The sequence below is a fragment of the Sediminibacillus sp. JSM 1682029 genome (genome assembly GCF_041366435.1).
Lineage (GTDB): Bacteria > Bacillota > Bacilli > Bacillales > Amphibacillaceae > Sediminibacillus > Sediminibacillus terrae.
Window position 1 is genome coordinate 1 of record NZ_JBEWYY010000005.1, and the last position, 57,671, is coordinate 57,671.

60 protein-coding genes and 3 pseudogenes (1 of these 63 running past the window's edge) are annotated in these 57,671 nt (G+C 41.4%); 56 read left to right on the top strand and 7 right to left on the bottom strand.

Translation table 11 applies throughout. The annotated features are described in order from the left end of the window. Window positions 1-332 precede the first annotated feature (332 nt). The 27 genes and pseudogenes from ABVF09_RS09665 (at window position 333) to ABVF09_RS09795 (ending at window position 31,026) form a co-directional block, all read left to right on the top strand. Entirely contained in the window at window positions 333-1,058 is a 726-nt protein-coding gene (locus ABVF09_RS09665; protein WP_371069100.1) for a GntR family transcriptional regulator, read from the top strand. 91 nt (window positions 1,059-1,149) lie between these two features. Beyond that, window positions 1,150-2,277 (top strand): BMP family lipoprotein, encoded by a 1,128-nt coding sequence (locus ABVF09_RS09670; RefSeq protein WP_153462589.1) that lies wholly within the window; start codon window positions 1,150-1,152, stop codon window positions 2,275-2,277. Between the two features lie 135 nt (window positions 2,278-2,412). Beyond that, the gene (locus ABVF09_RS09675) at window positions 2,413-3,921 is read left to right on the top strand and encodes an ABC transporter ATP-binding protein (protein ID WP_235162468.1); all 1,509 of its coding nucleotides are present in this window, start codon (window positions 2,413-2,415) and stop codon (window positions 3,919-3,921) included. Continuing rightward, entirely contained in the window at window positions 3,921-4,967 is a 1,047-nt protein-coding gene (locus tag ABVF09_RS09680) for an ABC transporter permease (RefSeq protein ID WP_026570306.1), read from the top strand. Before ABVF09_RS09675 ends, ABVF09_RS09680 begins: the two co-directional genes overlap by 1 nt. A 42-nt stretch (window positions 4,968-5,009) precedes the next feature. Continuing rightward, window positions 5,010-5,927, top strand: a complete 918-nt coding sequence (locus ABVF09_RS09685; RefSeq protein ID WP_371069200.1) for an ABC transporter permease — start codon at window positions 5,010-5,012, stop codon at window positions 5,925-5,927. Between the two features lie 143 nt (window positions 5,928-6,070). Continuing rightward, the gene (gene yfmF, locus ABVF09_RS09690; protein ID WP_153462593.1) at window positions 6,071-7,363 is read left to right on the top strand and encodes an EF-P 5-aminopentanol modification-associated protein YfmF; all 1,293 of its coding nucleotides are present in this window, start codon (window positions 6,071-6,073) and stop codon (window positions 7,361-7,363) included. Then, window positions 7,356-8,648 (top strand): EF-P 5-aminopentanol modification-associated protein YfmH, encoded by a 1,293-nt coding sequence (gene yfmH, locus ABVF09_RS09695; RefSeq protein ID WP_026570303.1) that lies wholly within the window; start codon window positions 7,356-7,358, stop codon window positions 8,646-8,648. Before yfmF ends, yfmH begins: the two co-directional genes overlap by 8 nt. Window positions 8,649-8,658: 10 nt before the next feature. Beyond that, window positions 8,659-9,381 (top strand): elongation factor P 5-aminopentanone reductase, encoded by a 723-nt coding sequence (ymfI, locus tag ABVF09_RS09700; protein WP_026570302.1) that lies wholly within the window; start codon window positions 8,659-8,661, stop codon window positions 9,379-9,381. An 89-nt stretch (window positions 9,382-9,470) separates the two neighbouring features. Then, on the top strand, window positions 9,471-9,731 hold the full coding sequence (locus ABVF09_RS09705; RefSeq protein ID WP_026570301.1) for a DUF3243 domain-containing protein: 261 nt from the start codon (window positions 9,471-9,473) through the stop codon (window positions 9,729-9,731). A gap of 416 nt (window positions 9,732-10,147) precedes the next feature. Then, window positions 10,148-10,939 carry a YmfK family protein gene (locus ABVF09_RS09710; protein WP_026570300.1) on the top strand — a complete coding sequence of 264 codons (792 nt, stop codon included), beginning with the start codon at window positions 10,148-10,150 and terminating at the stop codon, window positions 10,937-10,939. Window positions 10,940-10,960: 21 nt separating this feature from the next. After that, complete coding sequence (locus ABVF09_RS09715) at window positions 10,961-11,899, top strand: helix-turn-helix domain-containing protein (RefSeq protein ID WP_371069101.1); 939 nt, start codon at window positions 10,961-10,963, stop codon at window positions 11,897-11,899. 122 nt (window positions 11,900-12,021) lie between these two features. Further along, complete coding sequence (gene pgsA, locus ABVF09_RS09720) at window positions 12,022-12,600, top strand: CDP-diacylglycerol--glycerol-3-phosphate 3-phosphatidyltransferase (RefSeq protein ID WP_026570298.1); 579 nt, start codon at window positions 12,022-12,024, stop codon at window positions 12,598-12,600. Beyond that, the gene (locus tag ABVF09_RS09725; RefSeq protein ID WP_371069102.1) at window positions 12,600-13,862 is read left to right on the top strand and encodes a competence/damage-inducible protein A; all 1,263 of its coding nucleotides are present in this window, start codon (window positions 12,600-12,602) and stop codon (window positions 13,860-13,862) included. The genes pgsA and ABVF09_RS09725 overlap by 1 nt, the downstream gene beginning before the upstream one ends. 254 nt (window positions 13,863-14,116) lie before the next feature. Next, window positions 14,117-14,722 (top strand): annotated as a pseudogene (gene recA, locus ABVF09_RS09730) (recombinase RecA); the annotation flags it as partial. A gap of 371 nt (window positions 14,723-15,093) precedes the next feature. Continuing rightward, a pseudogene (locus ABVF09_RS09735) lies at window positions 15,094-15,534 on the top strand (recombinase RecA family protein); the annotation flags it as partial. Window positions 15,535-15,798: 264 nt separating this feature from the next. Continuing rightward, a complete protein-coding gene (rny, locus tag ABVF09_RS09740; RefSeq protein WP_026570296.1) occupies window positions 15,799-17,364 on the top strand; it encodes a ribonuclease Y in 1,566 nt (521 codons plus the stop codon). 628 nt (window positions 17,365-17,992) lie between these two features. Beyond that, on the top strand, window positions 17,993-18,790 hold the full coding sequence (locus ABVF09_RS09745) for a TIGR00282 family metallophosphoesterase (RefSeq protein WP_026570295.1): 798 nt from the start codon (window positions 17,993-17,995) through the stop codon (window positions 18,788-18,790). Between the two features lie 107 nt (window positions 18,791-18,897). Next, entirely contained in the window at window positions 18,898-19,158 is a 261-nt protein-coding gene (locus ABVF09_RS09750; RefSeq protein WP_026570294.1) for a stage V sporulation protein S, read from the top strand. A 106-nt stretch (window positions 19,159-19,264) separates the two neighbouring features. Further along, window positions 19,265-20,182 (top strand): dipeptidase, encoded by a 918-nt coding sequence (locus ABVF09_RS09755; protein WP_026570293.1) that lies wholly within the window; start codon window positions 19,265-19,267, stop codon window positions 20,180-20,182. Between the two features lie 180 nt (window positions 20,183-20,362). After that, a complete protein-coding gene (gene tdh / locus ABVF09_RS09760; protein ID WP_202616119.1) occupies window positions 20,363-21,403 on the top strand; it encodes an L-threonine 3-dehydrogenase in 1,041 nt (346 codons plus the stop codon). A gap of 20 nt (window positions 21,404-21,423) precedes the next feature. Continuing rightward, complete coding sequence (locus ABVF09_RS09765; RefSeq protein WP_026570291.1) at window positions 21,424-22,602, top strand: glycine C-acetyltransferase; 1,179 nt, start codon at window positions 21,424-21,426, stop codon at window positions 22,600-22,602. A gap of 195 nt (window positions 22,603-22,797) precedes the next feature. Further along, window positions 22,798-24,378 (top strand): tRNA (N6-isopentenyl adenosine(37)-C2)-methylthiotransferase MiaB, encoded by a 1,581-nt coding sequence (gene miaB / locus ABVF09_RS09770; RefSeq protein WP_026570290.1) that lies wholly within the window; start codon window positions 22,798-22,800, stop codon window positions 24,376-24,378. Window position 24,379: 1 nt separating this feature from the next. Continuing rightward, window positions 24,380-24,808: a YlbF/YmcA family competence regulator gene (locus ABVF09_RS09775; RefSeq protein ID WP_026570289.1), complete on the top strand. Its 429-nt coding sequence runs from the start codon at window positions 24,380-24,382 to the stop codon at window positions 24,806-24,808. Between the two features lie 278 nt (window positions 24,809-25,086). Continuing rightward, complete coding sequence (gene cotE, locus ABVF09_RS09780; protein WP_026570288.1) at window positions 25,087-25,650, top strand: outer spore coat protein CotE; 564 nt, start codon at window positions 25,087-25,089, stop codon at window positions 25,648-25,650. A 112-nt stretch (window positions 25,651-25,762) separates the two neighbouring features. Further along, entirely contained in the window at window positions 25,763-28,375 is a 2,613-nt protein-coding gene (gene mutS, locus ABVF09_RS09785; protein WP_371069104.1) for a DNA mismatch repair protein MutS, read from the top strand. Window positions 28,376-28,393: 18 nt separating this feature from the next. After that, window positions 28,394-30,268, top strand: coding sequence for a DNA mismatch repair endonuclease MutL (mutL, locus tag ABVF09_RS09790; RefSeq protein WP_026570286.1), 1,875 nt, complete (start codon window positions 28,394-28,396; stop codon window positions 30,266-30,268). Between the two features lie 266 nt (window positions 30,269-30,534). Continuing rightward, entirely contained in the window at window positions 30,535-31,026 is a 492-nt protein-coding gene (locus ABVF09_RS09795) for a Dps family protein (RefSeq protein ID WP_235162447.1), read from the top strand. 438 nt (window positions 31,027-31,464) lie between these two features. Here ABVF09_RS09795 and ABVF09_RS09800 read toward each other — a convergent pair. Continuing rightward, window positions 31,465-31,639, bottom strand: a pseudogene (locus ABVF09_RS09800) (transposase); the annotation flags it as partial. 388 nt (window positions 31,640-32,027) lie between these two features. Beyond that, a complete protein-coding gene (locus tag ABVF09_RS09805) occupies window positions 32,028-32,276 on the bottom strand; it encodes a GlsB/YeaQ/YmgE family stress response membrane protein (protein WP_026570283.1) in 249 nt (82 codons plus the stop codon). Between the two features lie 226 nt (window positions 32,277-32,502). Between ABVF09_RS09805 and miaA the strand changes: the two genes are divergently transcribed. The 7 genes from miaA (at window position 32,503) to glnA (ending at window position 39,601) form a co-directional block, all read left to right on the top strand. Further along, window positions 32,503-33,438, top strand: a complete 936-nt coding sequence (gene miaA, locus ABVF09_RS09810; RefSeq protein ID WP_371069105.1) for a tRNA (adenosine(37)-N6)-dimethylallyltransferase MiaA — start codon at window positions 32,503-32,505, stop codon at window positions 33,436-33,438. 36 nt (window positions 33,439-33,474) lie between these two features. Next, window positions 33,475-33,699 carry an RNA chaperone Hfq gene (hfq, locus tag ABVF09_RS09815; RefSeq protein WP_026771327.1) on the top strand — a complete coding sequence of 75 codons (225 nt, stop codon included), beginning with the start codon at window positions 33,475-33,477 and terminating at the stop codon, window positions 33,697-33,699. A gap of 168 nt (window positions 33,700-33,867) precedes the next feature. Further along, window positions 33,868-34,782, top strand: coding sequence for a stage V sporulation protein K (spoVK, locus tag ABVF09_RS09820; RefSeq protein WP_026570282.1), 915 nt, complete (start codon window positions 33,868-33,870; stop codon window positions 34,780-34,782). 96 nt (window positions 34,783-34,878) lie between these two features. After that, entirely contained in the window at window positions 34,879-36,126 is a 1,248-nt protein-coding gene (gene hflX / locus ABVF09_RS09825) for a GTPase HflX (protein WP_026570281.1), read from the top strand. Next, the gene (locus ABVF09_RS09830) at window positions 36,123-37,367 is read left to right on the top strand and encodes a methionine gamma-lyase family protein (RefSeq protein WP_026570280.1); all 1,245 of its coding nucleotides are present in this window, start codon (window positions 36,123-36,125) and stop codon (window positions 37,365-37,367) included. The genes hflX and ABVF09_RS09830 overlap by 4 nt, the downstream gene beginning before the upstream one ends. 478 nt (window positions 37,368-37,845) lie before the next feature. Then, window positions 37,846-38,241: a MerR family transcriptional regulator gene (locus tag ABVF09_RS09835; protein ID WP_026570279.1), complete on the top strand. Its 396-nt coding sequence runs from the start codon at window positions 37,846-37,848 to the stop codon at window positions 38,239-38,241. A gap of 22 nt (window positions 38,242-38,263) precedes the next feature. Then, entirely contained in the window at window positions 38,264-39,601 is a 1,338-nt protein-coding gene (gene glnA, locus ABVF09_RS09840; protein ID WP_026771324.1) for a type I glutamate--ammonia ligase, read from the top strand. Between the two features lie 104 nt (window positions 39,602-39,705). Here glnA and ABVF09_RS09845 read toward each other — a convergent pair whose 3' ends face one another. The 3 genes from ABVF09_RS09845 to ABVF09_RS09855 form a co-directional block, all read right to left on the bottom strand. After that, the gene (locus ABVF09_RS09845; RefSeq protein ID WP_371069106.1) at window positions 39,706-40,860 is read right to left on the bottom strand and encodes a site-specific integrase; all 1,155 of its coding nucleotides are present in this window, start codon (window positions 40,858-40,860) and stop codon (window positions 39,706-39,708) included. Between the two features lie 80 nt (window positions 40,861-40,940). Beyond that, window positions 40,941-41,360, bottom strand: a complete 420-nt coding sequence (locus ABVF09_RS09850; RefSeq protein ID WP_371069107.1) for an ImmA/IrrE family metallo-endopeptidase — start codon at window positions 41,358-41,360, stop codon at window positions 40,941-40,943. A 10-nt stretch (window positions 41,361-41,370) separates the two neighbouring features. After that, window positions 41,371-41,796, bottom strand: a complete 426-nt coding sequence (locus tag ABVF09_RS09855; protein ID WP_371069108.1) for a helix-turn-helix domain-containing protein — start codon at window positions 41,794-41,796, stop codon at window positions 41,371-41,373. 294 nt (window positions 41,797-42,090) lie between these two features. Between ABVF09_RS09855 and ABVF09_RS09860 the strand changes: the two genes are divergently transcribed. The 15 genes from ABVF09_RS09860 (at window position 42,091) to ABVF09_RS09930 (ending at window position 49,913) form a co-directional block, all read left to right on the top strand. Then, window positions 42,091-42,273, top strand: a complete 183-nt coding sequence (locus ABVF09_RS09860) for a helix-turn-helix domain-containing protein (RefSeq protein ID WP_371069109.1) — start codon at window positions 42,091-42,093, stop codon at window positions 42,271-42,273. 16 nt (window positions 42,274-42,289) lie between these two features. Then, window positions 42,290-42,562 carry a group-specific protein gene (locus ABVF09_RS09865; RefSeq protein ID WP_371069110.1) on the top strand — a complete coding sequence of 91 codons (273 nt, stop codon included), beginning with the start codon at window positions 42,290-42,292 and terminating at the stop codon, window positions 42,560-42,562. Between the two features lie 15 nt (window positions 42,563-42,577). After that, the gene (locus tag ABVF09_RS09870) at window positions 42,578-42,823 is read left to right on the top strand and encodes a hypothetical protein (protein WP_371069111.1); all 246 of its coding nucleotides are present in this window, start codon (window positions 42,578-42,580) and stop codon (window positions 42,821-42,823) included. A 14-nt stretch (window positions 42,824-42,837) separates the two neighbouring features. Further along, complete coding sequence (locus ABVF09_RS09875; RefSeq protein WP_371069112.1) at window positions 42,838-43,050, top strand: hypothetical protein; 213 nt, start codon at window positions 42,838-42,840, stop codon at window positions 43,048-43,050. A gap of 355 nt (window positions 43,051-43,405) precedes the next feature. After that, on the top strand, window positions 43,406-43,669 hold the full coding sequence (locus ABVF09_RS09880) for an AbrB/MazE/SpoVT family DNA-binding domain-containing protein (protein WP_371069113.1): 264 nt from the start codon (window positions 43,406-43,408) through the stop codon (window positions 43,667-43,669). Window positions 43,670-43,677: 8 nt separating this feature from the next. Then, entirely contained in the window at window positions 43,678-43,905 is a 228-nt protein-coding gene (locus ABVF09_RS09885; RefSeq protein ID WP_371069114.1) for a hypothetical protein, read from the top strand. Between the two features lie 75 nt (window positions 43,906-43,980). After that, the gene (locus ABVF09_RS09890; RefSeq protein ID WP_371069115.1) at window positions 43,981-45,207 is read left to right on the top strand and encodes an SNF2-related protein; all 1,227 of its coding nucleotides are present in this window, start codon (window positions 43,981-43,983) and stop codon (window positions 45,205-45,207) included. Continuing rightward, window positions 45,208-45,381, top strand: coding sequence for a hypothetical protein (locus ABVF09_RS09895; protein WP_371069116.1), 174 nt, complete (start codon window positions 45,208-45,210; stop codon window positions 45,379-45,381). It abuts the gene before it with no gap. Beyond that, window positions 45,381-45,788 carry a hypothetical protein gene (locus ABVF09_RS09900; RefSeq protein WP_371069117.1) on the top strand — a complete coding sequence of 136 codons (408 nt, stop codon included), beginning with the start codon at window positions 45,381-45,383 and terminating at the stop codon, window positions 45,786-45,788. The genes ABVF09_RS09895 and ABVF09_RS09900 overlap by 1 nt, the downstream gene beginning before the upstream one ends. A gap of 99 nt (window positions 45,789-45,887) precedes the next feature. Further along, window positions 45,888-46,718, top strand: a complete 831-nt coding sequence (locus tag ABVF09_RS09905) for a DUF1351 domain-containing protein (RefSeq protein ID WP_371069118.1) — start codon at window positions 45,888-45,890, stop codon at window positions 46,716-46,718. After that, window positions 46,715-46,996: a VRR-NUC domain-containing protein gene (locus ABVF09_RS09910; RefSeq protein ID WP_371069119.1), complete on the top strand. Its 282-nt coding sequence runs from the start codon at window positions 46,715-46,717 to the stop codon at window positions 46,994-46,996. Before ABVF09_RS09905 ends, ABVF09_RS09910 begins: the two co-directional genes overlap by 4 nt. Beyond that, entirely contained in the window at window positions 46,993-47,277 is a 285-nt protein-coding gene (locus tag ABVF09_RS09915; RefSeq protein WP_371069120.1) for a hypothetical protein, read from the top strand. Before ABVF09_RS09910 ends, ABVF09_RS09915 begins: the two co-directional genes overlap by 4 nt. Further along, on the top strand, window positions 47,274-49,100 hold the full coding sequence (locus tag ABVF09_RS09920; RefSeq protein ID WP_371069121.1) for an AAA family ATPase: 1,827 nt from the start codon (window positions 47,274-47,276) through the stop codon (window positions 49,098-49,100). The genes ABVF09_RS09915 and ABVF09_RS09920 overlap by 4 nt, the downstream gene beginning before the upstream one ends. A 28-nt stretch (window positions 49,101-49,128) precedes the next feature. After that, a complete protein-coding gene (locus ABVF09_RS09925) occupies window positions 49,129-49,431 on the top strand; it encodes an organic solvent tolerance protein OstA (RefSeq protein WP_371069122.1) in 303 nt (100 codons plus the stop codon). A gap of 2 nt (window positions 49,432-49,433) precedes the next feature. Then, window positions 49,434-49,913 (top strand): DUF669 domain-containing protein, encoded by a 480-nt coding sequence (locus ABVF09_RS09930; RefSeq protein WP_371069123.1) that lies wholly within the window; start codon window positions 49,434-49,436, stop codon window positions 49,911-49,913. Between the two features lie 30 nt (window positions 49,914-49,943). Here ABVF09_RS09930 and ABVF09_RS09935 read toward each other — a convergent pair whose 3' ends face one another. Continuing rightward, entirely contained in the window at window positions 49,944-50,351 is a 408-nt protein-coding gene (locus tag ABVF09_RS09935; protein WP_371069124.1) for a hypothetical protein, read from the bottom strand. 90 nt (window positions 50,352-50,441) lie between these two features. On the opposite strand from ABVF09_RS09935, the gene ABVF09_RS09940 reads away from it, so the two are divergent. After that, a complete protein-coding gene (locus tag ABVF09_RS09940) occupies window positions 50,442-52,124 on the top strand; it encodes a hypothetical protein (protein WP_371069125.1) in 1,683 nt (560 codons plus the stop codon). Here ABVF09_RS09940 and ABVF09_RS09945 read toward each other — a convergent pair. Next, window positions 52,113-52,907 carry a hypothetical protein gene (locus ABVF09_RS09945; protein ID WP_371069126.1) on the bottom strand — a complete coding sequence of 265 codons (795 nt, stop codon included), beginning with the start codon at window positions 52,905-52,907 and terminating at the stop codon, window positions 52,113-52,115. The genes ABVF09_RS09940 and ABVF09_RS09945 overlap by 12 nt on opposite strands. Before the next feature lie 72 nt (window positions 52,908-52,979). Here ABVF09_RS09945 and ABVF09_RS09950 point away from each other — a divergent pair, with 72 nt between their 5' ends. The 6 genes from ABVF09_RS09950 to ABVF09_RS09975 form a co-directional block, all read left to right on the top strand. Continuing rightward, entirely contained in the window at window positions 52,980-54,842 is a 1,863-nt protein-coding gene (locus tag ABVF09_RS09950) for a DNA primase family protein (protein WP_371069127.1), read from the top strand. A gap of 383 nt (window positions 54,843-55,225) precedes the next feature. Next, complete coding sequence (locus ABVF09_RS09955; protein WP_371069201.1) at window positions 55,226-55,639, top strand: hypothetical protein; 414 nt, start codon at window positions 55,226-55,228, stop codon at window positions 55,637-55,639. A gap of 109 nt (window positions 55,640-55,748) precedes the next feature. Beyond that, complete coding sequence (locus ABVF09_RS09960; protein ID WP_371069128.1) at window positions 55,749-56,051, top strand: hypothetical protein; 303 nt, start codon at window positions 55,749-55,751, stop codon at window positions 56,049-56,051. Beyond that, the gene (locus tag ABVF09_RS09965) at window positions 56,051-56,422 is read left to right on the top strand and encodes an HNH endonuclease (protein ID WP_371069129.1); all 372 of its coding nucleotides are present in this window, start codon (window positions 56,051-56,053) and stop codon (window positions 56,420-56,422) included. Before ABVF09_RS09960 ends, ABVF09_RS09965 begins: the two co-directional genes overlap by 1 nt. A gap of 119 nt (window positions 56,423-56,541) precedes the next feature. Next, the gene (locus ABVF09_RS09970) at window positions 56,542-57,069 is read left to right on the top strand and encodes a phage terminase small subunit-related protein (RefSeq protein WP_371069130.1); all 528 of its coding nucleotides are present in this window, start codon (window positions 56,542-56,544) and stop codon (window positions 57,067-57,069) included. Then, a protein-coding gene (locus ABVF09_RS09975; protein ID WP_371069131.1) for a terminase large subunit crosses the window boundary here: on the top strand, window positions 57,066-57,671 show its 5' end (the start). The gene runs 1,113 nt beyond the window's last position; only the first 606 of its 1,719 coding nucleotides appear in the window; the start codon lies at window positions 57,066-57,068; its stop codon lies off the right edge, out of view. Before ABVF09_RS09970 ends, ABVF09_RS09975 begins: the two co-directional genes overlap by 4 nt.

The window sequence follows — 57,671 nt, forward strand, 5'->3', positions numbered from 1 at the left end:
AAAAGGAAAAACCATCCAGGAATACTTACTTCCCCTTCCAAAATTGAAAAGGTTTACCACTGGAGAAATGTCATGAATTGTAAGAAAATTAGCAGGTTTATTAAAATTGTCATAAAACTAAAAGATTCTGTCGTTTTTTGTCCATATCCTGTTTATTTACTAGATCAAAAGTGTTATATTTATTTCGGACAAAGAATGACTTGTCAGAGGTCAGTTCTCTTTACATTCTGATCTGATGGGACTTTCATATTCTATTTAACTGTTTTAATACTTTTTACCTAGTAAGTAGATACATATGTTACGAAGTTTTAACTTCATCGGAGGGTAATGTTATGTCAATTAAAGCCGATGCTCGTCATTTATACCTTCAAGTTATCGATCAATTGAAGCAGGATATCGAAGAGGGAAGGTATAAAGAGAAAGAAAAATTGCCTTCTGAGTTCGCGCTATCCAAGAGACTCGGCGTATCGAGGGCTACACTGAGGGAAGCATTAAGGCTCCTGGAAGAAGAAAATATTGTGACAAGACGCCATGGTGTCGGTACCTTCGTCAATCCCAAACCCGTTTTTTCCGCAGGCATCGAACAATTGAAAAGTGTGACTGAAATGATTGCTTCCGCAGGAAAAATACCGGGGACCCAATATTTATCCACAGAATTGATCGAAGCTTCTGAAGAAGATAAAGACAGATTTGCCCCTGCTGAGATCGATACATTGGCTAAGATAGAACGGGTCAGAACCGCCGACGGGGACCCAGTCGTTTATTGTGTCGATAAAATATTACAAGACTTGATCCCGATAGAAAAAATTCATAATCAAGCCTCCATCTTTCAAGTGTTGGAGGACTATGGAAGTAAATATGTCAGTTATACAGTTACCCACATCGAACCAGTAGGTTATCATGAGCTTATCTCACCTGTTTTGGGCTGTCAGCCTGATCAGCCGATGCTGCTCTTGAAACAGATGCATTATACAGATAGCGATGAACCGGTTTTATATTCTTGCAATTATTTCAGATCTGACGTATTTAGCTTTTACGTCATCAGGAAGCGTATGTAAAGGGGAACCATTTAAGGGGGTGATGTCCGGCGCCGTTTCGCAGGTGGGTTTAGGCAATACAAGATAAAATCTAACATTTACGGGGGTAGGAATGTTGAAAACAAATCGTTTGCTATTATTGATAGCTTTGCTATTTGCAGCGGGAATTATTTTAAGTGCTTGTGGATCTTCGAACGAAGATGGAAGCGGGGAAGAAAGCGGAGGTGAAACTTCCGATTCCGGTGAAAACCAGGATGGCGGAGGAGACTCTGATTTTAAAGTAGGTATGGTAACCGATGTCGGCGGTGTAGATGACAAATCGTTCAACCAATCCGCATGGGAAGGTCTAAAGGCTTTCGGTGAAGAGAACGGGCTGGAAGAAGGAAAAGGTTACGACTATGCCCAATCGGAAAGCGATGCAGATTTCATGCCGAACTTGAACAGCTTGGTGAAAGCAGATTATGATTTGGTATTTGGTATTGGTTTTAAACTGACTGATGCGTTAAATAAGGTAGCTGGACAAAACCCGGATACACACTTTGCATTGGTTGATGCAGTGGCAGAAGAAGATAACATTGCAAACATCACCTTTAAGGAACACCAAGGTTCTTTCCTTGTCGGGGTGGCGGCAGCAATGAAGACGGAATCCGATAAAGTTGGTTTCGTCGGTGGCGAGAACAGCGAATTGATCAAAAAATTCGAGTCAGGCTTTCGGGCCGGGGTTGCTTCTGTGAATCCGGACATCGAGGTCGACGTACAATATGCCGAATCTTTCGGTGCTCCTGATAAGGGAAAGGTAATTGCTTCCAACATGTATAACAGTGGAGTAGACGTCATTTATCATTCCTCCGGCGCGACAGGCAATGGCGTATTTGCCCAAGCTAAGGATATCAAGAAGAACGATCCTTCCAAAAACGTATGGGTAATCGGCGTAGACCGGGACCAATACGAAGAGGGAGCGATCGGCGATGACAATGTCACACTGACTTCCATGGTCAAACGTGTAGATATTGCGGTCCAAGAAGTTGCTGCACAATCAATGAACGGTGAGTTTCCAGGTGGAGAAATCCTCGAATTCGGTTTAGAAGATGAGGGTGTGTCAGTAGCTAAGACGAATGAAGAGGCAATGACTGATGAAATGGTAGAAGAAATTGACAACTGGAAACAAAAAATCATCGATGGCGAAGTGGAAGTGCCAAGCACAGAAGAAGATTTAGAAGCTTACCTGGACTCTTTATAAAAAAAGCGGGAAAGTGGATAGAAAAAGGCTAGAAATGTCTAGCCTTTTTCTTCTGAAAACGGAATGTTATAAGGAAGGTTGAATCTCGACCGTATGTTAGGGAGTGACATAAACTTGGAGAATTATGTTGTAGAAATGCTGAATATCCGCAAAGAGTTTCCGGGTATCGTTGCGAATGATAATATAACCCTTCAGGTGCAGGAAGGTGAAATACATGCCCTGCTCGGGGAAAATGGTGCGGGAAAATCGACATTGATGAACGTGTTGTTCGGTTTGTATCAACCTGAAAAGGGAGAAATCCGTGTCAACGGCAAGGCCGTCAAAATCACGGACCCTAATGTTGCCAATAATCTAGGAATCGGAATGGTCCACCAACATTTTATGCTTGTCGATACGTTTACCGTTACCCAAAACATCATATTGGGCAGCGAACCGAAAAAGGGCGGAAAAATCGACCTGAAAAAGGCAGAACAGGAAGTGGCGGAACTTTCCGACCGATATGGTTTGAAAGTAGACCCAAGAGCAAAAATAAAAGACATTTCCGTCGGAATGCAGCAACGTGTGGAAATCTTGAAAACTCTTTACAGGGGAGCAGAAGTCTTGATCCTCGATGAACCGACGGCTGTGCTGACTCCTCAAGAGATAAAAGAATTGATTGAAATTATGAGATCTCTGATCAAGGAAGGTAAATCTATTATTTTAATCACCCACAAATTAAAAGAAATTATGGAAGTTTGCGACAGATGTACAGTGGTGCGGAAGGGACAGGGCATCGGAACAGTCGATGTGAAGGATACAAGCCCGGACGAGCTTGCGTCGTTGATGGTCGGAAGGGAAATCAGTTTTACGACGGAGAAGACGGCGGCCGTACCAAAGGACCAAATACTGTCAGTGAAGAGCCTTCATGTCCAGGACAGTCGTAAAGTAGGCATGGTGAAAGGGCTCGATTTGGAAGTGAGAGCGGGGGAAATAGTCGGGATTGCTGGTGTTGATGGCAATGGACAGTCAGAGTTGATCGAAGCAATCACCGGGCTGAGAAAAGTCGAATCAGGATCCATTCATCTTAACGGGAAAGCAATTACCAATCTGCCGCCCAGAAAAGTGACTGACTCTGGTGTGTCGCATATTCCCCAGGATCGTCATAAATTTGGTTTGGTTTTGGATTTTCCCGTCGGCGAAAATATGGTCTTGCAAACTTATTATAAAAAGCCTTTTGCTAAAAAAAGCGTGCTTTCCTATAAAAATATCTATTCTCATGCTAAAAGATTGATCGAAGAATATGACGTCAGAACACCAAGCGAATACACAAAAGCGCGTGCTTTGTCTGGGGGAAACCAGCAAAAAGCAATCATCGGCCGTGAAGTGGACCGATCTCCCGATTTGTTGATTGCTGCACAGCCAACACGCGGATTGGACGTCGGTGCGATTGAATTCATCCATAAAAAATTGATTGAGGAACGTGATAAAGGGCGTGCAGTATTGCTGCTATCCTTCGAGTTGGATGAAATCCTCAATGTAAGTGACCGGATTGCTGTAATGTTTGATGGCAAAATAGTGGCAAATGTCAATCCTTCCGAAACGAATGAACAGGAATTGGGATTGCTCATGGCTGGAAGTACCGTAGAGAAGGATGGTGAGCGTTGATGTTTACCAACCGTATGTTCAATATTCTGGTGCCTGTCATTTCTGTTTTATTGGGTTTGATTGCTGGAGCCATTATCATGGCTTCATTCGGTTACAACCCGTTGAATGGTTATCAAGCCTTATGGGCCGGTTCGTTTGGAGATATTTATTACTTCGGGGAGACAATCCGCCAGGTGACCCCATACATATTCACCGGGTTGGCTGTGGCATTTGCTTTTCGAAGTGGTCTGTTCAATATTGGAGCTGAAGGTCAAGTCATTGTAGGTTGGCTCGCCTCTGTGTGGGTCGGAGCTGCTTTCGATGCACCGATGATAATCCATCTCCCTTTGGCGCTTTTGGCAGCTGCCTTGGCTGGAGCTATTTGGGGCTTCATTCCGGGATTGTTGAAAGCCAAACTGGGTGTTCACGAAGTTATCATCACGATTATGATGAACTATATTGCCTTGCATGTATCGAATGCCCTGATTCGGTCTGTTTTGAGCGAAAATCAGGATTCTTCAGACCCTATCAAGGAATCTGCTTCGCTTGCCTCGAATTGGTTGATGGAAATGACAAGCTATTCCCGTTTGCATTTCGGGATCCTGATCGCCTTGTTTGCAGCAATGATCATGTGGTTTTTACTTGAAAAAACTACTGCAGGTTTTGAATTGAGATCCGTCGGGTTCAACCAGCATGCTTCCCGATATGCCGGTATGAATGTCGGTAAAAACATCATCCTTGCCATGGTTATTTCAGGAGCCTTTGCCGGGCTGGGCGGAGCAATGGAGGGTCTCGGAACCTTCGGTTATATGCCGACACATTCCGCTTTTACCAATCTCGGTTTTGACGGGATTGCGGTCGCCCTTCTTGGCGGCAATAATGCATTCGGTGTCGTACTCGCTGCATTATTGTTCGGTACCCTGAAAATCGGGGCTCTTAATATGCCGACAGCGGCAGATGTACCTTCTGAGCTAGTAGAAATCGTGATAGCCCTGATTATCTTTTTTGTGGCCTCAAGCTATATCATTCGCTGGGTGCTGCTTCGTTTTAAAAAGGAGGGAAAATAAGTGGGTATCCTGGATATTTTGCAATCAATCATTCCTCCAGCAATGTTCTTTTCCGCTCCACTGATTTTTACCGCCCTTGGAGGTGTATTCAGTGAGCGTTCAGGTGTCGTCAATATCGGCCTGGAAGGATTAATGGTGATGGGGGCTTTTGTCGGAATAGTATTCAACCTCACTTTCGCAGATGTATTCGGTGCAGCCACCCCATGGATTTCCATTTTGGCTGCAATGATCGTTTCCGCGGTTTTTTCGCTGATTCATGCAGTTGCATCGGTCACTTTCAGAGCTGATCAGGTTGTGAGTGGTGTGGCGATCAACTTCCTGGCACTGGGATTGGGTGTTTTCCTCACCAAACAATGGTATGACAAGGGACAAACCGATATGGTTTCCCAACCCTTCTATACCTTGGATATCCCGGTACTCGGTGACATTCCGGTTCTTGGTCCGTTGTTCTTCCAAAACATGTACCTGACCTCTTATCTGGCGATTATATTAGCGGTTGTCGCATGGTACATTTTGTATAAAACACCATTCGGTTTGCGATTGCGTTCTGTCGGCGAACATCCGGCGGCCGCCGATACAAACGGAATCAATGTTTATGCGATGCGCTACGTGGCTGTCATGATATCTGGAGCCATGGGAGGACTGGGGGGCTCTGTATTTGCTTTGACCATTGCTTTGAACTTTTCCCAATCAACGATTGTCGGGCAAGGGTTTATGTCGCTGGCTGCTGTAATTTTTGGTAAGTGGCATCCTCTGGGAGCAATGGGTGCAGCATTGTTTTTCGGTTTTGCTCAAAGCTTAAGTGTTATAAGCTCCAGCATTCCATTCTTGGAAGATGTACCGCAAATATATTTGCTGATCGCTCCGTATGTATTAACCATACTTGCACTCGCTGGATTTATCGGCCGGGCGGAAGCTCCAAAAGCAAATGGAGAACCATATATAAAAGGAAGCAGATAAAATTCACTTTTTACAAACCTGGTATTTGTTACCGGGTTTGTTTTTCGTTAAACTAACTATTACAGGGGGCTGCCATACCTGCGAGGATAGTTTTAAGAAAAAGTCGAATGCTATATTTAAACATCGCCAAGGGAGGAAAACGAATGGACGCTATAGAAGAAAAACGCGTGGATAAGCAGGGGTATCGTTTACATGTGTTACCCAGTAAAAAATATAAAACGACCAATGTGGTTGTCAAGCTGAAGGCAAAACTGGAGAGAGATACGATAACCAACAGAGCTCTGCTCCCTTATATTCTTCAACAAGGAACCAACAAGTATCCGAGTGCCCGGGAGCTTCGTACAGCACTTGATGATTTATATGGTGCCGTACTCGGGGTCGATGGAGCCAAAAAGGGAGAAAACCATATTATCACATTGCGGTTGGAAACGGCCAATGAGGCATATTTGTCCACAGATGAGCAAATATTGGAAAAGGCTGTAGAAATGCTCAGCGGCATTTTATTCGATCCGAAATCAAATGGGAACAGCTTCGATGCTTCTATCGTAAAAAGGGAGAAGCAGACGCTCAAGCAAAAAATCGACTCGATCATCGATGATAAAATGAGCTATGCAAATATGCGTCTCATCGATGAGATGTGCAAAGATGAGGCATATCGACTACATGTTCACGGATATGCGGAAGATTTAGAAGGAATCAATGAAGAAACATTGTATCATTATTATCAGAAAATGCTCGCGGAAGATCAAATGGATGTGTATGTTCTGGGAGATGTGTCGGTGGAAAAAGCTGAGCGCTTGATTGAATCAGCTTTCGCCGCTAAACAAAATGCGACCTCAGCAGAGTCCGACAAGACAACAGTAGGAAAAAAGGTTGAAGAAGTGAATACGGTTATCGAAGAACAAAATGTGCAGCAGGCAAAACTTCATCTCGGATATCGTACTAATATCACATTCGGCGATCCTTTGTATTATGCCTTACAGGTTTTTAACGGATTGTTCGGTGGTTTTCCGAGTTCCAAACTGTTCATGAACGTACGTGAAAAGCACAGTCTCGCCTATTATGCTGCTTCCCGTTTTGAAAGCCATAAAGGTTTGCTACTCGTTTTCAGCGGGATTGCGCCGAAGGATTATCAGCAGGCCAGAGATATCATAAATGAACAAATGGCACGGATGAAAGACGGTGAATTTTCGGAGGAAGAGTTAAAAGATACAAAGGATCTAGTTGTCAATCAATTGCTGGAAACGATGGACCATCCCCAAGGATTGATTGAAATTCTTTACCACCAAGTATTGGCCGAAACGGACGTTTCTCCTGAACAAATGCTTGAAAGTGTGAAACAAGTGACCCGACAGGATGTCTTGCAAGTCGGCGATAAAATTGAACAGGATACCGTTTATTTCTTGACTAGCAAAGGGGGAAGCGGCAATGAATAAAACAAACTATGAACAACTAAGAGAAACCATTTACTCCGAAAAGCTTGCCAACGGTCTGCAGGTGTTTCTTCTGCCAAAGCCTGAAATGGCTAAAACATTCGGTATTTTTTCTACTGATTACGGCTCCATTGATCAGACATTTGTTCCGTTGGGAGGAAAAGATTTTATCACGGTACCGGATGGAATCGCCCACTTTCTCGAACATAAATTGTTTGAAAAAGAAGACCGGGATGTATTTCAGGATTTCACGAAACAGGGAGCTTCCGCCAATGCTTTTACTTCCTTTACAAAGACAGCTTACTTGTTTTCAGCTACCAGCAATATTAGAGAAAACGTCACGACGCTGCTTGATTTTGTTCAGGACCCGTTTTTTTCTGAACAGTCGGTTGAAAAAGAAAAGGGGATTATCGGTCAGGAAATTGAAATGTATAATGACCAGCCGGATTGGCGTTCATTCTTTGGCACGATTCAGAGTCTCTATGAAAACCATCCGGTCCAAGTGGATATTGCCGGAACAGTAAAATCAATCAGTGAAATCACGAAGGATGATTTATACACTTGTTATAATACCTTTTATCATCCTTCCAATATGACCTTCTTCCTTGCTGGGAACTTCGAGCCGGAGGAAATGATGAAGTTGATCAAACAAAATCAGGACAGTAAACAGTTTGAGTCTGTTTCGGAAGTAAAGCGGCAGTTTCCTGAGGAACCTGAGCATGTAGCGATGAAAAAAAATGTCATCGAGATGCCTGTCTCTGTCGCCAAATGTATGATCGGGATAAAAGAGCAACCAGACCGCAGTTCAGACGAGGCCTTCCTGAAAGAAGAATTACTGACGGAAATGCTTCTTGATTATTACTTTTCCAAGAGCGGGGAGTACTATCAGGAGTTATATGAGGCCGACTTGATCGATAACAGTTTCCAATTTGAAACCAATATCGAGCGTTCTTTCGGGTTTTCGGTTATCGGAGGGAACACGAACAAACCAGACGAACTAGCAGAAAATGTAAAACGTATGCTTATCGAGTTAAAAGAAAAAAAGTTGACGGAACGAGAATTTGACACAATGAAAAGAAAAAAAATCGGCCAATTTTTGCGTGCGATGAATTCGCTGGAATTTATTTCGAACCAGTTCACCCATTATCATTTGCTTGGAATTGATTTATTCAAAGTACTGCCAGTAATTGAATCGCTAAATGTACGGGAAGCAAATGACTTTATGGAAAACTGGGTTGATGAAGACCGTATTTCTGTATGTCAAATCCTTCCGCAACAAGGTCAATAAGGAAGTGTCCATGAAGAAAAAAGGTAATTGTCTCATCATCGGAGCGAGCGGAGATATCGGCAGGGAAATTGCCCGGCGGGTGGTGGAAGAGGGCTATCAATTGCTTTTGCACTATAACAGTAACCGAAAAGCGGTGGATGAACTTGCATCCTCTCTGCCGGAGGAAGCAGTATTAGCCATCCTGCATGGTGATTTGCGCACAAATGAAGGTATCTCTATGTTTTTGAAAAGCCTGGATTTGCCTGTCGACACGCTTGTATTTGCGAGTGGTACAAGTCACATTGGTTTATTCCAAGATACAGAAGAGGTCACGATGGACTTAATGCTGACCGTGCAAGTAAAAGCACTGTGGATGATCGCAAGACATGTCATCCCGCATATGATTGAAAAACAAAGCGGGAATATTGTGGTCGTGTCTTCGATTTGGGGAAATACCGGTGCAAGCTGTGAAGTGGTCTACTCTTCTGTTAAAGGTGCGCAAAACAGTTTCGTGAAATCGCTGGGAAAAGAACTTGCTCCATGCGGAATCAAAGTGAACGGAATCAGCCCTGGGTATATCGACACCAAGATGAATGAACGTTTTTCATTCGAGGAAAGGCAATCCATTTTATCTGAAATACCAGCTAACAAGGCTGGAAAACCACAGGATGTCGCTAATGCAGCAGCATTTTTGCTTGATCCGCGTTCCGGTTACATTCAGGGGGAAATCATCAATGTGACTGGCGCTTGGTAAAGTGTTTAAAATTCTTCTTCAACCAATGTATAAAGTTCTGCATAAATCAAATGCTAAGCTTGAAAGTTGAGATTGAAGGAGGAAAAAAGATGTCAGTTCTCGATAATTTTGAATCTTGGAAGGACTTTCTGGGAGATCGTCTTCACCAGGCTCAAGGCCAGGGAATGGATCAAAATACAATTTCCGATCTTGCCTTTGAGATAGGTGGATACTTATCAAAACAGGTAGATGCCGAAAATGACCAGGAAGCAATTTTGCGTGATTTATGGAACAGTGCCTCCAAGGATGAACAGCGTGCCATCGCTAATATCATGGTGAAAATGGTCCAAAACGAAGGTACTGGCCAATAACAGGTGAGTAATCAAATGCCTCCCGCTACTTTCCGGGAGGTACAAAGCTTGTAGAAAAACGGCGCGTTTTCTACAAGCTTTTTATATTTTCCGCCCCATCAGACCGTGGAGGATCCCGCACGTTCTTTGCGTGGCCCCCTGCGGAAAGCGAATTTTTTCCTCTGTTTGTTTATAATGGCTATTATGATGAAGGAGCCTTTTGATAAAGAACTTGCAGGGTGAAAAATCACATCACCATAATGGACACAGAACCTTTTTTTTACCTTTTTCCCGTTTATACTAAAAAAATTGTGGAATTTATAAACAATAAACCGAATAATGTCCTTTTCTAAATGTGAAAAATCATTTATGATAAGAGTAAATCCATTTATAAACAGAATGATCAGTGCCCTGTTATAGATGAAGGAGCTTTTTCTATGGAAAAAACCGAATGGTATCTTGAGTATGAAATCCAGCACAATCGTCCTGGCTTATTAGGAGATATATCATCTTTACTGGGGATGTTATCGATTAATATCATATCGATAAACGGCGTGGAAGACTCTCGAAGAGGGATGCTGCTTTTATCAAGAAAAGACGAACAAATCACAAGATTGAAATCGATTTTGGACACCATGGAAACCATCAATGTGACAAAAATAAGAAAACCCAAGCTCAGAGACAGGCTGGCTGTCAGACACGGCAGGTACATACATAGTGATATTGACGACAAAAAGACTTTTCGCTTTGTACGGAATGAATTGGGTCTTCTTGTCGACTTTCTGGCGGAATTATTTAAAAAAGAGGGGCATAAGCTAATAGGCATCAGGGGGATGCCTAGGGTCGGCAAAACGGAGTCGATTGTCGCCTCGAGTGTCTGTGCGAACAAACGCTGGTTGTTTGTCTCAAGCACGTTATTGAAACAAACAATTCGCAGCAAACTGATCAAGGATGAATACAGCCTGGACAATATCTATATCATCGATGGGATTGTCTCTACCCAGAGGGCAAGTGAAAAACACTGGGAATTGGTGCGTGAAATCATGCGCCTTCCGGCTGTGAAGGTAGTCGAGCATCCGGATATATTTGTCCAGCAGACAGAATACAGCTTGAATGATTTCGACTACATAATCGAGTTAAGGAATGACGAAAACGAGGAAATTAAATACGAACCAATCGAAAAGTCCAAGTTTGATGACAGCGGGGGCTTTTCCATGTTTGATTTTTAGAATTGAAGGGTGATTTCGACTATGGAAATTGGAGAAAGGCTAAAGGAAGCAAGGGAGGCTAAAAATCTCTCGTTAGAAGAAATACAACAGATGACAAAGATTCAGACTCGTTATCTGCAAGCAATCGAAAAAGGGAACTTCAGCGTCATGCCTGGAAACTTCTATGTACGGGCGTTTATTAAGGAATATGCCACAGCTGTGGACTTAGATCCGGATGTTTTGATGGAGGAGCACAAAAGCGAGTTGCCCGCCACAAGTGATGAAAGTGCTGTTCAATACACAAGGGTCCAGCGTAGTCGTAAAGAAAGTCCATCGACCTCTAAAAGTCCTGCTGTATTTTCTTTTTTGCCGACCCTGATTGTCGCTTTATTGGTGATTGGCATCCTTTTCACTGTCTGGTATTTGTACCAACAATCCCAAGGGGATGATCAAGGTCAGTCGAACCAGCAGACGGAAGATCAGGACGAAGTCTATGTCGGCGATCCGGATTCCTCTGACACAGAAGAAAACAGCGATGGCGAGGATGGAGAAAGTAGTGCTGAGGATGATAGCCAGACAGAAGAGGAAAGCCAAAAGGATGACCTAGCCAATGAAGAGGAACAACCTGAACCGGAACTGAATGTTGTCGATCAAGGCACGCAGGGGAATGATCAGGTGACGAACATTGAGCTGGTCAATCCAGGAGAAGAAATCGTCGTGGAAGTGGCTTCAGAAAGTGATCATTGGCTCGAAATCACGGAAGGGGAAGATAACGAATTATATAGTGGCATGTTCGGTGAAGCAGACTCTCCTTTGAAAGAAGATTTGTCCGGAGCAGATCAATTCATGATTCGATTTGGAAACCCAGAGCCTATTGACATAACAATAGCAGGTGTTTCACTGGAAATTCCGGAAATGTCCGGTAATACCGTGCAACGAGTCTTTGTTGAAGTTGTAGACGAAAAAGAACAGCAAGAGTAAATGGTTGGACCGTCAGGGCTGTTCCCAGTCGATAACTGTCAGTGGACAGTTGTGGTAGGGGATAGTCCTTATTTTTGACTAACAGAACAGATTATGTATACGTTGAATTGGAGGATACTATTATGAATATACCCAACAGAATCACGATGTCACGCATTTTTCTCATCCCTATTTTTATCCTGCTCTTATCCATCCCGTTTGATTGGGGTAGCTGGAGCATCGGTAATCAGGACTTGCCAATTTCTCATTTTGCGGCAGGCTTGTTATTCATTTTAGCCTCTGCTACAGATTGGATCGACGGTTTTTATGCGAGAAAATACAACCTTGTGACCAATTTAGGGAAGTTTTTGGATCCGTTGGCTGATAAGTTGCTTGTAGCATCTGCATTGATTCTTTTAGTGGAGATGGGGAGCGCACCTGCCTGGGTTGTCATTGTGATTATAAGCCGTGAATTTGCTGTTACAGGACTTCGGCTCGTAGCGGCAGGGGAAGGACTTGTTCTCGCTGCAAGCCAGATGGGAAAGCTGAAGACAGTGCTGCAAATTGTGGCTATTTCCGCTTTGTTGCTGCACAATTTTCCGTTTTCTTATTTGCAGTTCCCTTTCGGAATCATTTGTCTTTATGCTGCAATGATCATAACCATTGTCTCTGGTTACGATTACTTCCGTAAAAATTGGCATGTGATGAGGGATTCTAAATAATGAAACAGATAAGTGCAGAAATAGTCGCCGTCGGTACTGAACTATTACTCGGCCAAATATCCAATACGAACGGTCAGTGGTTATCCAAACGGCTCGCAGATTATGGGGTTAACGTGTACCACCATAGTGTGGTCGGTGATAATCTGGACCGGGTCAAACAAGTTTTCACCACTGCTGCAAAACGGTCTGATATCGTGTTGGTTACCGGTGGCCTTGGCCCGACCGAGGACGATATGACACGAGACGCCTTTCAGGAAATCTATGGAGTGGATGTAGAAGTGGACGAAGCATCCCTTCGTAAGATCACTTCCTATTTTAAAAACAACAACAGGAATATGACCCCGAACAATCGTAAACAGGCTTTGGTATTCAAGGGCTCACAAGTATTGCCCAATGAAGTCGGAATGGCTCCGGGAATGGCGATGGAGACAGAAGATGCCACATGGTTTTTTATGCCGGGAGTTCCCAGGGAAATGAAGCAAATTGCCGATGAATATGCATTCCCATATATTAAAAACAAATATAAGCTTGATAGAATAATACAGTCACGGATGTTAAGATTTGTCGGTATTGGCGAATCACAACTTGAACACCAGCTACAGTCTGTAATTGCCGAACAGACCAATCCTACCATCGCTCCGTTGGCTTCGGAAGGAGAAGTTGCTGTTCGCCTGACAGCTAGTGCTCCGACCAGTGAGTCGGCAGAACGGATGATCAGTGAAGCTGAAGAACGGATTCTGGAACAGGTTGGCGAATACTTTTACGGTTATGATGAGGAATCATTGGAAGCTAAAGCTGTGGAAAAGTTGAAAAGTGGCGGATGGACAATAGCTGCAGCCGAGAGTTTGACGGGCGGAATGTTCACCAGCAGACTAGTTTCTGTTCCGGGAACTTCTCAAGTCGTGGCGGGGAGTGTTGTATGCTATTCGCCTGAAGTAAAGCGATCGATAGTTAAAGTACTTCCTGAAACGATTGACAGGTTTGGAACGGTAAGCGAGCAATGTGCCCAAGAGATGGCGGAAAACATCCGTTCGGAATTTGGTACTGATATAGGAATCAGTTTCACTGGTGTTGCCGGGCCGGGAGATTCGGAAGGGAATCCCCCTGGTACCGTGTTCATCGGGGTTTCCCAAGATCAGAAAGCGACGAAAGTCTATCAGTTCAAGTTTAACGGAAACCGCGAGGCGGTTCGCGCCCGCACAGTGAAAAAAGGATTGGAGTTAGTGTATCGGCTGGAAAAGCGGCATGATCATAAGGCTTGACTGATTCGAGCTTGCAGGAAATCATTCTTTTTCTGCAAGCTATTTTATGTTTATTTTCAAAAAAAGGAGAGAAAGTCAAAATTTTAAAACTGGATTTCCGGATAAGTGGAAAATTTATGTTCGTTCGCTTGAAAATCCAATTTTAGCAGCAAACCCCTAATAGAAAAAAAGGGAACATTTATTCGCTTTTTTACTTGTTAAATCTCATAAAACAAGTTATGATAGTAATAGCTTAATTTTAAGGAGGAAATAATTTGAGTGATCGAAAACAAGCCTTAGATATGGCGTTGAAACAGATAGAAAAGCAATTTGGCAAGGGCTCTATTATGAAACTGGGGGAACGGGCGGAGCAAAAAGTTGCCACTGTGCCGAGTGGTTCGCTGGCCCTGGATGTTGCCCTCGGTGTGGGCGGCTATCCACGAGGACGTGTTGTGGAAATTTACGGTCCGGAATCATCTGGTAAGACAACCGTTTCCTTGCATGCTATTGCTGAAGCACAGCGGCAGGGCGGACAAGCTGCATTTATTGATGCTGAACATGCTTTGGATCCGGTATATGCAAGAAAGCTCGGCGTCAACGTCGATGAATTGCTCCTATCTCAGCCGGATACTGGGGAACAGGCGCTGGAAATAGCTGAGGCCCTTGTCCGAAGCGGAGCTGTCGACATGGTAGTAGTTGACTCGGTTGCAGCTCTTGTACCAAAAGCAGAGATTGAAGGGGAAATGGGAGATGCGCACGTTGGTTTGCAGGCCCGGCTCATGTCTCAGGCACTGCGGAAGCTTTCAGGTGCCATTAACAAATCGAAGACGACAGCGATTTTTATCAACCAAATAAGGGAAAAAGTAGGAGTCATGTTTGGTGAGAATGCTGCTTGAATTACTGTTCGGGAAACAGGCGGTTTGAGTGCCGTCCCCTTTCGGACAGAAAGCAGTTTGCCGTCTGGAAAAGAAATTTTCCAGATTATCAATGCGGAATGAAACGGGGATACTGAGAAGTAAATCCGAACCGAAGGCTGTAAGTAACGAGACAGTCAGGGGCAACGCATAGAAGGTGAACCTGCCATAGGCAGAATATAATCCTTCCACGAGTCCGCATCATCTTAACGAGTGAGTCGAAGATGAAAAGATATGCTGAGCTGGGTCAGAAAAGACTGGCCGTATTCCTGTAAAGGATATGAGGGAAAGGAACCTCCAGAAACAAGAGATAAAAAACTCTTGTGATAACAAGACTGAATCCGGAAACGACTCCTGGCGGGCGTGCTTTGAAATTCTATTCTTCTGTAAGACTAGAAGTGCGCAGAGCTGAAACATTGAAACAAGGAAATGACATGGTTGGTAACAAAACAAAAATCAAGGTTGTAAAAAACAAGGTGGCACCCCCATTCAAGCAAGCAGAGGTAGACATCATGTATGGAGAAGGAATATCCCGGGAAGGTGAGCTACTGGACATCGGTTCCGATTTGGACATTGTGCAAAAAAGTGGTGCGTGGTATTCCTATAATGAGGAACGACTTGGGCAGGGACGGGAAAATGCCAAGCAGTTCCTGAAAGAGAACGAAGCTATCCGTATGGAAATCTACAATACTATTCGCAGCCATTATGATATGGATACTGCCGCACCGGATTCTTCCGAAGAATCGGAAAACCAAGAAACAATGGATATGGATATTTAAGTCGTGAATCCCCAACCGATATTGGCTGGGGATTCATTTGCATGAAAAGTCAGCCTCATCTTTATAGTTTGCACAATTTGCCAAAAGATTATGACATAAATTTGACGGTTCCTTGACAATATAAAATTCCAAGCTTAAAATTGATATGTATAATTCTTCTTATTATTATACACATTTTTGCAAACAAGCGATTTTTTATTGAAAGACACTGTACATGCCGACTAAAAGTGATTGTACAAATTTATAGCAAGAGGAGGTGAACTCATGGAAATAGTTACCTTAATAATCATCTCCATTTTGCTTACCCTTATCGTCGGTATTGTTGTTGGTTATCTGATTCGTAAATCTATTGCGGAGGCAAAGATTTCAAGTGCGGAAGAATTGGCAAAGCAAATAGTAGAAGAAGGTCATCGGAATGCCGATGCAGCCAAAAAAGAGGCGCTTCTTGAAGCGAAAGATGAGAATCATAAGCTTCGTCAGCAGGCGGATCAGGAGCTTCGGGAGCGTCGGGCGGAGCTGCAAAGACAGGAAACACGCCTGATGCAAAAAGAAGAAAATCTGGACCGAAAAAGCGAGACGCTGGACAAGCGTGAGCTGATGTTAGAATCAAGGGAACAAACTCTGACAGAAAAACAACAACAAATTGAAGAAATGGAAAGCAAAGTGGAAGCTATGTTAGGTGAACAGCAAGCTGAACTTGAGCGCATTTCCGGATACACTACTGACCAGGCAAAACAAGTGATCTTAGAGCGAGTCGAGCAAGAAGTCACACATGAATCGGCTATCATGATCAAAGAAGCTGAGAACCGCGCGAAGGAAGAAGCGGATAAAAAGGCAAAAAGCATTTTATCGCTGGCTTTACAACGCTGTGCGGCAGATCATGTGGCAGAAACAACTGTATCGGTAGTCAACCTTCCTAATGACGAAATGAAGGGACGGATTATCGGACGTGAAGGCCGTAACATCAGAACACTTGAAACCTTAACAGGGATTGACCTGATAATTGACGATACACCTGAAGCCGTTATCCTTTCCGGTTTTGATCCAATCCGAAGGGAAACTGCCCGGATTGCTTTGGAAAAACTTGTTCAGGATGGACGGATTCACCCGGCGAGAATCGAGGAAATGGTGGATAAATCAAGAAGAGAAGTGGATGAATATATCCGGGAAGTCGGAGAACAGACCACTTTTGAAATCGGGGTACACGGTTTGCATCCAGACCTCATCAAAATTCTCGGTCGTTTGAAGTATCGGACAAGCTATGGACAGAATGTGTTGAAGCATTCTACGGAAGTAGCGCATCTGGCTGGCTTACTAGCAGCTGAGCTTGGCGAGGATGAAACCCTTGCAAAAAGAGCCGGCTTACTCCACGATATCGGAAAGGCTATCGACCATGAGGTAGAAGGCAGTCACGTAGAGATTGGTAAAGAATTGGCTATGAAATACAAGGAAAATGATGTCGTCATTAACTCTATCGCCTCTCACCATGGAGATGAAGAACCGACCTCCATTATTGCTGTTCTGGTTGCCGCGGCAGATGCTTTATCGGCTGCAAGGCCCGGAGCTAGAAGCGAGACGCTTGAGAATTACATCAAGCGGCTGGAGAAGCTGGAGGAAATCTCGGAGTCTTATGATGGCGTAGAAAAATCATTCGCCATCCAGGCAGGACGAGAGGTCAGAATTATGGTGAAGCCGGATGAAATTGACGATCTGGAAGCACTGAAAATAGCAAGAGAAATAAGGAAAAAAATTGAAGATGAACTGGACTACCCGGGCCATATAAAAGTGACGGTCATCCGGGAAACACGTGCAGTGGAATATGCAAAATAAAGCGGCTACCGGCCGCTTTATTTTTGTGCTTTTGAGCGAACAAGATAAGGCTCTATACTGAATGAAGGTTTAGTGCCGACCTTTAAGGAAGCAAGGACAGGTAGATGAATGTGGTTGTGTCCCAGTCGGATGTGTTTTCCTGCATTCGTTTTAAAACGAGATTTTTTTGGCAACAAAGAATTTGAACGATTAAAGCATAAAATTTTATGGCAGCAATCGGTTAAAAAGGCTCTATAGAGCGAAACAGCGTAGCAGAGGAAATAAGTGAGACTCCTGCGGAAAAACGGGCGGACGAGACCCCGCAGCGGGCTTTGCGAGGAGACTCGGGCGTTCGTCCGCGGAAAGCGAGTTTATTTCCTCTGCGGCCTGAGTAAAATAGCTGTTTTTTGAATGAGGTTTTCGATAAAGAGAGGGTGGATGAAAAATCATACCACCACATTTGACAGAGAACCTTTTATATGAAAGGAACCTTCCGATAAAGCGATGGTTGAGCGAAACATTCATATACACATAGGATCAAAATCTACCCATAAGGCGAGTAATGCCAGGATTTGAATGATCTGTTTTGACATGGATACACATCTATGTGAAACTTGAATTAACTAACTAGATAGGATGGATGAAGCTGATGAGGATTTTATTTATAGGCGATGTGGTCGGTTCTCCGGGACGAGAAATGGTAAGCGACTATCTGCCTCGATTAAAACAAAAATACCAGCCGCATGTCAGCATCGTTAACGGCGAAAATGCAGCTGCAGGAAAAGGTATTACAGAAAAAATCTATAAACAATTTCTTGAATCGGGTGCACAGGCTGTCACATTGGGGAACCACGCTTGGGACAAGAAAGAAATATTCGAATTCATCGAGGAAGCCGAGTATATGGTCAGGCCTGCCAATTTTCCAGAAGGCACACCTGGCAGAGAAATTGTCTATGTGCGCAGCAATAAAGCTGAAGTGGCTGTCATCAATCTTCAGGGGAGAACGTTTTTGCCGCCGCTTGATGATCCTTTTCGAAAAGCAGATCAATTGATCGCAGAAGCGAAAAAAAGAACCAATCTTATATTCGTCGATTTCCACGCGGAAGCCACCAGCGAAAAACAGGCAATGGGCTGGTATCTTGACGGGAAAGTCAGCGCTGTAGTCGGAACCCACACCCATACCCAAACGGCAGATGAACGGATATTGCCAAAAGGCACCGGATATATCACAGATGTGGGAATGACCGGACCGTATGACGGAATTTTGGGTACAGACAAAGAAGCGGTACTCAACCGTTTTCTCACTAATCTTCCGGTACGTTTTGAAGTGACTAAATCGGGAAGAACACAATTAAACGGTTTTATTGTCGATATAGATGAAAACACCGGTTTCGCTAAGAAAGTGGATCGGATATTGATCAATGATGATCACCCGTTTTTTGGATGATTATTTGAATTTTTAGAATAATTACCTCATAATAAAAGGGAATATCTATCAACTCCAAGAATATAGTAAAAGTGGAACGACTTTAGTAAACGAAGGAGGTACTAGTAATGGACATATTAAAAGTTTCAGCTAAATCAAATCCCAATTCAGTAGCAGGTGCACTCGCGAATGTGCTAAGGGAACGCGGCTCAGCAGAAATACAGGCAATCGGTGCTGGTGCATTGAACCAGGCCGTTAAAGCGGTTGCAATTGCCCGAGGATTTGTTGCCCCAAGTGGAGTTGATCTGATATGTATTCCGGCTTTTACTGATATAATGATTGATAATGAGGAACGTACTGCTATTAAACTGATAATAGAGCCTAGATAAATCCCTTTACCTGTTTGCGATGGCAAGCAGGTTTTTCTTTTATAGATTTATGACGAGGAGCTATCCGTACATGGAAGGTATGAAACAGTCTGTCTGGAGGGAGAAAATGATAATAGATGCACATTGTGATGCTTTATATAAGATGTGGAAGTATGAACTGCCTTTTGAGTCGAGTGAACACCTGCAGGTGAATTATCAAAAATGGATGGACAGCCCTGTTAAAGTTCAGTGCTTTGCTATTTTTGTACCTCCTGAAGTTCCAGAGGAAGCACAATTCTCGGCAGCGTTAAAGATGGCGAATTTATTTTACGAACAAATCATCGATCCATACGACCATATCAAGCTTATTAGAACGAGCAGTGATATAGAAACATTAAAGAAGGGTGAAAAGGGTGCAATGCTCACATTGGAAGGCTGCCATGTGATCGGCTCTGATTTGTATAAGCTGAAAACCCTGCTGCGTTTAGGAGTCAAAGCGGTCGGACTTACGTGGAATCAGGCAAATGCAGTCTGCGACGGTATTGAAGAACAGAGAGGAGCCGGTTTAAGTTCCTTCGGGTACGAAGTGGTCAAACTTCTCAACGAGGAAAAAGTATGGACTGACGTTTCCCATTTATCCTACCAAGGCTTTTGGGATGTCATCGATGTAGCTGCATTTCCGATGGCGAGCCATTCTAATTCTATTGCTTTGGCTTCTCATAAAAGAAATTTGGACGAACACCAAATCCAACAGCTGATTAAAAACGAAGCATGGATCGGAGTCACTTTTGTACCGGATTTTCTCAACGATGAAAAAGAAGCAACTTATTTGGATGTCCTGGGTCATATTGCCTATTATATTAGTGTGGGTGCGGAAGACTGCCTGGGAATCGGATCGGATTTTGACGGTACCAGCGAGTTTGTAAGAGGTCTTTTCGACCCAACGGATTACCCCGCCTTTTATCAAGAGCTTTTACATAGATGGCCCGGCGACGTGGTCGAGAAGATAACCAGCCAGAATTTTATAAAAAAGTTTCCGTGCTAGGGGTAGGTGTAGCTTCTTGCCAGTCTGAAGGCAATCCTGATTGTGATGGTAAGCGTTTTCTCCTGGCGTGTTCAAATGTCCATTCCAAATAGACACAGGTTATTGATTAATATTTTTATCATGTTAAAATATGATTATATCAATCTTTAATGTATCTTCATGTGAGGAGTTGTGTTCACAGTGAATGGAACTATGAAAGCGTTAGTGAAAAACCAAAAGGATAAAGGTGCGGAAATTCAACAGGTGAAAATCCCTTCAATCGGGGATAGGGAGGTGCTGATAAAGGTAAAAGCAACCTCTATCTGTGGGACCGATGTCCATATTTATAACTGGGATGAATGGTCACAAAGCAGGGTTCATCCTCCATACGTGTTTGGCCATGAATTTGCGGGCGAAGTGGTGGAAACAGGCAGCAAAGTGAGTAAGGTTGCAGTGGGTGATTATGTCAGCGCAGAGACCCATATTGTTTGCGGACATTGCCCCCAGTGCTTGACTGGAAAATATCATATTTGCGAAAATACACAAATCATCGGGGTTGACCGGGATGGATGCTTTGCTGAGTACGTAGCTTTGCCGGAAGACAACATGTGGAAAAACCCGGCGGATATGCCTGTAGAAATCGCTTCTGTCCAAGAACCGATGGGGAATGCTGTTCACACCGTGTTAAGTGGTGATGTGGTCGGTAAATCGGTGGCTATCATAGGCTGTGGTCCTATCGGAATGATGGCTGTAGGTGTGGCGAAAGCGGCTGGGGCCTCTCAAGTGATTGCATTTGATCTGAATGATTACCGCCTCGATTTGGCAAATCAAATGGGAGCAACTACAATTATCAATTCATCAAAAGAGGATCCGGTCGAACGGGTCAAAGAGCTTACCGAAGGCCATGGAGTCGATGTCGTTTGTGAAATGAGCGGTCATCCGACAGCGATAAACCAGGGTTTTAAAATGGTTACCAATGGCGGAAGAGTGTCGATCCTCAGTCTTCCGACAAAACCGGTGGAAGTCGATATTACGGACGACATCGTATTTAAGGGGATAACAGTGCAAGGAATCACTGGCAGAAAAATGTTTGAAACATGGCAGCAGGTTTCACGTTTGCTTGATTCCAAACAAGTAGATGTAAGCCCTATGATTACCCATCACTTCTCTTTGGAGGATTTTGAAAAAGGATTTGACCTTATGAATGAAGGCAAGTGTGGTAAAGTGGTTTTACACCCATAAAAAACAGGGAGGCGTTTTGATTGAAAGGTTTTGAATATCTCCAGGAGCAATTGGAAGATATGAAGAAGGAGGGAACTTTCCGTAACTTGATTCCGCTCGAATCTGCACAAGGGGCAAGGGTTACGATTAAAGGGAAAGAGGTTATTCAATTATCCTCAAATAATTATTTGGGACTGACCTCACATCCACGGATGGAAAAAGCAGCAGAAGATGCTATTGAAAAGTACGGAGTTGGCACCGGATCGGTCCGCACGATTGCTGGAACGTTGAAAATGCATGAAGATTATGAAAAAAAATTGGCGGAATTTAAACATACCGAAGCAGCTCTTGTTTTTCAATCAGGTTTCACCACGAACCAGGGAGTACTTTCCTCGATTTTGACAAATGAAGATGTGGTGATTTCGGATGAGCTGAATCACGCTTCCATTATCGATGGTATTCGCTTGACGAAAGCCGGGCGGAAGATTTATAAGCATGTTGATATGGATTCCCTCGAACACGCATTGAAAGAAACGCAAGATTACCGGACGAGACTGGTTGTTACTGATGGCGTATTTTCCATGGATGGCAATATCGCCCCACTGCCTCAGATCGTGGAGTTGGCTGAAAAGTATGATGCACTTGTCATGGTCGATGACGCTCATGCCAGCGGAGTCTTAGGGGAGAACGGACGCGGTACCGTCAACCATTTTGGGCTGGATGGCCGTGTTCACATTCAAGTCGGGACATTGAGCAAAGCAATCGGTGTTTTAGGAGGATATGTCGCGAGTACCCAGACATTGAAGGATTATCTGATCCATAAAGGCAGACCGTTCCTGTTTAGCACCTCCCACCCACCGGCAGTGACAGCGGCTTGCGATGCATCGATCGATGTTTTGCTGGAAGAACCGGAATTGATTGAAAAGCTATGGGATAACACGAAATTCTTCAAGAATGGTTTGAAGGAGTTAGGTTTCGATATCGGAATCAGCGAGACGCCGATAACTCCGGTGATGGTAGGGGACGATGCATTAGCCCACCGTTTTTCCGATCAGTTGTTCGAGGAAGGAGTTTTTGCCCAAGGCATCGCTTTTCCTACGGTGCAAAAAGGAAAAGCACGGGTTCGGACCATTGTCACGGCAGAACATTCCAAGGAAGACCTGCAGGAAGCGTTACATGCATTTGAACGAGCAGGCAAAAAACTGAAAATTATCGATTAACAGGACTAGTTTGGCGAAAAAGACCATCGGGGTACTTTTTCGCCATTCCTTTATTTCCTTTTTTCATGCAAAAGCACTTTATTTTTAGTATTAGTAGTTGATATAATAAGTAAATTGGAGATACCTTTATGGTTAGAGGTTCCGGACAGATACATAAATCGGGACGACAGTTTTTCAAGGAAGGAGCTTCTGTAAATGAATGAACAGCAGCGGAAAGAAATGAATCAAATAAAACAGGAAAATCCAGCGGACATAAAATCCGACCAGGAGAAGAACCTGTCACGTTTAAAAAATATGGACAGCGATGAACTCATCGGGAAATATTTTCAAACAACTTATGAACCGCCAAATTTGAAAAAGGCCAAGAAACGACGCAGAGAAGATGTACAGATCCATTATGATTATCAGGTTCCGGAGGACATGCAGAATATCGGTAAAGATAAAAAGTTCTTGATCCGTACCTATGGCTGCCAAATGAATGAGCATGATACGGAAGTAATGGCGGGTCTGCTGACCGATATGGGGTATGAGTCGACAGACGAAGCGGCTGAAGCCGATATTATTTTGTTGAATACCTGTGCTATCAGGGAAAATGCCGAAAACAAAGTATTTGGTGAAATTGGCCATTTGAAAACACTGAAAACGGAGAATCCAGATGTGATTTTAGGTGTGTGCGGCTGTATGTCTCAAGAAGAATCGGTCGTAAACCGCATACTGAAAAAACACCCGTTCATCGATATGATTTTCGGTACCCATAACATTCACCGGCTGCCGCAACTATTGAAAGAAGCTATGTTCGGCAAGGAAATGGTCGTCGAGGTATGGTCAAAAGAGGGAGATATCATTGAAAACCTGCCAAAAGTAAGAAAGGGGAAAATAAAAGGCTGGGTCAATATCATGTATGGATGTGACAAATTCTGTACTTACTGTATTGTCCCTTACACACGCGGTAAGGAAAGAAGCCGAAGACCTGAGGATATCATTCAGGAGGTAAGGCAGCTTGCAGCACAAGGGTATAAGGAGATTACCCTTTTGGGGCAAAATGTCAATGCATATGGAAAAGATCTTACAGATATGGATTACGGTCTCGGGGATTTAATGGATGAAATTCGTAAAATCGATATCCCGCGTGTTCGTTTCACTACTTCACATCCCAGAGATTTCGACGACCGCTTGATCGAAGTTTTGGCCAAAGGGGGCAATCTGCTGGACCATATTCATCTTCCCGTTCAATCCGGCAGTTCCGAAGTATTACGAGTTATGGCACGCCGCTATACAAGGGAAAGGTATCTTGAGCTTGTCGATAAAATCAGGACGGCGATGCCCAATGCAACCCTTACTACCGATATCATTGTAGGTTTTCCAAACGAAACCGATGAACAATTTGAAGAGACGCTGAGCCTTGTGGAAGAAGTAGGTTTCGAGAGTGCCTACACCTTTATCTATTCACCAAGGGAAGGCACTCCTGCAGCGCGCTGGGAAGATAATGTTCCAATGGAAGTGAAAAAAGAACGTTTGCAGCGTTTGAACAAGTTGATCAATAAGCAATCAGCGGAAGCGATGAAAAAGTATCAAGGGCAAGTAGTCGATGTACTTGTTGAAGGGGAAAGCAAAAAGAATCCGGATGTGTTGGCTGGTTATACTGAACGGAATAAATTAGTCAACTTCAAAGCACCAAAATCAGCAATCGGTAAAATTGTAAAAGTTAAAATAATAAATGCGAAAACCTGGTCTCTTGACGGAGAAATGGTTGAAGAAACAGCAGAGGTGAAATGATTTGGCTCCATATACAAAAAAGCAAGTGCTGGAAGAAGCGAACAAGTTAGCTCAAATGATGGCTAATACAGAAGAAATCGATCGTTTCAAGCAGTTGGAAGCGAAGTTGAACGAGAATCAGAAAGTACAGATTTTAATCAAGAAGTTGAAAGCAATGCAGAAGCAAGTCGTAAATTTACAAGCTTACGGAAAAGAAGAGGCACAGAAAAAAGCAGAGGCAGAACTGGAAAGAATCGAAAAGGAAATTGATGATATTCCGTTAGTGCAAGAATTCAAGGATTCCCAATTAGTGATCAATGACATTTTGCAGCTTGTTTCCAACACCATTGCCCGGGAGGTAACCAATGAAGTGATCCGTTCCACGGGCGGTGATTTGCTGGCCGGTGAAACTGGATCCAAACTGGGTAATGGCTCTTCCTGCAGCCATTAAAATTCGGAAAGGACTATTCCGTTATACGGAGTGGTCCTTTTTCCGTTAGGCATGAGTTTCCGGAATTCCGGTGAAAAAAGTCAGATGAATGGGTTTAATGATTCCGTTATCCTGTTTGATTCTTCTTCTTTTGGTTTATGTACATTTTGCTGGGCACCTGCATAGGATGTTGTAGAGCTCATCATGTCAATTACCGTGATCATTTGAAAAAAAGGTTGCACTATAGGTGATTGCCATGCATACACTGACTATGAAAAAAAGAGGAGGTTTTAGTTCTTATGTCATTTCTGGATCAGGAATATCGGGAAATCATAACAAAAGCCGTTATCGGAAAAGGCCGGAAATTCATCCAGGATACCAACACGATCACCCCTTCACATAGACCCTCCAGTATCCTTGGCTGCTGGGTGATAAATCATTTATATAACGCCCGGAAAAAAGGTGAAGACACCGTAGAAATCAATGGGAGTTATGATGTGAATATCTGGTATTCTTATAATGACAACACCAAAACGGAGGTTGTCACCGAACGGATCACTTATTGCGATTTGATAAAGTTATCTGTTAAAGACGACCAAACGCTAAATGATGATTATGAAGTGTTTGCCAAGGTGATTCAACAACCTAACTGCCTGGAGTGCAAGATTGCCAGCCACGATCATAAGATACTAGTTGAAGTAGAACGGGAATTTTTAGTGGAAGTTATCGGGGAAACAAAAGTATGCGTGAAAGTGGATCCAAATGGATATGTTGCGGATGAGGACGACTGGGACTTTGAATTGTCAGACGAAGAGTTCAAGGATATTAATCCTGACTTTTTAGCGACTGAAGAGGAAGAATAAATGGAAAACGAGGGAGAAATCTCTCGTTTTTTGTTTGGTTCCCTGCACTTAAGCCCACATCCTGTATTATGATATAATGAAAGATAGATTTCGTAGTAGTGGGGGAAAAAATATGTCTACATATACACCGATGATCCAGCAGTATTTGAAAATAAAAGCTGAACATAAAGATTGTTTTTTGTTTTTCCGGTTGGGAGATTTCTATGAGATGTTTTTTGAGGATGCTCTAGCGGCTTCCAGGGAGCTGGAAATCACCTTGACGAGCAGGGACGGCGGGGCCGATGAAAGAATTCCTATGTGTGGCGTCCCTTACCATTCAGCTGAGAATTACATAAAAAACCTTGTAGAAAAAGGATTCAAGGTTGCCATATGTGAACAAGTAGAAGATCCGAAAACGGCCAAAGGAGTCGTGAAAAGGGATGTCGTTCAACTGATTACTCCAGGGACGGTGATGGAGGGGACAATGCTGGAAGAAAAAGAGAACAATTTTCTTGCCAGTATCAGTGAGTTTCCAGGCTATGTTTTTGTTATTACCTATAATGACCTGTCTACGGGAGAAACAAATGTGGCTCGTGTTTCTTCTGGGTGGGATGCAGTGCTTAGTGAGCTCTTCAACCAGCCTGTTAAAGAAATCGTTGTGTCCCCGGATTTGCCGGAAAACTATCAAACGGATTTACAGGAAAGGCTGCAAGTAACAGTATCGCATCAACAGGTATGCGACATCGAGGAAAGTTTTCATCATTTGGTCGAACAATTGGAAAAGGATAGGCAATTGTTAGAGGGATTCGGCAGGATGCTGAATTACCTGCAGAATACGCAGAAACGGTCACTCGACCACCTGCAGCCTGCCAGAATCATTCAGTTGCAGGAATTTATGTCATTGGATATGTTTTCGAAACGCAACCTGGAACTGACCCAGACAATATTGCGGAAAGGAAAGCAGGGGAGTCTGCTTTGGGTACTGGATAAGACAGTTACAGCCATGGGAGCACGTTTGCTGAAAAAATGGCTTGAACGGCCTTTGCTGAATACACAAGCAATCGATAAGCGGTTCGCGATAGTTCAGGCATTCCTAGAGCATTTTTTTGAACGGGAATCAATACGGGAGGCATTAAAAACGGTGTATGACCTAGAACGCCTGTCTGGCAGGGTTTCCTATGGAAATGTCAATGCCAGAGATTTAATCCAGGTCAAACAATCTCTTCAAAAAATTCCGGAAATCAAAAAGCTATTATCCCAATTCGCACACGAAGAGGTCCAATCGTTGGCAGAGGGAATAGATGAGATGCAAGGACTGGCTGGATTGTTGGAGGAGAGTATAAAAGAGGACGCGCCACTGACCATCAAAGAGGGCGGAATCATCAAGGACGGATTCAATGCAACGTTAGATGAGTATAGAGATGCTTCTAAAAATGGAAAAAAGTGGATTACCGAATTGGAGCAGCGTGAAAAGCAGGCGACAAATATCAAATCATTGAAAATAGGCTATAATCGGGTGTTTGGCTATTATATCGAAGTCACCCGTGCCAATTTACACCTGCTGCCAGAAGGAAAGTATGAGCGGAAACAGACGCTGACGAATGCGGAACGGTTCATCACTCCTGAATTAAAGGAAAAAGAGTCCCTTATCCTTGAAGCAGAAGAGAAAAGCGTTGACTTGGAGTATCAGTTGTTTGTCGAATTGCGGGAAAAAGTGAAAGAATACATTCCTGCTCTTCAGGCTTTAGCTGAAAAGATAAGTACAGTCGATGTTCTGCAAAGCTTTGCGACTGTCAGTGAAGAAAATGACTATACGAGACCAACTTTTAATGAAAATCGAAAAATCTCCATAAAGCAAGGGAGACATCCGGTGGTCGAAAAAGTAATGAAAGGCGAATCTTTTGTTCCGAATGATGTGTCTATGGATGAATCTTCGGAAATATTGCTGATCACCGGGCCGAATATGTCAGGAAAAAGTACGTATATGCGACAACTCGCCCTAACGGCAATCATGGCGCAAATTGGCTGTTTTGTTCCATGTGAAGAAGCGTCCTTACCTGTTTTTGACCAGATTTTCACAAGGATAGGTGCGGCGGACGATCTCGTTTCTGGTCAGAGCACTTTCATGGTGGAAATGCTGGAAGCAAAACACGCCATTACCCAGGCTTCTGAAAACAGTTTGATTTTAATGGATGAGATAGGAAGAGGGACAAGCACCTATGACGGGATGGCTTTGGCTCAGGCGATTATTGAGTATGTCCATGAGCATGTGAAAGCAAAGACACTATTTTCCACCCATTATCATGAATTAACCAGCCTGGAAAACACACTGGCTGCGGTCAAAAACATCCATGTACGGGCAGAGGAATATCAAGGAAATGTCGTTTTTCTGCATCAAATCCAACCAGGAGCAGCCGACGAGAGTTATGGTATCCATGTGGCAAAGTTAGCCGAATTGCCCGATGAATTGATTCACAGGGCCTCGGAAATTTTAAAGCAGTTTGAAACCGGGCAAAACCAAACAACCATAGCTCCTAATACTGATTCTTCCAGACAGACGACAAAAGAACCAGAAGAACAGATGTCATTTTTTGGACAAGAGGTAGCCCGTCCTATAAGTGAACAGTCAAGCTTCAAACAAGAAGATCCCTTGGTGAAGGAGCTAATGGAGCTTGATATCATGGAAATGAATCCGTTGGAAGCAATGAATACCCTTTATCAGCTACAAAAGAAAGCGAAAAAGTAACCAGTAAGGAGGGATAGCATGGTTATTCAGCAAATGCCGGACGCTCTTGCAAATAAAATAGCGGCTGGAGAGGTTGTCGAACGGCCGGCTTCCGTTGTAAAAGAACTGGTGGAAAACAGCATCGATGCGAATAGCAGTTATATCAAAATAGAGGTGTCCGAAGCTGGATTACAAAAGATAAAAATAACGGATAATGGATCAGGAATGGATGAAACAGATTGTGAGCGGTCGGTGCTCCGTCATGCGACCAGCAAAATAAGCAATGAAAACGATCTTTTTCATGTTCGCACACTAGGGTTCAGAGGAGAAGCACTTGCCAGTATTGCGGCTGTAAGCAAGCTGACAATAAAGTCCTCGACTGGAGATGAAGCAGGAACACTGCTGGAACTAGAAGGTGGGAAACTTGTAAAAAAAGAAAAGAGTGATGCCAGGCAGGGTACGGAGATCATGGTGGAAAACTTGTTTTTCAATACACCTGCACGCCTGAAATACATGAAGACGATTCATACTGAACTAGGTCACATTACCGACGTGATGAACAGGATGGCTTTATCTCACCCGACGGTTCGTTTTGAAGTTTATCATAACGAAAGACAGCTGTTCCGATCACCCGGCAGGGGAGATTTGCTGCAAATCATCGCGCAGGTTTACGGAATGAATGTGGCGAAAAAAATGGTGCCAGTAGAACATTCCACCCTTGATTTTTCCATTCAAGGCTATGTTGCTAAGCCTGAAGTGACAAGGGCATCGAGAAATTACATTTCGACTATAGTCAATGGGCGCTTTATAAGGAGCATTCCCTTGAGCAAGGCAATCGCCAAAGGATACCATACCCTGTTGCCAATCGGAAGACACCCGCTAGTCGTGTTAAATATCCAAATGGATCCGATTCTGGTGGATGTGAATGTACATCCGGCAAAACTGGAGGTGCGTTTCAGCAAAGAAAAAGAACTGTTTGAAGCAATTGAATCCACCATAAGGGAAGCTTTCCGGAAAGAGACGCTCATTCCAGAAGCAAGTCAACCAAAACCCAATCGTCTGGAAAGTGTGCAGGACAGTTTTTCGTTCCATGAACCTTCTTCCTATACTGTAAAGGAAAATGCTTACCCTCATGATGAGCGTGGTGACTATTCGCCAACGGTTCACGGTCAACTTGTCGAGTCGGCGGAAGAGGCATCAGACCTCTCTATGAAAGAGCGGTTGAAAGAGTCCGCCACTTACGATGAAGTGTTGAAAGGCCAGGTGGAAAACGAAAGTCGGTCCGGAGAGCAAAAAATTGTCATTGAAGAAGAACAAGAAATAAAATCGGACCGTTTACCCGCCATGTACCCAATCGGTCAGCACCATGGAACATATATTCTGGCCCAAAATGAAAATGGTTTGTATATTATCGATCAGCATGCTGCCCAGGAACGAATAAAATATGAGTTTTTCAAAGAGAAAATCGGGGAGGTCCCGAATGAAGTACAAGAGCTTTTAATGCCGTTGACTTTTGATTTTTCCAAACAGGAAGCCTTGCTGATCGAACAGCACCAGGATGAATTCAGGAAAATCGGTCTGTTCTTTGAACCATTTGGTGAACAAAGCTATGCAATCCGCTCGCATCCTCAATGGTTCCCAAAAGGTTTCGAAGAGGAAGTCATCCAGGAAATTGTCGAGCAAGTAATCGCCGATGAGAAAGTGAACATCAAAAAAATCAGGGAAGAAGCAGCCATTTTAATGTCTTGTAAAAGATCCATAAAAGCAAATCATTATTTGAATCATGATGATATGTTCCGGCTGCTGGAGGACTTGAGGAAATCGACCGATCCTTTCACATGTCCGCACGGCCGTCCTATTATTGCTCATTTTTCCGCTTATGATATGGAAAAAATGTTCAAGCGTGTTATGTAAAATGTATCCAGCTTGTAGAAAAGGGATTTTCTACAAGCTTTTTGCTTTGATTATTTTAAGAGCAGATCGAAAACTTGTTGTGGAGGTGGGGTTCTATAATCACCGACTCAACAAGTGCAAGTATGGAGAAAGTCCATTTTGTTTTTCTTTTGTCAATTGCCATGTTTGCTTTAAGTTTTGGCAGGGTATTTAGATAAGAACCAGAAACTATCACGTATAATTTGCGAACATAACAAAAAAATATTCTTAGAAAGGTGTGATGGAAAATGGCTGAAAACTTAAATGTGCATGTAAATGAAAACATGCCGGAAAATCAACGATTGATAAATTTTTTGAATCAAGAGTTATCTAACTTTGCTGTACTGTATATCAAACTTCATCGATACCATTGGTTTGTCACCGGTAAACATTTTTTTAAACTGCATGAAGTTTTTGAGGATCTTTATAATGAAGCGGCACAGGACATGGATGACATAGCCGAGCGGATTCTTGCTATAGGGGGCAGGCCTTTGGCCACCATGCATAAATACATCAAAGAAGCGACCATTCATGAAGCACAGGCGGATGATACAGAGGACGAAATTGTAACGCAGCTTTCCCGTGACTATCAAACGATTATTGATGAAATCAAAGGAAAAGGCGGAAAGTTGGCGGAAGAGGTGAACGATCAGCCTTCTCTCGACCTGTTAAATGAGCTGCAGGGACGACTGGAGAAACATGTCTGGATGTTGACAGCTTTCGAAGGCCATCTTAAATAAGAAAGCTCTTTTCGACGCCATCAGCTTGCAGAGAAACCTTTTGTTTCTCTGCAAGCTTTTTTTAATGAATTAGAAAACCCCTGGCTATGCCGGGGGTTCCGGAGAGCTTACAGTGTGGTAATAAAAAAACCTCACTTCATGGTAGGATAAAGTTGGTTTCCCGACCACTGCAGAGCAAACCACCAGTTCACACTGGTGGTTTTGATTATGCGTCTTTTTCTATTGTGGGAGTTTATCGGGCTCTATACTAAATGTGGTGACCCCTGTCGTGATGCGGATTCGAACTGAGCGAAAAATTACACCCATTCAAGGTTTTAGAACGAGATTCCTTTGGCGGAAAAACGGACGACTAAGACCCCATATCAGGAGATTTAAAAGGTTTGTGTCTTTCAGACGTTTACGACGGAAGTGAGCTAATAAGTTGGGCTGAGCTCGTTACACGAGATCTACGTCAGACAACGTATAGATGATTTTTAGAAGGAGGTATTTGATGGGATGAACTGCGTTTTCGACCATTATCATGACAGTATTTGTCCTTCAGTTCGTCATAAACGAAGGAAAAATCGATAAGCTCATTTATTTCCAGAAGAAGATGCTCCTTAGGGGCCACCATATCGTAGAGCCCTTCGTACTAGCTTAAATCCATGGATAATGGACGGTCTAACATCGAATCCCTCCCTATTATGTATTCCTTTCATTGAAAAGAAAAAAGAGTGACTTTCTTTTAGAAATCAAAGAAAATCACTTCTTTTCGTTTACCCTCTGTCGATTCCACGATGAGCGTTCGGTGGTGACGCCTGCGGGAACAGCGCGAGCCGAAGATCCACTTGGTTAAGTGATCTTTTTGACCAAGTTAGCTGAGGCCGTGCCCGCGGCAAGCATCCACCGATAAGCGATTCGTGAGAATCAACAACAAACTTTAAAATCTCTTCTAGATTAGAAAGGACTTTTTCAGTGGCCTCAAAAAAGGGGTGCTGTGTTTTAACAGCACCTCCTGTTCGTTACCTTCTCACTGCACGGATAATGAGACTTAGTATCAGAACGAAAATAATCGCACCGATCAATGCGGGAATGAGATAGATACCGCCTAATTCAGGACCCCATTGACCGAACAATTCTCCTCCGATCCATGCCCCGATGATACCCGCGATGATATTACCGAAAATACCAGCCGGTAAATCTTTTCCGACAATTAAACCGGCAAGCCAGCCGATTAGTCCACCGACTATTAAATAGATGATAAAACCCATATTGGATTACCTCCTTGTAGTATGTCGCTATTTTTATATTAATAAAACTTCAGCATATGACTGCTGTGTTTGTAAGACATGTACCCTTCCCAAGAAAAAACCAAACGCTTGCTTGGGGGTGCACGGACGAGAAGATTGCGAAAAATAAAAGTTAATGTATAATGGTTTATCAAAAGGATAGTATAACCAAAGCGCAATATTTAATTATAAATCTAGGAGTATAAGCATGAAACCACTTGTAGTTGCAGTTGTTGGGCCGACAGCTGTCGGGAAGACGAGCTTGAGCGTGGAAATAGCCAGGAACTTTGCTGGAGAAGTTATCAGCGGTGACTCGATGCAAATTTACCGCGGAATGGATATCGGTACGGCAAAAATAACAAAAGAAGAAATGAAGGGCGTACCACATCATTTAATCGATATAAAGCAGCCTGACGATACGTTCTCCGTTGCTGAATTCCAACAGAAAGTGGCGAATTGTGTGAAAGAGATAACGGAAAGAAATCATCTGCCGATTATCGCCGGCGGAACTGGTTTATACATACAAGCCGCCATAAATGGCTATATTTTTGCCGATGAAAAGAGGGATGATACCTACCATAAAAAGCTGGAAGATGAAATCGACTGTTATGGGATCGATACATTATACGCCAAGCTGCGATCGGTAGATCCGGAACAAGCCAAAAAGATCCATCCCAATAATAAGCGCAGAGTCATCCGTGCATTGGAAGTATTTGAGAAAACGGGCAAAACGATGAGTGAATATCAAGCTGCACAACAAGCAGACTCTCCTTATCGTCCTGTTATCTTAGGATTGGATATGGAAAGGGATCTTCTTTATCAACGGATTAACACGCGAGTTGATGAAATGGTTGAATCAGGGCTTGTGGAGGAAGTGAAGCATTTATACAATCAGGGCTTTTCAAACAGCCAGTCGATGAAAGCAATTGGATATAAAGAAATAATCCCATATCTAAATGGGGAAATGACCTTGGATGAAGCTGTCGGTTTGCTAAAACGGAATTCTCGAAGGTTTGCCAAGCGACAGTTGACATGGTTTAAGAACAAGATGGATATTCATTGGTACACGATTGATCCAGGGAAAAAGGAGGAACAATTTAAAATAATTTTATCTGAGTTAGCAGGAATGCTGCAGAAAAAATAGAATTACATAGTACAGATAAAAAGAGGAGGAAATTTTATGTCTCAATCGGTAAATATTCAAGATCAATATTTAAACCAACTCCGTAAAGAACGGATTCAAGTCACCGTTTTTTTATTAAATGGTTTTCAGTTGAGAGGGACCGTGAAAGCTTTTGATAACTTTACCGTTTTATTTGATACGGACGGTAAACAACAATTGATTTTCAAGCATGCCATTTCGACTTTCGCACCGGTGAAAAACGTAGCTTTGGATAAAGAGTGATGCCATCTGGGCACTCAATCCGGTGACGGAGTGATATTGTTTCAAACAGGGCAGGGTGTTCATACTGAACACCCTTTTTTATGGAATCAGAAAATGCCCGGGGTCCATAGGCGAATGTCACACTCCTTGTTCTTTTCACGTATAATATCGTGAATAAGGGGTGGTAATGTGGAATCTCAAGTATCATTAAAACGAAATGGCCAAATAAATATTATTTTAAATGAAAGAGAAAAACTCTCTACCTCCAAAGCACTGAGTGAACAAAAAGGATATGACCCTTTTGCCGACATCGACAATCGTTTCTCCTCTTTTGTAGGTTTAGAAAAATTGAAGGATACCATGAAAGAAATTTATGCATCGATCACCATTAATCAAAAAAGAGAAAAAGCTGGATTGAAAGCGGAAAAACAGGTTCTGCACATGCTTTTCAAGGGGAATCCTGGAACAGGAAAGACCACTGTGGCAAGGCAACTAGCCAGAACATTGTTTGAAATGAACATTTTGTCAAAAGGTCACTTTATCGAGGCAGAGAGAGCCGATCTGGTCGGAGAGTATATCGGCCATACTGCCCAAAAAACCAGAGATTTGATCGAAAAGGCTAAAGGCGGTATTTTGTTTATTGATGAAGCCTATTCACTCGGGCGCGGTGGTGACAAAGATTTTGGCAAAGAAGCGATCGATACATTGGTTAAGCACATGGAAGACAGCCATAACGAATTTATTTTGATCTTGGCTGGTTACCCAAATGAGATGGAATATTTCCTGTCGCTAAACCCCGGTCTGGTATCCCGGTTTCCCATCGTCCTTGAGTTCGAGGATTATTCAGTTGTACAATTGCTTGAAATTGCAAAGCAGATGGCTGCTGAAAGGGAATATCAATTCACAAAGGAAGCAGAATGGAAGCTTCAGGATTATTTAATCAAGCAAAAGCAAAACAACAATCATGATTTCTCAAATGCCCGCTTTGTCCGGAATCTATTGGAAAAATCGATACGAAAACATGCTGTCCGGTTGATGAGAAAACAAAACTTTTCGACAAAAGATCTGACTACCATCACCAAAAGCGATCTCTGTTTGGATTAGATAAAAAACTAGAACCTTGCTATGCGAGGTTCTAGTTTTTATTTGCTGTATATATTTGTTATGATGAAAGCAGTATCAGAGAAAGAGGTTGAGCAGATGCAGGAAAAAGTGCTAATCATAGCTGTACGACAACCAAGACAAGAAGAGGAACGTTTTCAATCTTCACTGAGTGAATTACAGTCTCTCACCGAAACAGCGCAGGGGAACGTCTTGAAAATCGTTACGCAAAATCGTGAAAAAATACATCCTGCCCTTTATATGGGGGAAGGAAAGGTAGAGGAACTTACTGAATTTGTGGAAGAATTGGAAATAGATTTGGTGATATCCAACGACGAGCTTTCTCCAAGCCAGGCAAAAAATTTAGGTGAGCGGCTTGGTGTTCGAATTATAGATAGAAGTCAATTGATACTTGATATCTTTGCGCAACGGGCAAATACAAAAGAAGGTAAACTGCAGGTTGAATTAGCGCAGTTGGAATACATGCTGCCGCGGCTCTACGGACAGGGGAAGTCATTATCCAGACTGGCAGGCGGCATCGGGACTCGCGGGCCGGGTGAAACCAAGTTAGAATCTGACCGGAGGCATATCAGACGAAGAATAGACGAAATCAAAGCCAGACTGCAAGCGGTTGTTAATCAACGTGCGCAATACAGGAGCCGGAGAAAAGAAAACAAAGCTTTCCAGATAGCGATTGTCGGTTATACGAATGCAGGAAAGTCGACTTTTTTTAACCGGATAACCAAAAGTGAATCGTTGGAAGAAAATCAATTATTTGCAACCCTGGATCCGATGACACGGCAAATTCAACTCCCATCCGGATTTGCTGCTTTGATTACGGATACGGTAGGATTCATTCAAGATTTGCCGACAACACTTATTGCTGCTTTCCGCTCTACACTCGAAGAAGTCACGGAAGCCGATTTCATTCTCCACATGGTAGATGCTTCCCATCCGGATTTGGAAAATCATCAGAAAACAGTAAATACATTATTGGAGGATTTAGGTGCGGAAAATCTACCTATGCTAACTGTCTACAATAAAAAAGACATTTTGCAAGAGGACTTTATTCCTTCCGTTCATCCCTCCATGACGATAAGCGCCCACGATCCTATCGATTTAAAGCGGGTGTTGCATGAAGTAGAACAGATATTAATCGGTGAATGGGAAGCATATCAGACATTTCTCACGCCAGATGAAGGAACGTTACTTGAAACGTTGAGAAGAAGGACTATTGTCACTGATCGTTATTTTGATGAAGCGAAAGAAGGTTATCGGGTAAGCGGTTATATTAGTCCGGATCATCCTTTAAAATACAAGGTGAAGGAGCAGCACGAGACAGAATGATTGAATCAACCATCAAAGAAGCAGAACAGGATATCCAGAAACAAATTCAAACAGCGAACAACATTTCGGAAACCAATCAACGTAATGTTTTGAAGGCATTTCAAAAACACCGAGTAAGTGACAGTCATTTCAATCCTACAACCGGGTATGGTTACGATGACAACGGACGGGAAGTCCTTGAGGCTGTTTATGCAGAGGTGTTTGGGGGAGAGGACGCTTTGGTGCGTCCTCAACTCGTGTCGGGAACTCACGCGATTACCACCTCCCTATTCGGACTGCTGCGCCCGGGGGATGAGTTGCTTTACATGACCGGAAAGCCCTATGACACTTTGGAAGAGGTAATTGGCAGCCGCGGTGAAAACAATGGCAGTCTTAAGGACTTCGGTATCGACTATTGTGCGGTGGATTTAAAGGAAAATGGAACCATTGACTGGGATAACGTAAAAAAGTCAATTAAAAGAAATACAAAAGTGATAGCCATTCAGCGATCGAAGGGGTATCATGAGCGCCCGTCATTTTCAATCGACGAGATAAAAGAAATGATTCAATATATTAAACACTTGGACAAGGACCTGCAAATATTCGTAGATAACTGTTACGGAGAATTTGTTGAAACGAAAGAACCGCTGCACGTGGGAGCGGATTTGATCGCCGGTTCACTGATCAAGAATCCCGGAGGCGGAATCGTCCGCGCCGGGGGATACATTGCCGGAAAAAAACATTTGGTAGAACAATGTGCCAACAGGTTGACCGCACCTGGTCTGGGAAAAGAAACCGGGGCGAGTCTTGGCATGTTGCAGGAAATGTTTCAGGGATTGTTTCTGGCGCCTCATGTAGTTGGGGAAGCGGTGAAGGGCGCGATTTTCACTTCTCGCTTCTTAGAAAAAAGTGGTTTTCATACGACACCGGACTATCGAGCCTCCAGAACCGACTTGATCCAATCAGTGAATTTTGATACTCCGGAACAAATGATTGCTTTTTGCCAGGCAATCCAACAAGCCTCTCCCGTCAATTCTTTTGTGACACCGTACCCTTCTGCAATGCCCGGGTATGATAGTGAAGTGATCATGGCTGCCGGGACATTTATCCAGGGGGCAAGTCTTGAACTCACTGCAGACGGGCCGATCCGCCCGCCTTATACTGCTTATGTCCAAGGCGGATTGACATACGCCCATGTGAAAATAGCAGTGACAGAAGCGGTAAAAACGTTACAACAAAAAGGGTTCTTAAAGCGATATTGATAATAGAATCAGCTGTTGATGTTCAATGGCTGATTTTTTTATGGCCACATTTAAGAAGCACACGCAACCTGGCAAATCAAGATGTCTCTGCGTGATTTATGGTCTGTCGGTGTTGCTGAAAACTTCATATTGAAAGTAGAAAGAGTCCCTGTCACGAGGTGCTATTCCCTCACTCTTTATTACCCTAAAGCTGCGGCATCAAAAGTAATAAGAGATAGATAGGAATTATTTAGAGGCATTGGGGATTTTAAAAGAGTGGATGTTTGGAATGGAGGGGAAAGAGGCAGCAGGCGGTTAAAAGGCAGATTCAAAAAACATCGCCTTCCCGAACAGCCCGTCTTATTGGTTTGTTTATAAAAGAAAGAAAATTCAAGGAATTTTTTATTTTTTGATGTAAAGAAAGCTTACACGCCTTGACAATTATTATTCCAATTGTATAATAGAACTATGGAAAAATAACAGGGAAAGGGGTTATACCATGAGCGATCTGGATAGACGTTCCATGCCGTTATTTTCCATAGGTATCGTTAAGTCACTGACCGATTTGACAGCAAGACAAATCCGTTATTATGAAGAACATAATCTGGTTCATCCGGCCAGGACAAACGGAAACCAACGTTTGTTTTCATTCAATGATGTCGATCGACTGCTCGAAATCAAAGAATTGATTGAAAAGGGGATAAACCTGGCAGGAATCAAACAAGTACTTAACATAAAAGACCTCCCAACGACAAAACAGTTGAAGGAAAATGAAAAAGCCCCGGAACTGTCTGAGAAAGAATTGCGGAAAATGCTGCAAAAAGAGCTTCACAGTACCGGCCGCATGGGAAAAACATCGTTGCGCCAGGGAGAATTATCACGATTCTTCCATTAAATATATAGGAGGAGAGGAATAAATGGCTGCTAAATTTACGAAAGAAGAGATAATGCAAAAAATCAAGGAGGAAAACGTACGGTTCATTCGTTTGCAGTTTACCGACATGCTTGGAACGATTAAGAACGTTGAAATCCCTTTGAGCCAGTTAGAAAAAGCATTTGACAATGAAATGATGTTCGATGGCTCTTCTATCGAAGGGTTTGTTCGCATAGAGGAATCCGACATGAAACTTTATCCGGACTTGGATACATTTGTTGTTTTCCCGTGGACTTCTGAAAAAGGAAAAGTCGCCCGTTTCATTTGTGATATTTACAATCCTGACGGAACGCCTTTTGAAGGCGACCCTCGTTACAACTTGAAGCGCAACTTGAAAAAGATGGAAGAGCTGGGCTTCTCCGCTTTCAATATTGGTACAGAACCAGAATTTTTCCTTTTCAAATTGGATGAAAAAGGTGAACCATCGCTAGAATTGAATGATAAAGGCGGTTACTTCGACTTAGCACCTACTGATTTGGGAGAGAACTGCCGTCGCGATATCGTGCTTGAATTGGAAGAGATGGGTTTTGAAATCGAAGCTTCCCACCATGAGGTGGCACCGGGACAGCACGAAATTGACTTTAAATATTCCGATGCTTTAAAACACTGTGATGATATCCAAACGTTTAAATTGGTTGTCAAAACGATTGCCCGTAAACATGGTTTACACGCTACTTTCATGCCAAAACCGCTGTTCGGTGTGAACGGCTCCGGGATGCACTCCAATATGTCGTTGTTCAAAGATGGCAAAAATTCTTTCTACGATCCACAAGGAGAACTGGAACTTAGCGAAACGGCATATCAATTTATCGCAGGCATCATCAAGCATGCGACCAGCTTCACAGCTGTAACAAACCCGACAATCAACTCTTACAAACGTCTTGTTCCAGGATATGAGGCACCTTGCTATGTAGCTTGGTCTGGATTGAACAGAAGTCCGCTTATCCGAGTTCCTTCTTCAAGAGGACTGAGCACACGAGTTGAAGTTCGAAGTGTCGATCCGGCGGCAAACCCTTATTTGGCTATGTCCGTCATGCTTGCCGCAGGACTTGACGGTGTGGAGAACAAAATGGAAGCACCAACAGCGGTCGACCGCAATATTTACGTCATGGATAAAGAAGAAAGGGAAGAAAACGGTGTGCAAGATTTACCGGCCACCCTTTACAATGCAGTTGAGCTAATGAAGAAAGACAAAATCATCGTAGAAGCGCTCGGAGAACATCTTTTCGAACACTTCGTCGAAGCAAAAGAAATCGAATGGGATATGTTCCGTACACAAGTACACCCTTGGGAACGCGAACAGTATCTGCAAACTTATTAATCTTACAATCCCTTGGCGCACAAGCGTCGGGGGATTTCTTTTGCTTTGACCAAGTGTTCTGATTCTGATCACCCACCACAGCACCCACGAAACACCCACAAAAATTAATCGCCTTTAGGGGAAGTGATTTGATCAAAGTATGCTTCGTATCTTGCCATTGATTTTTCATCAAGGCGCTTGGAGATATGTGAATACACATCAGCGGTTATTTGGTAGCTTCCATGTCCCAATCGCTCCTGGATGAACTTCATATCGTTTTCTGCTTCGAGCAAAAGTACAGCGTGTGTATGGCGCAATGAATGTATGGGTAGGCTCGGTATTCCTGCTTGTTTTAATATTCGTCTAAAGGCATTGAATAAACTTGATTTGGGCATGATATATCCATCTTCTCGACAAAAGACCAGGTTAAGATCATGGCGATAAATATCGTTTAGGTTTTGTTTGTTTTGGTTCTGCCATTTAAGATGATCTTTTAGCTTGCTAATTATGTTCTTAGATAAAGATATTGTTCTTTTTGATTTAAAAGTTTTTGGATCACCAAACAACTCGTCATCAGAATCGGCCTGAAAATCTAATGTTTTATTAACTGATACGGTTTTGTTCTTAAAATCGATATCAGACCACTGAAGAGCGGCAACTTCACCTTTACGCATACCAGTATCTATCATGAAACCAAAAAACAGCCAATAAATATAACCATATTGATATGCTGTTTTCATAAATATAGGAATCTCTGTCGAGTCAATAAACTTAACTTTTCGCTCCTTTTCTTTCCCCTTAATTACCGCTCCGATAGTAGGGTTCCTCTCGAGCATGTTTAGGTGAAAAGCTTTTTCCAAAGCATTGCGCATGGTTCCATGGATTATTTCTATTGTGCGCTTGCTGTACTCTTTTTTGAATAAATGAGTTAAGAACTTTTGGTACATTGTCGGAGTGATAGATTTTAACTCTATTTCTTTGAAGTAGGGAATTATCTGCTTTTCTATATTTCGCTTATGAAGGTCATAAGTATTCTTTCTCACTACGCCGTTCTTATATTCTTCTAACCAGTTATTTAGGAACTCCCTTAAGGTGGTGTTCTGACTAGCCAATTCAAAATTATTTAATAATTGGTGCTCCACTTCCTGTGCTTCAAATCGGGCTTCTGGTTTTGTTTTAAAGCCTCTCTTTGATTTCTCTTTGTACTTTTTAGTAATAGGGTCCCTATACTTAATACGGTATTCCCAAGTGCCATTATGTTTTCGGTAGCTTATTCCCACTCCCAAAACTCCTTTCTATATTTGGTAATCCGGACGAACTACAGGCATCACCTCCTTAAAATGGGAATATACGTTCTGCTTTAAGAATAAAATTTTTTATGAAGGAGTTGTTCAGGAATACCATAAGATTCAGTAGCTTCATGTATGGTTATAGGTTGAACAACTTCCTTCGATAACAACAATTCAACAGCAAATTCATTGGCTTCTTGTTCAATCTTGCTAGTAGAGTAATATGTATGTGATTGCAAAAAAGGTGCATTAACTTCTGGGTGTAAAACAGCATGACCTAACTCATGGCCACATATGAAAATTTTTTGTTGAGAGGATGCGTTTTCATTAATATGTATAATTGAAACTCTGGATTTTCTAGCATGAAAACCTAATATTTTTCCTAATGGAACGTTTCTGATAATCATCCCCTTAGCTTCAGCAATTTTGAATGGATCGTTGGTGCCATGTTTCTTAACTAATTGATTAACTTTCTTACTAATTGCCCCCATGTCATCACTCCTAGTTCCTGTGTTTTTTAGGGGTGAATTTTTGCTTTGCTATTCTTTTTGCTATACGGAGAGATTGTTCCAGAGATGCAATTAACAATTCTCTATCTTCTTCATCCATGTCATCAATCGTACTACCGTCAAAAGCAGCAAATCCAGAATCACTGTTCATGTTTTCCAACATACTCTCAAGCTCTTTTTGAATATCGCGTTCATCTTTTTCGGTCAGATCATAGTATCTTTTTTTGTCGGTACGGCCTAAAAGGTAGTCGGTAGAAACATCAAAGTAATCTGCTACTTTTTCAATTTTCTCTAAGCTAGGTGTTATTCTTTTCCATTGATAGATGGTATTCTTAGGAATTTCTAATTCTTCTTCCAATCTACTTACCGTAATACCCTTCATTTTGCACAATTCTTTAACACGTTCTAACGTAGCCATATTAAGATTTCCTTTCAATCGTACATAAACTAAAAAATAATTTAGTTATTTTGTTGACAGCTAATAAATTATTTAGTAATATGTACGTAAGCTAATTTGTTAGCTAAAAAAGACAATAAAAAATACGGCCTATAAAATACAATTTTTGGCGTTGGGGAACGGATAAAATGTATTGTAGCAGGCTTTTTATAGGCTTATTTAGCTATGCCTATATACTAATGTATTTTTTAGTTTTCGTCAATAACTTTAGCTAACATTTTAGCTTAAAAAAGATGAAGGGGTGGTGTGTCTTTTATGCCGGAAGAGTTAGCAATGAAAGTACGATCAGAATTATTTAAACGGAAAACAAGTCAAGCGTGGTTGGCCAAAGAACTTGGCATATCAAATGCTTATCTTTCAGACATCATCAATGGTCGGAAAACAGGACCGAAAGCTCAGGAGCATATAAAGCATATCTGCAAAATTTTAAACATTTGAGAAAGGCGGTTTCATCATGATCGAGGTGAATGTCGATCAATCCTTTGTAGAAGATATTTGCCGGGAGGAAGTTCAAAAGCGTTTGGATAAAGCGGAGTTTGACCTGGTCATGTGGGATAAAAATGAATTGGTTCGGCGCACTTGTATGAGCTGGTCAAGTATTCAAAGGACTTTCTTCTATGAACGCGATTTTCCAAAAGTGAAGTTGGGTGGCAAGTGGTATTTCCCAGCTGCAAAAACTACAAGGTTCTTGCTCGACTACTTAGATAGGATTGCTCAATCGAATTAAAGGAGGATAACGAAAATGAACGCGACTGTTGAACAAATGACGTTTGGAGAAATGCATGGTTACACAAAACGATTCAATGAAATCATGGCATCGAAAGCACCGCAAGACATCAAAGATGTTCGCTTGGCATCACTTATGGACGACTTGGAAGCTGCTTATCAGATTCCTCTTATCAGCGGCAAAAGACTAGCTGATTTTGAAGCGAACCATCCAGAGCTTATGCAACTGTATCGTACTGTTTCATTGGCTAGAAGCTTATAAAGGAGTGATTGAACATGGAAGGGTACGAAAATTTAACTGATCAACAGCGGGCCATTTTTGCAAGAACGCATGTACAACATCAAGAGGCGATGGGGTTAGAAAAATCCAAAGAATATGGTATTCAGAATGTAAAAGAGCTTCGCTGGGACGATGAAGAAAATTGCTTGAAAGTCTACTTTGCCAATGGCGACTGGTGGCATTATACGCCAAATGGTCAGTGGTACTGAAAGTGGGTGACAAAATGAAATGTCCATATTGCAATAGAAAGCCTAGTGATATTCCGGAATACGCACAGCAGGCCAAGGTGGAAGATATGACTCCAAAAGAGTATGTCAGATTCCGAGAAGGCACTTATCATATTGAAACTGATTTGTTTTGCTGCACTGATTGTTACTTGAAAATTGGGATGCCTTTAAACATCGAATTGGTTCAAGCCTATAGAAATTTCAGGGAGTATGTTGAACCACTTGAAAGGGGGTGATGAAGTTGTATGACGCAAAGGATTTCCAAGTTAATTTGTTGGGAGCAATAGTCATCACTGGAATTCTAACATTACTTTTTATTTGAAGGAGGAAATTTCACATGAAAGCACTTGGTATTGTAAGGAAATTAGATGATCTTGGTAGAGTTGTCGTTCCGAAGGAAGTAAGAAAGGTAAATGGGTGGAAGCCTGGCACACCTCTTGAAATGCTAGCTTCAAAAGATGGATTGTTCATCCGAGCATATCACCAATCGGAAGATAAGAATGCTGCTCTTGAAAAACTGCGACGGATTGGAGCAAATGCTCAAGATAAGGAAACGGCAAACTTAATCAATGAAGTAGCCAATTACATTGAAGGGAGGTGAACGGAGTAATGGAAAATTTGTTTACACCATCAAGTAGAGTGAAAATCAATGCCATTGAGTCACTGCAAAATTCAGCTGATAACTTGCTTCAACAAAAAAAGCTCTTGGGGCGTAAAGATGATGTTTTGAAAAACTCTTACACTCTGACAATCAATGAAGTGCTGGAATCAATTCAGCGTGTTGCATCAAAGATTGAAAATCCAGAAACAGAAGTCAGTGGAGAAATTGGAAAATAAAAAAGACCACTCTGCAAAGTGGCCTAAAAAGAAACTATTTTCACAGACATTATAGCACGGATTGAAGTGATGTAAATGGAATTATTTCCGCACCAGGATAGAGCGCTGGATGAAACATACCAACATAACCGTGTTGCTTACTACTTAGATATGGGCCTCGGTAAAACCTTTGTCGGTTCAGAAAAAATGTGGGAGCTAAACACACCTTACAATCTAGTGATTTGTCAAAAGTCCAAAATAGCAGATTGGAAACAACACTTTGAAGAACATTATCCGGAGTACCAGGTGATTGTTTTTGATCAGCAGGCCATTGAACGTGTACCGCCGGAAAGTGTACTGATTATCAACTATGACAAAGTTTGGCGTAGACCGGAACTGAAAAAACTGCAGCACTTCACAATGATGTTGGATGAATCATCAATGATCAAGAATGAAAAGTCCAATCGGTCAAAGTTCATTCTGCAGCTACACGCTGACAATGTGATTTTGCTATCCGGTACACCAACCGGTGGAAAGTATGAAGAACTTTGGAGTCAATTACATTTGCTTGGTTGGAACATCAAAAAGGACCTGTTCATGAAACAGTTTGTCGTCCAGGAATGGGATGACCGGAACCAACAGATGAAAATCACAGGATATAAGAATGTGGACAGACTTAAACGAAAGCTTCGCAAACATGGTGCAGTTTTCATGAAGACAGATGAAGTCTTTGACTTACCAAAAGTGAATGATCAGATTGTCAAAATTGCAGGTACCAAAGAGTATAAGGAATTTGCAAAGCATCACATTATCGAGTTAGGCGATGAACTTTTAGTTGGTGATACGGCTGCAAGCAAAAAGTTGTATTTGCGACAGCTCGCAGGTGTCTATAACCAAAACAAGCTGCAGTATGTGAAAGACCTGATTGACAGTACCAATGAACGAATCATCATCTTTTACAACTTTAAAAAAGAATATGCAGCATTGACTGAAATGATAGATGGGCCGACTGCATCAATCAATGGAGATATCAAAGATTTATCAGCATATGAAGAACAAGAAAATAGCATAACGCTTATACAATACCAGGCAGGAGCTATGGGCTTAAACCTGCAGAAAGCAAATAAAATCGTTTATTTTTCACTAACTGATAAGAGCGAGCTGTTTGAACAAAGCAAGAAACGGATCCATCGAATAGGACAAGAAAAACCGTGTTTCTATTATTATCTGTTAACTGCAGGAAGTATTGAGTGGCGAATGAAGGAAGTCCTGGACCAACGGCGGGATTATACGGACGAGCTATTTGAAGAGGAGGAAATGTGAGTGGAGGTTTACTTGGTCATTTACTGTGAAGACGAAGTAGGTGCAGGAGCAATCAAAGGTTTATTTGATAGTGAAATCAGAGCAAAAGTCTATCTTGCTGACTTTGCAATTAAGAATACAATCGATACAAGTTATCTTGAATTAGTGAAAAGAAAGGTTGAGGTGAGCAAATAATGGGTGATATGGCAGACTTAGCTGCAGAAGAATACTATGCAAGTTTAGCTGAACAAGAGTATGGACTTCAAAAGCATAAAAGATCGAGATTATATAAAACAGAGGATGTACTAAACCGTAGCAATTGGGTGGATGGACAAGGCGCAGTACATGAACTAAAGGATATGGATAGAGACCATTTACAAAACGTTTTGTTTTTTATTTATAGAAGGCGTGACCGATATTGGTTAAATTGCAAGGATGTAAGTTTAATTGAAAAGTTTAAAGATGGCGATGAGTTTTTCCAATCCGTAATCCGAAGTAGCACCATTTGGAAAGCGATTATAGCAGAACTACAAAGGCCAGTAGAAGGTTTCAATTTTGAATATACGGTGCCAGGAGAGGACAGATCCAATTGGGAGAAATAGCAGAAATGGTTTTTGAAGGGATCTTGTGTGAAACATGTGGGGTTTATATAGATGATTCCAATGGAGGTTATCCAAGAAAATGTGAGGAGTGTGAAGCCAATGAATGAACTGCAGGTCAAAACAATCAATCTAGCACCGGCAAAAGTAGAGTTTAATTTTGAAGAATTATCTGCTGTATTGGATGAACAACTTGTTAAATATCAAGGTTTGGAATTCACCGAAAAAGATGCAGCTGCATGTAAGAAAACCATTACGGAATTGAACAAAGGTAAAAAAGCCCTGGACACTTACCGAAAGGAAACCAAAAAAGAGCTTACTGCTCCGGTAACTGATTTTGAAAACCAGTGTAAGGAACTTGGAAAGAAATTTGATTCTGTTATCAACCCATTGAAAGAGCAGCATGATCAGTTTGAAGAAGAGCGGAAGGATAAGAAGCGGAAACAAATTGTGCCGATAATCGAACAGCTAATAGCTAGTGAAGGTTTGAATGATAAATACAGTGATCAGCTGCATGATTTCCCTAAAGAGTATTTCAATAAGAGCAAGACGCTTAAGTCCATTGAAAGTGAGTTAACGGAACGCGCTAAATATCTAGGATCTCTACAGGACAAAGAAGATGCTGATCAAGAGATCATTAAAAGTCATGTCGATTTAATGAATGCAAAACACGGAACTGATTTACTCGGTATCACTTACACTTCACTGCTAGATCACGATGTTTCTGTAGAAGAAATTAAAAATCAGATTGATCGTGATGTGAAAATCGTCGAGAAGAATAACCAAGTTCCGTTAAGTAGTGCTCCTGGTCATGTTGAAGATGAAAAACGTTACGTAGAAGTATATCGCGTAGAAGGAACTGAGTCGGATTTAGAAATGTTAGAAGAGTATATGAGCAGTAACGGAATGGCCTGGAAAGTGATGGAGGAATGAAAGAGTCAGCATTTCAAAAGAAAGTCATTAAGTTCTTGAAAGAGCATGATACCTGGCACGTCAAATATTGGGCGGGAAGTCAGTACACCAAAGAAGGCATACCAGATATTCTTGCTTGCATTGAAGGAACATTTCATGGAATCGAATTAAAGACGGATGTGGGTACACCTTCCAAGCTGCAGCTCTACAACATTCGTAAAATTAAGGACTCGGGTGGTCAGGCTTATATCTTGAGGCCGAAAGATTTTGAAGCCTGGAAAGAGAGGTGGTTTTCATGAGTGACAAAAAAGTATTAATGGACCTGGGTAATGTCCGCATTAAAGAATATGACAGCCTAAATGTCGTTGTTGAACGGTATGAAGATGTGTTTGTACCTAAAGACAAGAAAACTGTTAAGAAATGGGTATTTAAAGGCTATTCTAGGAACATTTTATCGGCCATGTTATACATCCAAGCAACTGAATTGTTGATCGATAGAAATAAAGTAAATGACCTGGAAACACACCTCAAACAAGTTGAACAGTCAAACGCTGAATTAATGGAAGTGATGAGGGAGTGACTCAATACTCATACAGCCGCGTATCGCTTTTTAATGACTGTCCGTACCACTTCAAGCTAAGGTACATCGATAAATTAACTGAATTACCAAAGTATGATGCAGCTAATCCTTTAATCATTGGACATGCTCTTCACAAAGGCATTGAGACTGATGTGCTTACGGCCGTTCAGGACTATTACAATAGCTTCCCTGTCATCAATGATCGCCAAGTAGAAGAAGCTATGAAACTAGAAATCTTGATACCGAAGGTCAAAGCTTATTTGGAAGAAATGTTTATCGGTTTTGAATTCATTCATGAATATGAGATTGATAAACCGGATTACAAAGGTTTTGTCGATTTAATTGCAATTGCTCCAACCAACGAATGTGTAGCGATTGACTTCAAGTATTCCAATAACATTAAAAATTACTTGGACTCGGGGCAGCTGCACATCTACAAACATTACCTGGAGCAAGATGGATTTGATGTAAAGAGAATGGGTTATGTGTTCGTTCCTAAGACAAGTATTAAACAAAAGCAAACCGAGGATCTCTTTCATTTCCGGAAACGAATCGTTGAAACAGTGGAAGCCAGTAAAGTTACTTTTGTTCCAATTGATTACGACAGCATGGAAGTCATCTATTTCCAAAATACTGTCAAGAAGATTGAAGCTGCAGAAGATTATCCGAAAAACGTGAGTGGCAATTGCTTCAGTTGTAATCCACGTTTCAGGCCCAATTACTTAGAGGCCATAGAAAATGAAAAAGGAGAGGTTGAAATGGTATTACCGAAAAATGAAAGACGAGAAAGAACGATTGATACGAAGCCGGATTTTTGGATTTATGCGGATTCTTATGTGGGGAAATCGACATTTGTCGACAATGTAGAGAACGTTCTGTTCTTGAACACGGATGGAAACACAGATAACACCACGGCACCAGTCATCCCAATTAAAGATGAAGTAACCAAAACAGGACGTATTACCAAGCGGAAGCTGGCTTGGCAGATTCTTTTAGACACTATCTCCGAGCTGGAAACAGAAGAGAATGAGTTTGAAGCGGTGGCGCTCGATTTAGTAGAAGATATTTACGAACATTGCCGAGTTTATGTCTATGATAAAAACGGATGGGAACACGAGTCGGACGGATCCTATGGTAAAGGTTGGGACAAGGTTAGAACAGAATTTAACAATACCATGAAGCGGATCAAGTCTCTTGATTACCAACTCATTTATATCAGTAAAGAAATTGTTGAAGAGTACACCTTGAAAGGCGGAGCAAAACGAACCACTTTCAAACCAAATATTAAAGATAAAGTGGCTAACTTCTTAACTGGTACTGTGGACCTTACCTTGCGGGCTTATATCAACTCAAGTGACGAGCGGTTCCTGCAGCTGGCCAAAAAGCAAAACGTATTTGGTGGCGGACGGTTTAATTTCCAAGTGGATGAAATTCCACTCGAATACGATCGATTTATTGAAGAACTGACTGCTGCCCAGGAAGGTAAAACGACTAAAAAGAAAACGGATAAGCCAAAGCGTGAAAGAAAGCGAAAGGACCAGAATCCGGACGCCGAAGCAAACACAGAGGAAGAAGCACCTGTTGAAGAAAAGCCAAGGCGTGAACGTAAGTCACTTAAAAATCGGGATGTTGAATCGGAAGAAACGGAAACCGAGGAGAAGGAAGAAAAACCAAAACGCCAACGCAGACAGCGTAAACCTGTTGAGGATGATACACCGCCAGGTGAATCAGATGATTCCGAATCTGAGGATTCTGCAGATGAAACCCAGGAAGAAGAAAAGCCGACCCGTCGCCGTCGTCGCAGGACTCGTGTGAATAATTAATTTTAAATATATTGGAGGATGATTAGTTATGGCAGTAAAGGAATTGAACACGAAAGAGCAGCATTACGCTGACACTCGTGATGAAGCAGAAGAAATTGTAACGGAAGCAAAGGAAGACATGTTCCTGACCAAATGGGGCATCAATGAAAAGCATAATAAGTATGGAACTTACTTTGTTGTTGATCTTACTTTCCATTTCGATACACCGAAAGAAATCATGGAAAGTGCTCCTGCAAAGGATGACGAAATTGAAGAACCACATGACGGAATACCGTATAGCGTTAATCAAGATGGTACAGCTGCAGTTAAACAAAATGAGGAGGATGAATAATTATGGCATTTGATTGGAGCAAGTTTGATAGAGACGTAGATTTGGAAGCTCTTGAGGAAGATGTGAAAGAGGTAGAAGAGAATGGTTTCGGTGATTTTCCTGAGATTCCTGATGGCCAGTATGAAGTTGAAGTGGAAAAAATGGAGCTCAAGGAATCCAAAAAAGGTGATCCGATGCTCACCATCTGGTTTAAGATTCTTGAAGGTGAGTTGGAAGGGCAGCGTATTTTCTATAACAAAGTGATGCAACCACAGAATGATAAAGCGTTTGGTTTCCAAGTACATCAAAATAATGAAATGCTGCGGGCACTTTGGGACTGTGAACATGACGATGTGAAGTTTACTGGTTTCCAAGATTACGCGGAGTTAGTGCTAGATATTCATGAGGACATCGATGGTAAGTTTGAATACTTGCTAGAAAAAGGGACTAACAAAGATGGCTATGATACTCATGAAATTGCTGAGATTTTTGAAGTTGAATAAATGAATAGGGGAGTCTTGATCGACTCCCTTTTAATTCGTAAATATAATTCGATATGTCATCTTACTATTTTTTTTAAGGGTATGTTCATCGAATTCTTCTTCATCTCCAATGCCAATATGTGTATTTCCGTTTAAATCATTCAACTTGTAATCTAGTAGCCTAACCCTACAATGAAGATAATATTTTGCTGCCATTGAACTAGAACTATTATTGACTGCTATATCGAAAATATCTGGATAGGACATTGTTACTGGATTACCATTATTGTCTTTTAAGTTAAGTATCAATGTTGTGCCATGAACAGTATCGTAACTACTATGACTTACTAAAGTATATTGAACTTCATTATCTGGAATATCTGGCACAAATGATAAGGTTAAATATTTCCAACGGTCCAATTCCTTTATAAAAGATTCCAATGATACAGTTGTTGACATGCTATCTCCTCCAAAGATTAATTTTTTACCATGTCAATAGTAACATAAATATCCAAAAATTTCTTGCTTTATAATAAGGAGTGATTTCAATTGCTCTTCTATGACTTTGAAGTGTTTGCTCATGATTGGTTAGTAGTAATAACCGATTCGTCCAGTCAATCAGAGATTATCTTCCACAACGATGAGCGTGGCTTAATCAAATATTACAATGACCACAAGAAAGACATCTGGATCGGATATAACAGCAGGCATTACGATCAATACATTTTTAAGGCGATCATTTGTGGATTTAAGCCACAAGAAATAAATAAATGGATTATTGTTAAACGCATGCCAGGCTGGAAGTTTTTCAAAGATTTTTGGAAAATACAGCTTTTCAACTATGATGTGATGACAAATAAAACACGATCACTAAAGCAGCTTGAAGGCTTCATGGGGCACAACATTAAAGAGTCGGACGTGTCATTTGATATTGAGCGGCCGTTAACGGAAGAAGAGATCGAGGAAGTCATTAAATACTGTCGCCATGACGTACACGAAACCATGCACATATTCTCCGAGAATATAGAAGAATTTGAGTCACAGGTTGAGCTTCTAAAGATGTTCAATTTGCCGCTTAAATATATTTCCAAGACAAAGGCCCAACTGTCAGCAGTTATTTTGGAAGCCAGACAGCCAAAGGTACCAAGATGGGATGAATTCGATTTTTCTTTTCCGCCAACATTACGAATTAACAAATATACCAAGGTCTTGGACTTTTACAAGGAAAACCGAGATTATAACAAGGTTTTGGAACTTGATGTAGCAGGTGTTCCGCATTTATTTGCCTGGGGTGGACTTCATGGAGCCAGGAACAATTACATCGATACCGGCCACTTTATAAACATTGATGTGGCAAGTTATTATCCAGCCTTGATGATTGAATATGACTATCTGAGTAGGAATGTAAAAGATGCTAATAAATTCAAAGAAATCCGAGATACCCGATTAAAGTATAAGGCTGCTAAAGATAAACGCCAGGCTCCATTGAAGATTGTCATTAACGGTACTTATGGAGCGATGAAAGATAAATATAATGGTCTATATGATCCAAGGCAGGCGAACAATGTATGCATAGGTGGTATGACTCTGTTATTAGATTTAATCGAAATGTTGGAGCCGCATTGCCAAATCATCCAAAGTAACACGGATGGTGTCCTGGTTAAGCTGTATAAAGAAGATGACTATGAGTTAATTGATGATATCTGTTATGAGTGGGAGCGGCGTACTAAGATGGAGCTTGAGTTTGATGAATTTACGAAGGTTATTCAAAAAGATGTGAACAATTACATCTTAGTTGCTCCAGATGGATCGTATAAATCGAAAGGTTCCTATGTAAAGAAACTGAATTCGTTGGACTACGATCTACCAATCGTAAATGAAGCGGTGGTGAATTACTTTGTGAAAGGCATCGATCCAGAGGAAACGATTTTTAACTGTGACGAGTTAATCAAATTCCAAAAGATAATTAAAATCAGCAGCAAATACAGTTACGCCAGGTATGGTACCCGGCGCTTGAATGAAAAAGTGTTTAGAGTATTCGCTTCAGTAGACAAAAACGATAAAGAGCTGCGAAAAGTGAAAAACGATACAGCAGAAAAGATAGCATATGCACCAGAACATAGTTTTATTGTTAATGATGACTTAAAAGAAAAAGAGATACCAAGTAAATTAGATTACTGGTGGTATCTCGATCTGGCCAACAAGCGTATTAATGATTTTTTAGGTTGTTGAGTCAAACCATATTTCAATCGTGTTTCTTAGAGGTTCAATTAGGTTCCAAAAATACTCTATATTTGAACCAATTATAATTAATAACATGATGAGAATAAAAGTGATCGATTCTTTTAAGCTATACACTTTATGTTTGTTTCTATTAGTAACTAAAGAAACAATGAAATAATAAATTAAGAAAAGAGTAACAAGAACACGAGAAATTACGTTCAAGGCACTTAACATTGAATCATAAAATAGGTTCCAAATAAATTTGATATTGTATAAAAAAGAGTCTAATAAGCTTTTGAACGAATCAATCTGTAGTGTTTGGACTTGAACAATAACATCTTCTACTGATTTAGGAATGAAGAAAAGAATAATAACAAAAGTAATATATGTAATTTTTTGTAACGCCCATTGAACTTTTGCCTTTTTATTCTCAAAGGGGATCTTAGTATCTCTGTAAATAGTAATACTAAGAATTAATAAACCAATTGATGAAATAAATTCATAAGTTAAAGAGTAAAAGATTAATAAAATACATGTTATTAAAAGCCCAACAGCACCACTTAAAAAAGCATTTTCAAAACCATTATCACTATAATTCTGAAGCGATGGATAATTTATAGTGGTAGAGGTACTTATTGAGGTGGAATTATCAAAGTAAATATTATCTCCACTAACATTTTTTTGTTGAATTTGTGTAGTAGATTTTGGTTTAATAAACTCCTTTGTAATTTGAATGATTGTGAAAATAGCAGCTATTGTAGTAATAATAGTGCTTAATAAATTAATTTCCAATTTGATACACACTCCTTTTAATATCTATATCGGTTAGACAAGGAAAGTTTTAACAGAAAGTAGGTGATAAACATGTATAAGGGTTACCTAAAAGGAAACGGAAAACATGCTGCGTCCAAGTTCAAAGATGGTGCAAAACTATTATCCTATCATACGGCCAGGAAAGAAGATTCTTATGTCGGCATTTTAGATGATGATTACATCATGGTTGATGTGGATGATATAGAAGAAGCAGAAATTTTGTTTGAAATCGTAGAAGATAAGGATTTAAAGTGCTCGGTCTTGGAGACTGACAACGGAATGCATTTTTATTTCCGAGGTTACGATTTAACCACCAATAAAATCAAATGGTATTCCAACATCGGCATATTTTGTGATTACAAGTTGGGTATCAAAAATACTGCTGATCCATTAAAGATTAAAGGAACAACCAGGAAGTGGATCCGTAAAGTAGACCAACACGAACCAATGCCGGTATGGTTATATCCTTACAATAAGAAAAATCCCAATCTAAATAACATGGGTGAAGGGGATGGCCGTAACAATAAACTGTTCACTTACATTCTGAAAATGCAATCGCAGGGAATGGCCAAAAATGATATTAAAGAAACCATCTCAATCATAAACAAATACATCCTGGATGATCCGGTTGAGAAATCAGAGTTGAATATCATTTTGCGTGATGATTCGTTTATGAAGGAGTCCTTCTTTGTGAAGGGTTCCTTCCAACATGAAAAATTTGGTGATTTTTTAATCAATGAACATCATATCTGTAAAATCGCCAACATTCTTCACATTTATATGGGCGGTGTCTATTCAGATGATCAAGCAGATATAGAAGCTGCGATGATTAAGCACATACCTAGTTTGAAACGAATGCAGCGGCAAGAGACCCTCTTTTATTTACAGTTAAAGGCCAAAGAAAAAAGCTTTGCTTCTACCAAGTACATACCAGTTAAAAATGGTGTGTTTAACCTGGACACTTGGGAGCTGCAAGACTTCAGTCCAGAGATCATTACAACGAACAAAATACCGGTACCATATATCAAAAATGCGTATTATGAACCTACTGATAAAACGTTAAATAAAATGGCCGTTCACGACAAAAAAATACGGGCTGTGTTGGAAGAAATACTCGGTTATATTTTGTTCAGAAGAAATGAATTTGCCGCAACCTTTATCCTTACTGGCGATGGTTCAAATGGTAAATCCTCATACTTAAAGATTATTAGAAAATTAGTCGGCAATGATAATACTGCTTCCTTGGATTTAAAGGAATTGGATCAACGATTCAAAACCGCGGAGCTCTTTGGAAAACTGGTGAACATCGGTGATGACATTTCAAAAAGCTATATCAAAGAGTCTTCTGTCTTTAAAAAGCTTTCTACTGGAGAGACATTGAACGTGGAGCGAAAAGGGAAGGATCCGTTTGATTTCTCCAACTATGCCAAATTAATTTTCAGTGCCAATGAAATGCCGAGGATCAATGACTTTTCGGATGGACTAGGAAGAAGGCTTCAAATCGTGCCATTTAAAGCAAAGTTTTCACCAGATGATCCGGACTTTGACCCGTTTATTACGGACAAGCTGCTGTCCGATGAATCAATGCAGTATATATTGAATCTGGCATTGAATAGCCTCAAGCGATTGCTTAAAAATAATAAGTTCACTAAGTCGAAAGCTGTCGAATCGGAGATTCAGAAGTATAAAGAAGAAAATAATCCGATCATAAGCTTTGTCATTAATGAGGATATTGAATTGGAACGAGCTGTAGTAGGTGATTTGTATTTGCAGTATAAAGTCTATTGTTCAGAAAATGGGTACCAGCCAGTAAGCAATATCAGTTTCAGTAAAGGTGTTAAACAGTTATATGGATATGAAACACGGGTTCAAAAGATTGATGGGAAATCAAAAAGAATCTTTGTCAGTGAATAATTTTTGCTGCTGACCAAAATCGGTCAAAAAGAGGGGGGATTTGACCATTTTTGGTCACAAAAACGGTCGAAAATCTCTCTAAATTTGACTATTTTAAGCAAAGTTACAGGTAAATGCGTAACCAGTTACAGAAAGTCGTAACCGCTGAATATCAGTCCTATCAAGGGTTTAAAGCACATGGTTACGCGGTTACAGATAAAATCACTTTCTTTTAAAATATATATAGAAAAATAAAATAGTTAAATAAATAAAGAAAAATAGGGGGTAAATGCGTAACCGGAAGACAATGAAAAAGCATTTAACCCAGTCATATCACGGTTTCCAGCTGGTTACAGAAGGTTACAGATAGTTACGCATTTTTCTCTAAAAGGCAGGTGAGCATGTTGTATGAATGGCTCAAAGATTATATGAGGATGGAAGAGCAGATCGAATACTTAGATTTAGAACTCAACCGTTATAAAAGAGAGTTAGATAGATGGATGTACGGTGACTTAAATGAGGTAAAGTTAAAAGAAAACTCTAAAGCAGCTAAACTTGAAGAGATCATTGCTGTTAAAGAACATGAATTAGCACACAAGATGAATGACTTATATGATGCCAAAAGGTTGATCAGTAGATTTAAAGGGCTAGAAAACAAAATCCTCTTTAAGAAATATGTGAATGATATGACACTCGAAAGTATTGCAGAAGAGTTGAATTACAGCGCCAGTTATATATACAAAAAACATGCTGAGTTAATGAGATTAATTAAGTTTGCTGATCGATTGAACTTTCACTCTACTTACCGTAAGTCATAGACATGTTTTCTATTGAAAAAACCATTTATAGTAATAGCATAAGAAAGTGAGAAATGGGTGGCTGATTCCAGCTGCTCATTTTTTATTATGCGAAAAGGAGCTGGTTCATGTGAAAGTTAAAGTTCGAAAGACTGCGCAAGGAACAGAATACTGGGACACGGAAGAGAAGAAAACAATTTTTGTAGCTGCAGGTAAAAAGCCTGACTTTGAAGTAACTGAGAATCCAAAGAGCATGTTGAAGGCGCAAGATAATGATCCGAACGTTAATCAGGACATTAACCTTGATGAAATGAATACTGATCAGCTGCGTGCATTTGCAGAGCAAAATAATATCGATGTACCAGGTAATATGTCTAAGGAAGACACAATCCGGAACTACATTAAGGAACAACTGACTGCAGCTGATGCATAATGCGCTATTGTGGTGAACAAGGGTGTAAGCAATTAATAGCTAAAGGTCGATACTGTGAGGACCACAGGCGAAAGAAAAGAAAGAAGGTTGTTTACTCAAAGAACAAATCATTCTATCGAACGCGTGACTGGAAAGACTTAAAGGCCTATTGTTACCAGCGCGATGGAGGATGCTGTCAACGATGCGGTAAGTTTGTGTTCGGTAAACGATCACACCATCACCACATTGTTCCGATACAAATAGATCCATCATTGAAGTTAGATCCGGATAACATCATGACTTTATGCAGCAAGTGTCATCCCATTGTGGAGAAAGAAACCATGGAAGAGTATTTTCCGAAAAAGAAAAGTGACTTTGACTGGAAGCTGTAGCCCCCCTGTCGAAATGAAATTTTTTCTTCGCTTGGGAGGATAGGTAGCGTGGGTGCTTCCGTGCACCTCAATGAAAATTTTTGAATTTTTTTGTACTGCAATGAGGGAGGTGAATAGGGTTGGCTAGAAAAAGAAATCCAAATCGCCACAAAGCGTTTGAATTGTTTAAGGAACATGGCGGAAACATTACGAACCGTGAAATTGCGAAACAATTAAATGTTTTGGAAAAAACAATATCAGCTTGGAAAAGTCGCGATAAATGGAATGAAAGAACAGGTGTTAAAAATCAAAGTAGTACTTCAAAAAAGCGTAGTACTACAAAAAACAAAAATGCCCGTACTAAAAAGCAACAGGAAGTTATTGACGCATTAGTTGAAGCTGGTACCTATTCACCGGCTCTTGATTTATTGATTGAAATTTACTTGGACGCATATGAAGAATACCAGGAAAGCAAGACTGAAAAGCTCCGGAAAGAATTAGCCAAATATCTTGGCCAACTTGGGTTAGATGGGAAGAATAAGGATCTGATTAAGCAAAGTGGTACCTTACTTGCGAAAGGTGAAAGTGAGGAACCGAAAGCGGAAAAGGATTCTGAACCGGAAGAAAATAACAAGTTAATTCAATTTAGGCAGCGGATGAACCGATGATTGATTTTGAAACAAATTATGCGGATATATTTGCTGCAGAAGTAGAAAAGAACCCGAGGCTTTACCCAAAGACAATCAAGTTGGCTATAAAACGGTATCGGAAATGGCAAAAGAGAAAAGATATTTGGTTTGATGTCGAAAAAGCAAATGCAATGCTTTACTTCACCGAAACGTTTATTCGACATGCCAAAGGTAAATGGGCAGGTCAACCTCTTATCTTAGAACCATGGCAGCGATTTTTCTTTGCGAACATTTATGGTTGGCAAAAGTATAATGCAGATGGCAATGCGGTACGAGTAATTAGAACGGCTTATCTCCAAGTGCCAAAGAAAAACGGGAAAACAATAATGGGTGGATCACCTGTCATTTATGGTATCTATGGAGAGGGAGTAAAAGGTGCCGACATGTATATCTCGGCCAATACGTTTGAACAATGTCAGAACGCTGCCATTCCAATTGCGCTAACTATTGAAAACAGTCCTGATTTACGTCCCGATACTAGGATCTATCACGGGAAAGAGGACACTGTAAAATCGATAAAGTATTCTTTTGTGGAAGATGGCATTAAATATTCTAATACCGTGAAGGTACTATCCAAAGAT

What these genes read in the sequence shown, in the direction of transcription:
- ABVF09_RS09675 (WP_235162468.1), top strand. Translation starts at nt 2,413, where the DNA reads ATGCTGAATATCCGCAAAGAGTTTCCGGGTATCGTTGCGAATGATAAT.
- glnA (WP_026771324.1), top strand. Translation starts at nt 38,264, where the DNA reads ATGGCTGCTAAATTTACGAAAGAAGAGATAATGCAAAAAATCAAGGAG.
- mutL (WP_026570286.1), top strand. Translation starts at nt 28,394, where the DNA reads ATGGTTATTCAGCAAATGCCGGACGCTCTTGCAAATAAAATAGCGGCT.
- ABVF09_RS09950 (WP_371069127.1), top strand. Translation starts at nt 52,980, where the DNA reads ATGTATAAGGGTTACCTAAAAGGAAACGGAAAACATGCTGCGTCCAAG.
- hfq (WP_026771327.1), top strand. Translation starts at nt 33,475, where the DNA reads ATGTCTCAATCGGTAAATATTCAAGATCAATATTTAAACCAACTCCGT.
- ABVF09_RS09900 (WP_371069117.1), top strand. Translation starts at nt 45,381, where the DNA reads ATGGGTGATATGGCAGACTTAGCTGCAGAAGAATACTATGCAAGTTTA.
- ABVF09_RS09715 (WP_371069101.1), top strand. Translation starts at nt 10,961, where the DNA reads ATGGAAATTGGAGAAAGGCTAAAGGAAGCAAGGGAGGCTAAAAATCTC.
- ABVF09_RS09795 (WP_235162447.1), top strand. Translation starts at nt 30,535, where the DNA reads ATGGCTGAAAACTTAAATGTGCATGTAAATGAAAACATGCCGGAAAAT.
- ABVF09_RS09915 (WP_371069120.1), top strand. Translation starts at nt 46,993, where the DNA reads ATGAGTGACAAAAAAGTATTAATGGACCTGGGTAATGTCCGCATTAAA.
- ABVF09_RS09925 (WP_371069122.1), top strand. Translation starts at nt 49,129, where the DNA reads ATGGCAGTAAAGGAATTGAACACGAAAGAGCAGCATTACGCTGACACT.
- ABVF09_RS09910 (WP_371069119.1), top strand. Translation starts at nt 46,715, where the DNA reads ATGAAAGAGTCAGCATTTCAAAAGAAAGTCATTAAGTTCTTGAAAGAG.
- ABVF09_RS09865 (WP_371069110.1), top strand. Translation starts at nt 42,290, where the DNA reads ATGATCGAGGTGAATGTCGATCAATCCTTTGTAGAAGATATTTGCCGG.
- ABVF09_RS09685 (WP_371069200.1), top strand. Translation starts at nt 5,010, where the DNA reads ATGTTCTTTTCCGCTCCACTGATTTTTACCGCCCTTGGAGGTGTATTC.
- ABVF09_RS09885 (WP_371069114.1), top strand. Translation starts at nt 43,678, where the DNA reads ATGGAAAATTTGTTTACACCATCAAGTAGAGTGAAAATCAATGCCATT.
- cotE (WP_026570288.1), top strand. Translation starts at nt 25,087, where the DNA reads ATGTCATTTCTGGATCAGGAATATCGGGAAATCATAACAAAAGCCGTT.
- ymfI (WP_026570302.1), top strand. Translation starts at nt 8,659, where the DNA reads ATGAAGAAAAAAGGTAATTGTCTCATCATCGGAGCGAGCGGAGATATC.
- yfmF (WP_153462593.1), top strand. Translation starts at nt 6,071, where the DNA reads ATGGACGCTATAGAAGAAAAACGCGTGGATAAGCAGGGGTATCGTTTA.
- ABVF09_RS09725 (WP_371069102.1), top strand. Translation starts at nt 12,600, where the DNA reads ATGAAACAGATAAGTGCAGAAATAGTCGCCGTCGGTACTGAACTATTA.
- ABVF09_RS09860 (WP_371069109.1), top strand. Translation starts at nt 42,091, where the DNA reads ATGCCGGAAGAGTTAGCAATGAAAGTACGATCAGAATTATTTAAACGG.
- ABVF09_RS09850 (WP_371069107.1), bottom strand. Translation starts at nt 41,360, where the DNA reads ATGGGGGCAATTAGTAAGAAAGTTAATCAATTAGTTAAGAAACATGGC.
- ABVF09_RS09750 (WP_026570294.1), top strand. Translation starts at nt 18,898, where the DNA reads ATGGACATATTAAAAGTTTCAGCTAAATCAAATCCCAATTCAGTAGCA.
- ABVF09_RS09710 (WP_026570300.1), top strand. Translation starts at nt 10,148, where the DNA reads ATGGAAAAAACCGAATGGTATCTTGAGTATGAAATCCAGCACAATCGT.
- ABVF09_RS09805 (WP_026570283.1), bottom strand. Translation starts at nt 32,276, where the DNA reads ATGGGTTTTATCATCTATTTAATAGTCGGTGGACTAATCGGCTGGCTT.
- ABVF09_RS09930 (WP_371069123.1), top strand. Translation starts at nt 49,434, where the DNA reads ATGGCATTTGATTGGAGCAAGTTTGATAGAGACGTAGATTTGGAAGCT.
- ABVF09_RS09680 (WP_026570306.1), top strand. Translation starts at nt 3,921, where the DNA reads ATGTTTACCAACCGTATGTTCAATATTCTGGTGCCTGTCATTTCTGTT.
- hflX (WP_026570281.1), top strand. Translation starts at nt 34,879, where the DNA reads ATGCAGGAAAAAGTGCTAATCATAGCTGTACGACAACCAAGACAAGAA.
- ABVF09_RS09705 (WP_026570301.1), top strand. Translation starts at nt 9,471, where the DNA reads ATGTCAGTTCTCGATAATTTTGAATCTTGGAAGGACTTTCTGGGAGAT.
- ABVF09_RS09875 (WP_371069112.1), top strand. Translation starts at nt 42,838, where the DNA reads ATGGAAGGGTACGAAAATTTAACTGATCAACAGCGGGCCATTTTTGCA.
- ABVF09_RS09755 (WP_026570293.1), top strand. Translation starts at nt 19,265, where the DNA reads ATGATAATAGATGCACATTGTGATGCTTTATATAAGATGTGGAAGTAT.
- pgsA (WP_026570298.1), top strand. Translation starts at nt 12,022, where the DNA reads ATGAATATACCCAACAGAATCACGATGTCACGCATTTTTCTCATCCCT.
- miaA (WP_371069105.1), top strand. Translation starts at nt 32,503, where the DNA reads ATGAAACCACTTGTAGTTGCAGTTGTTGGGCCGACAGCTGTCGGGAAG.
- ABVF09_RS09855 (WP_371069108.1), bottom strand. Translation starts at nt 41,796, where the DNA reads ATGGCTACGTTAGAACGTGTTAAAGAATTGTGCAAAATGAAGGGTATT.
- ABVF09_RS09935 (WP_371069124.1), bottom strand. Translation starts at nt 50,351, where the DNA reads ATGTCAACAACTGTATCATTGGAATCTTTTATAAAGGAATTGGACCGT.
- ABVF09_RS09880 (WP_371069113.1), top strand. Translation starts at nt 43,406, where the DNA reads ATGAAAGCACTTGGTATTGTAAGGAAATTAGATGATCTTGGTAGAGTT.
- ABVF09_RS09670 (WP_153462589.1), top strand. Translation starts at nt 1,150, where the DNA reads ATGTTGAAAACAAATCGTTTGCTATTATTGATAGCTTTGCTATTTGCA.
- ABVF09_RS09665 (WP_371069100.1), top strand. Translation starts at nt 333, where the DNA reads ATGTCAATTAAAGCCGATGCTCGTCATTTATACCTTCAAGTTATCGAT.
- mutS (WP_371069104.1), top strand. Translation starts at nt 25,763, where the DNA reads ATGTCTACATATACACCGATGATCCAGCAGTATTTGAAAATAAAAGCT.
- ABVF09_RS09830 (WP_026570280.1), top strand. Translation starts at nt 36,123, where the DNA reads ATGATTGAATCAACCATCAAAGAAGCAGAACAGGATATCCAGAAACAA.
- rny (WP_026570296.1), top strand. Translation starts at nt 15,799, where the DNA reads ATGGAAATAGTTACCTTAATAATCATCTCCATTTTGCTTACCCTTATC.
- ABVF09_RS09890 (WP_371069115.1), top strand. Translation starts at nt 43,981, where the DNA reads ATGGAATTATTTCCGCACCAGGATAGAGCGCTGGATGAAACATACCAA.
- miaB (WP_026570290.1), top strand. Translation starts at nt 22,798, where the DNA reads ATGAATGAACAGCAGCGGAAAGAAATGAATCAAATAAAACAGGAAAAT.
- ABVF09_RS09745 (WP_026570295.1), top strand. Translation starts at nt 17,993, where the DNA reads ATGAGGATTTTATTTATAGGCGATGTGGTCGGTTCTCCGGGACGAGAA.
- ABVF09_RS09905 (WP_371069118.1), top strand. Translation starts at nt 45,888, where the DNA reads ATGAATGAACTGCAGGTCAAAACAATCAATCTAGCACCGGCAAAAGTA.
- ABVF09_RS09965 (WP_371069129.1), top strand. Translation starts at nt 56,051, where the DNA reads ATGCGCTATTGTGGTGAACAAGGGTGTAAGCAATTAATAGCTAAAGGT.
- yfmH (WP_026570303.1), top strand. Translation starts at nt 7,356, where the DNA reads ATGAATAAAACAAACTATGAACAACTAAGAGAAACCATTTACTCCGAA.
- ABVF09_RS09835 (WP_026570279.1), top strand. Translation starts at nt 37,846, where the DNA reads ATGAGCGATCTGGATAGACGTTCCATGCCGTTATTTTCCATAGGTATC.
- ABVF09_RS09870 (WP_371069111.1), top strand. Translation starts at nt 42,578, where the DNA reads ATGAACGCGACTGTTGAACAAATGACGTTTGGAGAAATGCATGGTTAC.